Here is a 57,252-nt window from a genome sequence, read left to right on the forward strand (position 1 = left end):
CGGGACACCTACGAGCAGGCCTGGCTGGGCGGCTACCGCGGCCTGACCCCGGCGAACCTGTACAACGTCGACTACTCGATGCTCGGCACGGCCCGGGTCGAGCCGCTCCTGTCGCGCATCCGCAACGAGATGGCGGCCGCGGGCCTGACCGTCGAGTCGGCGAAGGGCGAGTGCAACCTCGGCCAGCACGAGATCGCCTTCCGCTACGCCGACGCCCTCACCACCTGCGACCAGCACAGCGTCTACAAGACCGGCGCGAAGGAGATCGCCGCCCAACTGGGCTGCGCGCTCACCTTCATGGCCAAGTACGACGAGCGCGAGGGCAACAGCTGCCACATCCACCTGTCGCTGCGCGACGCCGTCGGCGCGCCCGCGTTCGCGGACCGGGACGGCCGGATGACCGACACGATGCGGCACTTCCTGGCCGGCCAGCTCGTCGCGCTGCGCGAGTTCAGCCTCCTGTACGCGCCGAACATCAACTCGTACAAGCGCTACCGCCCCGGCTCGTTCGCGCCGACGGCGGTGGCCTGGGGCCGGGACAACCGCACCTGCGCCTACCGGGTGGTCGGCCACGGCCCCGGACTGCGGATGGAGAACCGGGTGCCCGGCGGGGACGTCAACCCGTACCTCGCGGTGGCCGGGATGATCGCGGCCGGCCTGCACGGCGTCCAGCAGAAGCTGGACCTGCCCGCGCCGTGCCTGGGCAACGCGTACGCCGTCGAGGAGTACGCCCGGGTGCCCGGCTCGCTGCGCGAGGCCGCCGACCTGTGGGCCGGCAGCGAGCTCGCCCGGACGGCCTTCGGCGACGACGTGGTGGAGCACTACCTGACCATGGCCCGGGTCGAGCAGTCCGCGTACGACGGCGCCGTGACCGACTGGGAGCGCTACCGCTCCTTCGAACGGATGTGAGGCCGATGACCGGCAAGGGCCCTGGGCGCCAGGACGGCGAGGCCGTGGTCTGCCGCCGCCTGGTCGGCCGCACCGCCGTGGTCACCGGCGCGGGCAGCGGCATCGGCCTGGCCGCCGCGCGCCGCCTGGCCGCCGAGGGCGCGAAGGTGGTGTGCGCGGACCTCGACGAGGCGACGGGGAAGGCCGCGGCGAAGGAGGTCGGCGGCCTGTTCGTGCACACCGACGTCACCGACCCGTACATGGTCGAGGCGCTGTTCGACGAGGCCTACGAGACGTGCGGCAGTGTCGACGTGGCCTTCAACAACGCGGGCGTCTCGCCGCCGGAGGACGACTCGATCCTGACCACCGGCCTGGAGGCGTGGCGGCGGGTCCAGGAGGTCAACCTGACCTCCGTCTACCTGTGCTGCAGGGCGGCGCTGCCGTACATGCGCCGGCACGGGCGCGGCTCGATCATCAACACCGCGAGCTTCGTGGCCCGGATGGGCGCGGCGACCTCGCAGATCTCCTACACCGCATCCAAGGGCGCGGTGCTCGCGATGTCCCGCGAGCTGGGCGTGCAGTTCGCGCGGGAAGGGATCCGGGTGAACGCGCTGTCGCCGGGGCCGGTGGACACCCCGTTGCTGCGGGAGCTGTTCGCGCAGGACCCCGAGCGGGCTGCGCGGCGCCTGGTGCACATCCCGCTGGGCCGGTTCGCCCGGCCGGAGGAGATCGCGGCGGCGGTGGCGTTCCTGGCCAGTGACGACTCGTCGTTCATCACCGCGAGCGAGTTCCTGGTCGACGGCGGCATCTCCGGGGCGTACGTCACACCGCTGTAGGCCGGGCCGCCGGGCCGCCCGCGGCCGCTCCAGGGTCACGGCGGGGTCGCCCGGGGTGCTTCTCACCGTAATTTCATCCGGGAGCACGGGAATTCGCGCTTGTGCTGATTTCGCGTTTATCCGGCTGCCTTTACATTCTTTGGTGTGAGTGAGCAGATTCCTGCCGGGTGGTACCCGGACCCCAAGGACACCAGCAGCGACCCGAGACCGCAGCGCTGGTGGGACGGCAAGGGCTGGACGGCCAGCACCCGGCCCGCGCCCTCGGACGCGCCGACGCCGGAACCCCCGGCCGCCGACGCCCCGGGGCCGGGGACGGCCGAAGAGCCCACGGTGGCCGGCGGGCCGACGGTGCTGGAGGGCGAGGTGCTGGAGAACGGGACGGTCCGCTACCCGGAGCCGCCGCCCTTCGCCACCGCGTACGGCGCCGCCGTGCCGCCGCCCGCCAAGGCCCGGCGCAAGCCCTCCAAGCTGGTCGTCGCGACCGTCGTGGCGGCGCTGGTCGGCCTGGGCGTCGGTTCGGGGGTGACGTACCTCGCGATGGACGGCCACGGCGAGCGCACGCACCGCGTGGCCAAACCGCAGGCCGCGCCGTGGGAGAACGGCCCGTGGAAGGACTTCCCCGGCCTCGGCGGCGGCTCCGGCGGCAACGGCGGCAACGGGGGCTCCGGCGGCAGCGGCAAGGGTGGCAGCGGCGGCAACGGGTCCGGCGGCTCCGGCGGCAACGGCAAGACCCGCCCGGGTGCCGGCGGCGCGATCGACCTGATCAACCGGATCACCCTGCCCGTCCCGTCCGGCTGGGACGCGGGCAACACCCGCGACGGCTTCGCGTCGATGAGCGTCGGCACGTACGCGTGCCCCGGCGGCGGCACCGGCACCTGCACCCTCGGCGGCGTGAACACCGGCCACATCGACGGCGCCACCGACGTCCAGGCGGCAGCGAAGAACGACATCACCCAGGCCGCCAAGGAAGCCTACGGCGACATCACCGGTCACCAGGAGCTCAAGTCCGAGGCCGTCACCGTCAACGGCAAGAGCGGATACCTCGTCCGCTGGAAGGTCGACGCGCCCACCGGCAACAACGGCTACGTGCAGACCGTGGTCTTCCCCTCCGCCGACGGCACCGGCCTGGTCTCCGTCCACTTCGGCTTCGACATCGCCGACAAGGCGCCGGACCCCTCGGTGATGGACACCATCGTCAAGGGCATCGGCGACTACAAGGGCAAGCTGCCCTCGATCCCGCTGCCCGGCGGCGGCGCGGGCGGCTCCGGCAGCACCGGCGGCTCCGGAGACCCGGGCACCGGCGGCACCACCACCTGAGCGGCGACGAGTGCTCACGCACAGCGGCGGCCCACCCGGAACCTCCCGGGTGGGCCGCCGTCGTTCCCCGGCTGCTCGTTGCTCACGTGCTCAGGCGTTCGGGTGTTCGGGTGTTCGGCGTTCGGGTGCTCACGCGGGGAGCCGGACCGGACGGGGGTGGGCCGGTCCGGCCCCGCATCCGGCGCCCTCAGGAATCGCGTCGAACAGCCTCGACACGACGGCGCCGGAGCACCATGCCGGCCCAGCCGACGCCGATCGCCGCCGCGCCGGCGAGCAGCAGCGGACCGGTGGCCGACGAGCCGACGGCCGCGGAAGCGGTCGGCACCACGATCCCGGCCGGGGAGTTGGGGTCGCCGCCATGGCCGTGGTGGGCGACCGTGGACTTCGGTGCGTCCGCGGCGATCTGCGCGTCGCTCGGCGCGGCCGGAGCCTGCGCCGCGGGCGCGGACACCGGCGCGCCGCCCGCGACGGCAGGCTTGCCGAAGTCGACGTCCGAGCAGCTGTAGAACGCCTCCGGGCTGTCGCTGCGCTGCCAGATCATGTACAGCAGCTGACGGCCGGTGCGCTGCGGCAGCGTGCCCGGGTAGGTGTAGTACCCGTTGGTGGCGGTGCGGTCGACCTGCACCTGGGCCACCGGCGTCGGGTCGAGGTCGGACCACTTGAGGGGCTTGGTGGGGTCGTAGCCCTGCTTGGTGATGTAGACGGTCTGGGTGCCGACGTGCGGCGCGGTCGTGCGGAACTGGAAGGTGAACGCGCCCGCGCTGACGGCCGTGGCCGGCCAGTCGGTGCGCGGCCAGTCCAGTGCCTGGTACTTGTCGCGGTTGGCCGAGCAGAGCTTGCCGTCCGGGATCAGCGCCTGGTGGTTGCCGTTGGCGTTGGCGATGTTGACCTCGTTCCAGTCGTAGAGCGGCTGGGTGCCGCTCGCCGCGACGAGGTCCTTGCAGACCTGGGAGACGGGGTGCTCGGGGCCTTCGGCGTAGCAGGCCGCGACCCGGCTGACGGGACCGGTCATCGTGCCGTGGGCGCTGGCGGTGCCGGCGGTTGCCGCCGCCGCGGCGAGGACCGCGGCGGCGACGGCGCCGACGGACAGGGCACTTCGCTTGATGGACATGGGGTGGGGACTCCTCGACCGTCGTTCCGGGCGGGTGTGGGGGAGCGGACACGCCTGCCCGTCGGGAGCCGCGGCCCGGATCGCGGACCCCCGGGCAGAGCGTAGGATTGGTCTGGACCAGATGGCAATAGCCCTGCGTCATACGGTTATTGACGGACTGTATGGCTCCGAGCAGTGCAAAGGCCCGACGGGACACCGGGGTTAGGTGTTCCATCGGGCCTGCTTAAGGCTGCGGAAAGGTCAGGGATTGATCCCCTTGACGTCGCGGGCCATGATCAGCATGCCGCCACCGGTGTCCACGTGCCCGCTCACGTGGTTGTAGGTCGAGCCGGCCGCCTGCTCGGGCCGCTTCGGAGCGACGAAGCGCCCGACGTCACCATCTGCTGTACGATCTCGGCTTCCATGGCGCCCCCTGCGTGGCTCGTCGTGTCGCCACCACCGTAGGGCAAAGCCGGACGAAGCGTCAGAGGAACGTCTTCCCCTCACCCCGGTAGGTCGGGACGGTGCGGACGACCCGGTCGCCCTCGATCAGGTGCAGCTCGGCGAAGCGTTCGCACAGTTCGCCCGCCTTGGCGTGCCGGAACCAGACCCGGTCGCCGATCAGCAGGTCGTCCGCGGCTGCGCCGATGAGCGGCGTCTGGACCTCGCCAGCGCCCTCCGTCGGGTCGTAGCGCAGCCCCTCGGGCAGGTACGGCACCGGCGAGCGGTCCGGGCCGGCCGGGCCGGAGGCGGGGTAGCCGCCGCCGAGCACCGTCACCACGCCGAGGCCGGGTCGACGGACGACCGGCTGGCCGAACAGCGCGGCCGGACGGCCGTGGAACGCGCGGTAGTTGTCGAAGAGCCTGGGCAGGTACAGCCCGGAGCCGGCCGCCACCTCCGTGACGGCGCGCTCGGCCACCGTGGTCTCCACGCTGCCGGTGCCGCCGCCGTTGACGAACTCCAGCTCGGCGACCTGCCGCAGGCGCCGGACGACGGCCGCGCGCCGCTGGGCCAGTTCGGTCCTGGCCTTCGCCTGCATGGCGCGGATCAGCAGCGAGCGCACCGGGCGCCCGGGCACGAGGTCCCCCACCCCGGCGACGTGCCCCTCGTACGCCATCAGCCCGACGACCTTGAAGCCCCGGCGACGCTGGACGAGTTCGGCGAAGGCGCCGAGGTCCTCGGGGGTGCGCAGCGGAGAGCGGCGGGCGCCGACCCGGACCCGGCCGCCGAGCAGGTGCAGCGAGGTGTCGAGCTCCAGGCAGACCCGGACCTCGGCGTCGCCGGCGCGGGCCTTGTCGATCAGGTCGAGCTGGGCGGGGTCGTCGAGGACGACGGTGATCTCGCGCGCGAGCTCGGGGTCGGCGGTCAGCGCGGCGAAGCCGTCGCGGTCGGCGGAGGGGTAGGCGAGCAGGACGTCCCGCAGGCCGGTGCGGGCGAGCCAGAGCGACTCGTCGAGGGTGAAGCTCATCACCCCGGCGAAGCCGTCGGTGGCGAGCGCGCGTTCCAGCAGGGCGCGGCAGCGCAGCGACTTGCTGGCGACCCGGACCGGCTTGCCGCCGGCGCGGCGCACGAGGTCGGCGGCGTTGGCGTCGAAGGCGGCGAGGTCGACGACGGCGACCGGCCCGTCCAGGTGTGCGGTGGCGCGGTCGTACCGGGCGCGGTCGGAGACCGGGGTGGCGCTGGGAGCGGGTTCGAGCATCACCATGCGCGCAGGCTGCCACACCCGGCTACCCGTGGGTAGGGGGCGCGTGCGGATTTGTGCGGTTCCCGGGACGGGGTGGCATAGGGTCGGCCGGGTGGACCGCAAAGACTTCTCCAACCCGGCGTTCGTCGGCAAGAGCATCCCGAACCCCGGCTTCGGCGACGACGACGGCACGGCGGACGCGGCGCTGACCGCGGCGCTCGCCCGCTGGTCGCAGGACCGCTCGGCCGAGCCCGAGGTGCTGACGGCGCTCACCCCGACCCGGCTGATGGTCCCGATCGTCGCCCTGCTCGGCGAGGTCGAGGTGGACGAGCACGGGCACAAGCACGACAAGACCAGCGACATGGCGGTGCCGGTGCTGGAGGCCCCGGACGGGCGCCGCGCGCTGCCGGCCTTCACCTCGTTGGAGACGCTCGCCCGCTGGCGCGCCGACGCCCGCCCGGCGCCGGTGGCGGCCCCGCAGGCGGCGATGGTCGCGTACTCCGAGAAGGCCGACACCCTGCTGATCGACCCGGCCGGCCCGGTGCCGTACCAGCTGACCGGCGCCCGCCTGCGCGCGCTCGCCGAGAACCGGCCGTACCTGCCGCCGCTGCGCGACCCCGAGGTGCGTGAGGCGGTGCGGGCGCTGCTGGCGGACCAGCCACAGGTGGTGTCCGGGCTGCTGGGGCCGGGCGAGGGCTCGGACGGGGTGCTCGCGGTGGTGTTCGACCCGGAGCTGGACCAGGCGGGCGTGCAGGCGGCGGCCCAGCAGGTCGGCCGCGCGGTGGCGGCGGACCCGGTGCTGCGCGTCCGGCTCGACCGCGGCCTGGACCTGGCGGTGCTGCCGGCGAGCGCGCAGCTGCCGGGCGAGCCGCTGTACCGGCGCTGAAACGATCGAGGGGCACCTACCGACGTTGGTAGGTGCCCCTCATCGATCACGGGGTCAGGAGTAGACCGGCCCCGTGAACTTCTCGCCCGGACCGGCGCCCGGCGCGTCCGGCACGATGGAGGCCTCGCGGAAGGCCAGCTGGAGCGAGCGCAGGCCGTCGCGCAGCGGGGCGGCGTGGAAGTTGCTGATCTCCGGGGCGCCCGCGGTGACCAGCCCGGCGAGCGCGGTGATCAGCTTGCGGGCCTCGTCGAGGTCCTTGTCCTTGTCGCCGCCCTCGGCGAGGCCGCACTTGACGGCGGCCGCGCTCATCAGGTGCACGGCGACGGTGGTGATCACCTCGACGGCGGGGACCTCGGCGATGTCCCGGGTCAGGTCGTCGAAGCCGATCGCGTCGTCGTCCGCGCCGGGGTTCTGGGTGGGCTCGCTGCTCAAGGGGGGCTCGTTCCGTCGTGCCGGTGTCCGTGTACACCTGGAGCGTACAAGGGCTCCGGAAGGCGCCGAAAAGTGCGGTGCGCGCGCGGAAAAACGCGGAAAAACGCGGAAACACTGGGCCGCGCCGGGGCGGAATGGCGTTCGATCCTCCGGCGCTGTATGCTTCGAGACTGACCGGCCGGGATCCCGCATGGGCACCTGGCCAGCAAGTGGAGGCTCCACTCGTGGAGGCCCGAGAGGGCAACCGCGAAAGTCTCCCACCTGATCGGCCTCGCGGTCGACGGGTCCCGGTCCGCGACGGGCGCCACGGCGCCGAGTCGCCGCAGCGCCCCTCACCGGGTGCCGCCCCCGGAATGCGTGGAGCCCCGCTTGTACCGAGCGGGGCTTTTTTCGTGTCGCGGGTGCGACGGTGCCGAGCAGGTGCCGGGCAGCGCAGCACGAATGAAGCCCCGCCCAGTGGTCGAGTCCACTACGTGCGACCGCCGTCCGACGGCCGCATCGCAGAAGGTGCAACCTAGGAGGCCCCATCAGCACCGAGCCCCGCATCAACGACCGGATTCGCGTCCCGGAGGTGCGACTCGTCGGTCCCAGCGGCGAGCAGGTCGGCATCGTGCCGCTTGCCAAGGCGCTGGAGCTCGCGCAGGAGTACGACCTCGACCTGGTCGAGGTCGCGGCGACCGCCCGGCCGCCGGTGTGCAAGCTCATGGACTACGGCAAGTTCAAGTACGAGTCGGCCATGAAGGCCCGTGAGGCGCGCAAGAACCAGGCGCACACGGTCATCAAGGAGATGAAGCTCCGGCCGAAGATCGACCCGCACGACTATGACACCAAGAAGGGTCACGTCGTTCGGTTCCTCAAGCAGGGCGACAAGGTCAAGATCACGATCATGTTCCGCGGTCGTGAGCAGTCCCGCCCCGAGCTGGGCTTCCGCCTGCTGCAGCGGCTCGCCGACGACGTCCAGGACCTGGGCTTCGTCGAGTCCTCGCCGAAGCAGGACGGCCGGAACATGATCATGGTTCTTGGTCCGCACAAGAAGAAGACCGAGGCGATGGCCGAGGCCCGCGCCCTCGCGGACGCCCGCAAGGCCGAGCGGCTGGGCCGGACCTCCGGTTCCGACGCCGCCGCCGCGGACGAGGACGCCGTGGACGAGGACGCCGCGCTCGAGGCCGAGAACGCCGCTGCCGAGGCGGAGGCCGTCGAGGCCGACGTCGAGGACGGCGCCGAGGTCGAGCAGCCGGCCGAGGCCTCCCAGGACGCCTGAGCCTTCACGGCCAGGGCGCCCGGGAGACCGGCCCCCATGGTGACGGGGCGCCCCGCCCGGTCACCGCAGATCCATCCAGTTCACGCCCGCGTGGCGCACACCGCGCGGGCGTGGACGGGACTGACGAGGAGATACGGCGAAATGCCGAAGCAGAAGACGCACAGTGGCGCCAGCAAGCGCTTCAAGATCAGTGGCTCTGGCAAGGTGCTGCGCGAGCGCGCCGGCCGCCGCCACCTCCTGGAGCACAAGCCCTCGACGCTGACCCGCAAGCTGGCCGGGACCGTCGAGATGGCCCCCGCTGACGCCAAGAAGATCAAGAAGCTTCTCGGCAAGTGATCGCCCTCCCGCCCGGCGCGAGCCGTGTGCGGGGCAGCTGATCCTTCCCGACCCATTCGAATGACGGACCGCGTGAAGTAGTCCGTGGTCCAACCCAAGGAGTAATCAAGTGGCACGCGTCAAGCGGGCAGTCAACGCCCACAAGAAGCGCCGGGTCATCCTGGAGCGCGCCAGCGGCTACCGTGGCCAGCGCTCGCGCCTGTACCGCAAGGCCAAGGAGCAGGTCACCCACTCGCTGGTCTACAACTTCAACGACCGCAAGAAGCGCAAGGGCGACTTCCGTCAGCTGTGGATCCAGCGCATCAACGCTGCGGCCCGTGCCAACGGCATCACCTACAACCGCTTCGTGCAGGGCCTGAAGGCCGCCAGCGTCGAGATCGACCGCAAGATGCTGGCCGACCTGGCCGTCAACGACCCGGGTGCGTTCGCCTCCCTGGTCGAGGTCGCCCAGAAGGCGCTGCCGGCCGACGTGAACGCCCCGAAGGCCGCCGCCGACGCCGCCTGATCCTCCTGGATCGGTTGAGCTCCGACCGGACCCGCAGGCTCGCCTGCGGGTCCGGTTCTGCGTTTTCCCCGTTCCGCGGCGCCCGCGTCCCCCGGAGCTCCGTCCTTCAGCGCCCCTCCCTCAGCGCCCCTCCCTCAGCGCCCCGTCCCTCAGCGTCCCCGTCACAGAGCCCCAGAGAACGAGACCATGCCGAGCACCGACACCCCCCTGCTGACCTCCCTGCGCTCGCCGCGCGTCGTCGCCGCCCGCCGGCTCGCCAAGCGGAACCAGCGCACCAAGGAGCGCCGCTTCCTGGCCGAGGGCCCGCAGGCCGTCCGGGAGGCCGTGGCGTACGGCCGGCTGCCGGGTTCGGGCGAGCACGCGGTGGTCGAGGTCTACGCCACCCCCGAGGCCGCCGAGCGGCACGCGGAGATCGTGCGGTCCGCCCTGGACGAGGGGCTGGCGGTGCTGACCGCGACCGACGAGGTGATCGCGGAGATCTGCGACACGGTGACCCCCCAGGGCATCGTCGCGCTGTGCCGCTTCATCGACACCCCGTTCGCCGACGTCCTGGCGGCCCGCCCGAAGCTCGTCGCGATCCTCGCCCACGTGCGCGACCCCGGGAACGCCGGCACCGTGCTGCGCACCGCCGACGCGGCCGGCGCGGACGCCGTGGTGCTCACCGACGCCTCGGTGGACCTGTACAACCCGAAGGCCGTCCGGGCCTCCGTCGGCAGCCTGTTCCACCTGCCGGTCGCCGTGGGCGTGCCGGTCGAGGAGGCGGTCGGGCAGCTGCGCGCGGCCGGGATCCGGGTGCTGGCCGCCGACGGCGCGGGGGAGCGGGACCTCGACCAGGAGCTCGACGAGGGCACCCTGGGCGCACCCGGCGCATGGGTGTTCGGCAACGAGGCGTGGGGGCTTCCGGAGGAGACCCGCGCGCTCACCGACGAGGTCGTGCGCGTCCCGATCCACGGACACGCCGAGAGCCTCAACCTGGCCACCGCCGCGGCCGTCTGCCTCTACGCCTCGGCCCGGGCGCAACGCGGGCCCGGCGGCTGTCGCTCGAACGGCTGACGGCACCCGCACGATCCACCCGCCAGGCCCTACTACCGGGGGCATGGAGGCGCTAGGGTCTGCCTCGGTGGGGGGAACGGCACGGTGGGTAATCGGGGAGGACACCCATGGTCGGCAACGGGCCCGAGCTCGACCCGGACGACCTACCGGACGGCCTGGTGGTCGCCGACGCGCTCGGCCGGGTGGTCCGCTTCAACCGGGCCGCGGCCCGGATCACCGGCGTGCCCCCGGAGGCCGCGCTCGGCAGCGCCCTGGACGACGTCCTCCCGCTGGAGGACCTGGACGGGCGCCGCTGGTGGCAGCTGACCGACCCGTACGGCGGCCTCGCGATCCGCACCGGCCAGCCCGAGCGCAACCTGCTGCTGCCCGGCGGCCGGGAGGTGCTGGTCTCCGCCCGCTACGTGCGGGCCGCGCCGCTGGGGCCCCTGGAGCGCCTGGTGATCGCCCTGCGGGGCACCGAGGACCGGCGGCGCACCGAGCGCAGCCACGCCGAGCTGATCGCCACCGTCGCGCACGAGCTGCGCTCGCCGCTGACCAGCGTCAAGGGCTTCACGGCGACGCTGCTGGCCAAGTGGGAGCGGTTCACCGACGGGCAGAAGCGGCTGATGCTGGAAACCGTCGACGCGGACGCGGACCGGGTCACCCGGCTGATCGCCGAGCTGCTGGACATCTCGCGGATCGACGCGGGCCGGCTGGAGCTGCGCAAGCAGGTCGTCGACGTGGCCGGGGCGGTGCGCCGGCACGTCGAGCGCAAGGTCGCCACCGGCATCCCCGAGGAGCGCTTCGACGTCCGGATCACCGAGCCGCTGACCGTGCTGTGGGCGGACCCGGACAAGGTCGACCAGGTGCTCGCCAACCTGCTGGAAAATGCGGTGCGGCACGGCGAGGGAACTGTCACGATCGAGGTGGCACCGGCCAAGGAGGTCGTCGAGGCGCCCGTCTGGGAGCGCTCCGGCACCCCGCCCCGCATCGTGGAAGGCACAGCGGTCACCGTGAGCGACGAAGGCAGCGGCATCCCCGAGGAGTCGATGCCGCGCGTCTTCACCCGCTTCTGGCGCGGCTCCAAGCGCGGCGGCACCGGGCTCGGCCTCTACATCGTCAAGGGCATCGTGGAGGCCCACGGCGGCTCGATCCGCGTCGACCGCGCGCCCGGCGGTGGCGCCCGGTTCCGATTTATCCTGCCCGCCGGGGTGCCCGACTTCATGCTCTGAAGGAGCATGGACGACCAGCAGAGCATGCTGTGGCCGGGTCCGGACGGGCTTGACGGCAGCCGCGCTACGCGCTGCGACTACACTCGACCTTTGGCGTTGTGGGACGCCCTGCGCGGCCGTGCCGCGGACACCCCTCCTTCCCGTCGTGCGGAGAAGCGGCTGCCCGTGCCCCGGCCACACCGGGCGTAGCGCAGAGGCGAGCCACCCTTACCTGAGCACGGACGAGCAGGAGCACGGGAAAGATAGAGATGTCGGCACCCAACAAGTCGTACGACCCGGTCGAGGTCGAGGCCCTCAAGCCCGAGGTGGTGGAGCAGGCGCGGGACGAGGCCGTCGCCGCCTTCGCCGCCGCCACCACGCTCGACGAGCTGAAGCAGGCCAAGGTCGCCCACACCGGCGACCGCTCCGCGCTCTCCCTCGCCAACCGCGAGATCGGCGCCCTGCCCCCGCACGCCAAGGCCGCCGCCGGCAAGCTGATCGGCCAGGCCCGCGGCGCGGTCAACCAGGCCCTCGCCAAGCGGCAGGCCGAGCTGGAGGCGGAGCGCGACGCCCGCGTGCTGGTCGAGGAGGCGGTGGACGTCACGCTGCCCTACGACCGCACTCCGCGTGGCGCCCGCCACCCGCTGACCACGCTGGCCGAGCGCATCGAGGACACCTTCGTCGCGATGGGCTACCAGGTCGCCGAGGGCCCCGAGGTCGAGGCCGAGTGGCTCAACTTCGACGCCCTCAACCTGGGCCCGGACCACCCGGCCCGCTCGATGCAGGACACCTTCTTCGTCCAGGCTCCGGACGGCTCCGCCGACTCCGGCGTGGTGCTGCGCACCCAGACCTCCCCGGTCCAGGCCCGCACGATGCTCGACCGCGAGCCCCCCGTCTACGTCGTGTGCCCGGGTCGCGTGTACCGCACGGACGAGCTGGACGCCACCCACACCCCGGTCTTCCGCCAGGTCGAGGGCCTCGCGGTGGACGAGGGCATCACCTTCGCCGACCTCAAGGGCACCATCGAGGTGCTGGTCGAGAAGCTGATCGGCACCGGCCTCGAACTGCGCTGGCGCCCCTCGTACTTCCCGTTCACCGAGCCGAGCGCCGAGATCGACCTGCAGTGCTTCGTGTGCCGCGGCGAGAGCGTCGGCAACCCGGACCGCCCGTGCCGCACCTGCTCCTCCGAGGGCTGGATCGAGCTCGGCGGCTGCGGCGTGGTCAACCCGCGCGTGCTGGTGGCCTGCGGCGTCGACCCGAACCGCTACAGCGGGTTCGCCTTCGGCCTGGGCCTGGAGCGGATCCTGATGAATCGTCACAACGTCGCCGACATGCGCGACATGGTCGAGGGTGACGTGCGCTTCACCCTCCCGTTCGGGATGGAGATCTGATGCGCGTCCCGCTTTCCTGGCTGCGCGAGTACGTCGACCTGCCGGCCGGCGAGACCGGTCGCGACGTCGCCGAGCGCCTGGTCCGGGCCGGCCTGGAGGTCGAGACCGTCGAGCAGCTCGGCGGCGACCTCAAGGGTCCGCTGGTGGTCGGCGAGGTGCTCTCCATCGAGGAGCTGTCCGGCTTCAAGAAGCCGATCCGGCACTGCTTCGTCAACGTCGGCGACGCCAACGGCACCGGCGAGCCGCAGGAGATCGTCTGCGGCGCGACCAACTTCGCGGTCGGCGACAAGGTCGTCGTCGTGCTCCCGGGCGCCGTGCTGCCCGGCCCGTTCCCGATCGCGGCCCGCCAGACCTACGGCCACACCTCGGCCGGCATGATCTGTTCCACCCGCGAGCTCGGCATGGGCGACGACCACGGCGGCATCCTCGTGCTCCCGCCGGAGTACGAGCCCGGCACCGACGCGATCGAGCTGCTCCAGCTCGTCGACGAGGTGCTCGACATCGCCGTCACCCCGGACCGCGGCTACTGCCTGTCCATGCGCGGGGTGGCCCGCGAGGCCGCCGCCGCGTACGGGCTGCCGCTGGCCGACCCGGCGCTGCTCGACGTGCCGCCGGCGAACTCCTTCGGCTACCTGGTCAAGGTCAACGACCCGGCCGGCTGCGACCGCTTCGTGGCCCGCACGGTCGTCGGCGTGGACCCGAACGCCAAGTCCCCGATCTGGCTGCAGCGCCGGCTCCAGAAGGCCGGCATCCGCCCGATCTCGCTGACCGTCGACATCACCAACTACGTGATGCTGGAGGTCGGCCAGCCGCTGCACGCCTACGACAAGCAGCGCGTGGACGGCCCGATCACGGTCCGCCGGGCGGCGGAGGGCGAGACCCTCACCACCCTGGACGGCGTCAAGCGGGAGCTCGCCGCCGAGGACCTGCTGATCTGCGACAACAGCGGCCCGATCGGCCTGGCCGGCGTCATGGGCGGCGCCTCCACCGAGATCCTCGACCCGGCCGCCGGTCCGGGCACCACCGAGGTGATCATCGAGGCCGCGCACTTCGACCCGGTCGCCATCGCCCGCTCCGCCAAGCGGCACAAGCTGCCCTCGGAGGCGTCCAAGCGCTTCGAGCGCGGCGTCGACCCGGAGGCCGCCCGCGCCGCCGCGCAGCGCGCCGTCGACCTGCTGGTCCTGATCGCCGGCGGCACCGCCGAGGCCGGGGTCACCGACATCGCGGCGCCGCACCCGGTGCGCACCATCACCATCGCCGCGGACCTGCCCGACCGCGTCGCCGGCACCGCGTACGGCCGCGAGACCGTCACCCGGCGCCTGCAGGAGATCGGCTGCTCGGTCGCGGGCGCGGACGTCCTGGAGGTCACCCCGCCGACCTGGCGCCCCGACCTCACCGACCCGTACGACCTCGCGGAGGAGGTCATCCGGCTGGAGGGCTACGACAACGTTCCCGCCCGGATGCCCAACGTGCCGCCGGGCAAGGGCCTGACCGAGGCCCAGCGCGTCCACCGCCGGATCGGCGTCGCGCTGGCCGGGGCCGGCTACGTCGAGGTCAACAACTACCCGTTCCTCGGCGAGCCCGCCTTCGAGGCGCTCGGCCTGGAGGCGGACGACCGCCGCCGCCGGACCGTCAAGCTGGTCAACCCGCTCAACGACGAGGAGCCGGCGCTGCGCACCACGCTGCTGCCGGGCCTGCTCGGGGCGCTGCGCCGCAACATCGGCCGGGGCAACACCGACCTGGCGATCTTCGAGACCGGCACCGTGTTCCTGCCGAAGGACGAGCTGACCGTGGCCCCGCGCCCGGCCGTCGACCGGCGCCCGAGCGACGAGGAACTGGCCGCGCTGGACGCCGCGCTGCCGGACCAGCCGCGCCGGGTCGCCGTCGCCCTCGCCGGCGAGCGGATGCCCTCCGGCTGGTGGGGCGCCGGCGCCCAGGCCTCGTGGGCGGACGCCGTCGAGGCGGCCCGCACGGTGGCCCGCGCGGCCGGCGTCGAGCTGACCGTGCGCCAGGGCCAGCTGGCCCCCTGGCACCCCGGCCGCTGCGCCGAGCTCGTCGTCGCGGGAACCGACCGCGTCGTCGGCCACGCCGGGGAGCTGCACCCGCGCGTCGTCAAGGCGCTCGGCCTGCCGGCCCGCACGGCGGCGATGGAGATCGACATCGACCTGCTCACCGCCGACGGCGCCGAGAAGGTCAACGGCCCGGCCGTCTCCGGCTTCCCGGTGGCCACCCAGGACGTCGCGCTGATCGTCGACACGGCCGTCCCGGCCGCCGACGTGGAGGCCGCGCTGCGCTCGGGCGCGGGCGAACTGCTGGAGGCCATCCGGCTGTTCGACGTCTTCACCGGCGAGCAGGTCGGCGAGGGCAAGAAGTCGCTGGCCTACGCGCTGCGCTTCCGCGCCGCCGACCGCACCCTGACCGCCGACGAGGCCACCGCCGCCCGCGAGGCCGCGGTCGCCGAGGCCGTCACCCGTACGGGAGCGGTGCTGCGCGGGGCCTGATCCCGTAGCACCCGAGAGGGCCCCACACTGCCGCGAGGCGGGGTGGGGCCCTCTCGCGTTGTCCGGCTCGATGGGCTCGGCGAGCTTGACGATTCGTCACGCCATCCTTTATCTCTTTACCTATGGAAGTAGATAAAGCTGGGGATCAGCCCTCGCCCATCGAGTTCCGCCTGGACCCGGCCTCCGGCGTCCCGACCTACCTGCAACTCGTGCAGCAGGTCGAACAGGCCTTGCGGATGGGCTGGTTGACGGAGGGGGACCGGTTGCCCCGGGTGCGCGAGGTGGTCGCCGGGCTGGCGATCAACCCCAACACCGTGCTCAAGGCCTACCGGGAGCTGGAACACCGAGGCCTCGCGGTCGGCCGGCGCGGCCAGGGCACCTTCGTGCGCGGACTGCCCGCCGGAGTGGTGCCGCTGCGCGAACGGGCCGCGCTGCGGCGGGGGTTGCTGGACTGGATGTGCTCGGCGCGGGCCGCCGGGCTGGACGAAGGGGGGATGGTCGCGGTGTTCGAGGACGCGCTGCGCGACCTGCGCGAGGGACGCGACGGGGTGGTGGCGTGATGGCCGCGGACACCGTGATCGACTGCGGCGGGATCGGCAAGCGCTACCGCCGCTCCTGGGCGCTGCGGGACTGCCACCTCGCCGTCCCGGCCGGGCACGTCGTGGCCCTGGTCGGTCCGAACGGCGCCGGCAAGACCACGCTGCTCAGCCTGGCCGCCGGCCTGACCCTGCCCAGCGCGGGCGCGGTGACCGTCCTCGGCGGTCAACTCCCCGGGTCTCCGGAGGCATTGGACCGGATCGGCTTCGTGGCCCAGAACGCCGCGCTCTACCCGGGCCTGCGGGTACGTGACCTGCTCGCGATGGGCCGCCACCTCAACCGCCGCTGGGACGCCGACCGGGCGCGCACCCACCTGGAAGGCCTCGGCATCCCCCTGGACCGCAAGTACGGGCGCCTCTCCGGCGGCCAGCAGGCCCAGGTCTCGCTCGCCCTGGCGCTCGCCAAGCGGCCCGAACTCCTGCTCCTGGACGAGCCGTTGGCCGCGCTCGACCCGCTCGCCCGGCACGACTTCATGGCTGTGCTGCTGACCGCCGTGGCCGAGGACGGCCTCTCGGTGGTCTTCTCCTCGCACGCCGTCAACGAGCTGGAGCAGAGCTGCGACTACCTGGTGGTGCTCGGCGGCGGCCAGGTCCAGGTGGCGGGGGAGGTGGACGACCTGCTGGCCGGCCACCGGATGCTCACCGGCCCGACCGCCGAGGCGGACGCCGTCGCCGAGCGGCTGCCGGTGGTCCGTGACCGCCGGGCCGGCGTCCAGTCCCACCTGCTGGTCCGCACCGGCGGCCTGGACGCCGCGGTCTCCGACGGCTGGCGCCAACAGCGCGTCGGCCTGGAGGAGTTGGTGATCGCCTACCTGCGCGAGCCGACCGCCTCCGCCCTCCCCGGCCCGCGCGGGGCCGTCCGCCCGAACGAGAAAGCGCTGCTGCCGTGAGTGCCACCACCCTCGCTCCGCCCCGGTCCGCCGTCCTGCGGGCGGCCGGGCTGCGCCACCGGACGACCGTGCTGACCCTGCTCGCGGTGATGGCGGCGCTCGCCCTCGCACTGCTGCTGCACGGCTGGTACGTCCACGACGGCCTGGAGCGCAGCGGCGCCACCTCGTGCGATCCGGCCGCCGACGCCTGTCTGGCCCGGTACAAGACCTTCCTGCACGGGTACGGCGCCTCGCTGCTGACCATCGAGCCGGTGGTCCACGTGCTCGGCGGCGCGTTCGGCGCCTTCGTCGGCGGGCCCCTGCTGGCCCGGGAGTTCGAGCACGGCACGGTCCGCTTCGCGTGGACCCAGGGCGCGGGACGCTCCCGGTGGACGGCGGGCACGGTGACCCTGGTGGGCGGCGTGCTGGTGCTGGTGGCGGCGCTGTTCGGGGTGCTGCTGCGGTGGTGGAGCGCACCGCTGACCCTCAAGGACGGGGGCTTCAGCCCGGACATCTTCGTCCAGACGTGGCCGGTGATGATCGGTCGCGTGGTCGTGTCGTTCGGGGTGGCCGTGCTGGCCGGCGCGGTCCTGCGGCGCACGGTGGTCGCGGTGGGCGTCGGTCTGGCCGCCTCGGTCGCGCTCCCCTTCGTCGCCGGGGCGTTCCGCTTCCACTACCAGCAGCCGCTGGAGGAGCCGGTGCACACGATGCGGGCGATGGCGCTGGACGGGCGCTGGCTGGGCGAGGTCTGGTTCTCGGACCCGGCCGGGAACCGGATCTCCAACGACGAGTTCTACAGCCAAGGGGACTTCGCCCGGCTCCAGAAGCTGGTGCACGACGGCGGCTACACCGTGCACCAGGTGTACCAGCCGGCGAACCGCTTCTGGCCGTTCCAGTTCATCGAGGCCGGCTGGATGCTGGCCCTGGGGATCGCGGCCTGCGCGGCGGCGGTGTGGTGGGTGCGCCGCCGGGCCGTCTGACGGAGAAGTTGAGGAGGGTGTGTCAAAACCCTTGCGGGAGCGGGGCGGTTGGGCACTAATTTCTCGTTAGGAAAGTTTCCTAACCCTCACGGGAAACGGAGCGTGCACATGCGTCCTCAGTCCCGCCGTGCCCTCGGCATAGCCCTCGCCGCCGCCCTGGTGGCCGTACCCGCCACAGTCGTCGCCGCCGGTGCCGCCGGTGCCGCACCGGCGGCGGCCGTCCAGCTCAAGGGAGTCGGACTCGACGACCCGCACAAGAAGGACATCGCGATGCAGCTGGTGTCGAGTGCCGAGAACTCCTCGCTGGACTGGAAGGCCCAGTACAAGTACATCGAGGACATCGGCGACGGGCGCGGCTACACCGCGGGCATCATCGGGTTCTGCTCCGGCACGGGCGACATGCTCGACCTCGTCCAGCACTACACCGCGCTCAAGCCCGGCAACGTCCTCGCCAAGTACCTCCCCGCGCTGAAGAGGGTCAACGGCAGCGCCTCGCACGCCGGTCTCGGCACCCCGTTCGTCAAGGACTGGGCCGCCGCCGCCAAGGACCCGGTCTTCCAGCAGGCCCAGAACGACGAGCGCGACCGGGTGTACTTCAACCCCGCCGTCGGCCAGGCCAAGGCGGACGGGCTGCGCGCGCTCGGCCAGTTCGCCTACTACGACGCCATCGTCATGCACGGCCCCGGAACCGACCCGGACAGCTTCGGCGGCATTCGCGCCGCGGCCATGAAGAAGGCCAGGACCCCCGCCCAGGGCGGTGACGAGGCGACCTACGTCAGGGCCTTCCTGGAGGCCCGCAAGGTGGTCATGAAGAAGGAGGAGGCCCACTCCGACACCAGCAGGGTCGACACCGAGCAGATGGTCTTCCTCAACGCTGGGAACTTCGACCTCAACCCGCCGCTGCGGTGGAAGGTCTACGGCGACAGCTACTCGATCGCGAGCTGAGCCCCCGGTGGGCCGGGGGTGGATTCCCCCGGCCCACCGGGCCCCGGCCGCGTCTCGTCCGCCATTAATAAGTCCTCTGAATTATCAATATCCGCTCCGAATTCGATCTTCGAAAGTGTGAAAGTCCTGTTCATCCCATAACGAATCGAGCATGCGGATAACGAACCCCCCTCCCCTTATTGACGCATTCGCCCGGTGGGGCTTGACTCCCTCCCCTGCCGCACCGTTCGCGGCGCAGTACAGGAGGCACCACCGAACATGAACAGAGCCATGCGTCTCGCGGCCACGGGCACGGCCGCCGTGTCGCTCGCCCTCACCCTCGCGGCCTGCGGGCAGACGGGCGCGGTGCAGAAACCGGCCTCCGGCGGAAGCGGCGAGGCGATCGGTCTCCTCCTGCCGGACAACACCTCCTCCACGCGCTACGACGCGTTCGACAAGCCGCTGATCCAGCAGACGGTGACCGGCCTCTGCGGGCAGTGCACCCTGGACTACGCCAACGCGGGCGGCGACGCGGCCGCCCAGAAGAAGCAGTTCGACGACCTGGTCGCCAAGGGCGTGAAGGTCATCCTGCTCGACCCGGTCGACGCCAAGGTCACCGGGCCGTGGGTCGACGCCGCCAACGCCAAGGGCATCAAGGTCGTCTCCTACGACCGCCTGGCCCAGGGCAAGGTCGCCGCGTACGTGTCCTTCGACAACGAGCGCACCGGCGAGCTCCAAGGCCAGTCCCTGCTCGACGCGCTCGGCCCGAAGGCCTCCTCGGCCAACGTCGTGATGATCGACGGCGCCGAGTCCGACCCCAACGCCGCGCAGTTCAAGGCGGGCGCGCACCGGGCGATGGACGGCAAGGTCAAGAAGATCGCCTACGAGCAGTCCGGCGAGTGGAAGACCGACGTCGCCACGGCGAAGATCAACGAGGCCATCCAGAGCCTCGGGAAGGACGGCATCCAGGCCGTCTACGCCGGGAACGACGGCATGGCCGGCGCCGTCATCGACGCCCTGAAGGCCGCGGGCATCAAGAACGTCCCCGTGGGCGGCCAGGACGCGTCCATCGACGCGGTGCGCCGGGTGCTCACCGGCGAGCAGGCGTACACCATCTACAAGCCGTACAAGCCGGAGACGGACGCGGCCGGCAGCATCGCCGTCCAGCTCGCCGAGGGCATGGACATCACCACGACCGCGACCACGCTGACCTCCAGCAACGGGCTCCAGATCCCCTCGCTGCTGCTCACCCCGATCGTGGTGACCAAGGCGAAGGTCCAGGCCACGGTGGTCGGCGGCGGCCTCTACAAGGCGGCCGACATCTGCACCCAGCAGTTCGCGGCGGCCTGCGCCGCGGCCGGGGTCCAGTAGCGGAGACCGACACGAAGGGGCGCGCCCGCACCGGCATTCCGGTGCGGGCGCGCGACTTCTTGTCAGACCTTCTTGTCAGACCTTCTTGCCAGGCCTTCTTGCTGCGCCCTGTTGCCGCGCTGTGGTGCAGCGGCTCAGACGCTCGCGGTGTAGTCGTAGAACCCGCGGCCGGACTTGCGGCCCAGCAGACCGGCGTCGACCATACGGGACAGCAGCGGGGGAGCGGCGTACAGCGGCTCCTTGTACTCGTCGTACATCGACTCGGCGATCGACACGATGGTGTCCAGGCCGATCAGGTCGCACAGCCGCAGCGGGCCCATCGGGTGGGCGCAGCCGGCCTCCATGCCCTTGTCGATGTCGGAGGCGGTGGCCACGCCCGACTCGAACATCCGCACCGCCGACAGCAGGTAGGGCACCAGCAGGGCGTTGACGACGAAGCCGGCCCGGTCACGGGCGCGGATCGGCTCCTTGCCGAGCACCTCGGTGGCGAAGGCCTCGACCCGCTCGGTGGTGGCGCCCGAGGTGGTCAGGGTCGGGATGACCTCGACCAGCTTCTGCACCGGCGCCGGGTTGAAGAAGTGCAGGCCGATGACCTGCTCGGGCCGCGAGGTGGCGGCGGCCAGCTTGACGATCGGGATCGACGAGGTGTTGGAGGCGAGGATCGCGTCGCGGCGCTCGACCACCTGGTCCAGCGTCTGGAAGATCTGGACCTTGACGTCCTCGCGCTCGGCGACCGCCTCGACGACGAGGTCGCGGTCGGCGAAGTCGGACAGGTCGGTGGTGAAGGACAGCCGGGCCAGGGCCTCGTCCCGCTGCTCGGGGGACAGCTTGCCGCGCTTGACCGCCGTGTCCAGGGAGTTGGTCAGCCGGGTGCGGCCGAACTCCAGGGCCTCCCCGCTGGCCTCCGACACCAGGACGTCCAGCCCGGCCCGGGCGAAGACCTCCGCGATGCCCGACCCCATCAGTCCGCAGCCGATCACTCCGACGCGCGCGATGTCACTCACTCAGTTGCCCTTCGGTGGTGCTGGGGGTCGCCCAGCGACAGGTGGCCCAGCGTGGCGCTGGTCGGCCCAGCGGTGCTGCTGGACTACGGGCCGGTGTGCCGGAAAGGGTGCACCGGTGCACCGTCCCGACGACGTTACTACTCCCTACCGGCCAGTAGGTCACCCCCTCCCCGGCCCCGTGCCGCGCCCGACACCGCACACCCGAACGGGTGACGGCGCTCCGCCCGCCCGTGCGCCCGGACCCGCGACCGCCCGGCGGCCGACAGAATGCCGCAGACGGGGGCCGGGGACGGACGAGGGAGCGCGCAGTGCCGACGGGATCGCTCACGGGGCAGGTCGCCCTGGTCACCGGAGCCGGCCGCGGGATCGGCCGCGAGATCGCCATCGGGCTGGCCGCCGAGGGCATGGCCGTCGGCCTGGTCGGCCGCACCCACGGGACGCTCACCGACACGCTCAAGGAGTGCGTGCGGCACGGCTCGCGCGGCGTCGCCGTGACGGCCGACGTGACCCGCCCCGGCTCGGTGCGCGAGGCCGTCCGGCTCGTGGAGCGCGACCTCGGCCCGGTCGACCTGCTGGTCAACAACGCCGGGCAGGTGGACCGCGCCGAGGTCCCGATCTGGGAGACCGACCCCAACCAGTGGTGGCAGGTCGTCGAGACCAACCTGCGCGGCCCCTACAACCTGCTGCGCTGCGTGCTGCCCGGCATGGTCGAGCGCCGCCGCGGCCGCGTCGTCAACCTCAACTCCGGCTTCGCGCTGCGCCCGGACGGCCACTACACCGCGTACGCCACGTCCAAGGGCGCGCTGCTGCAGCTCTCCGACAACATGGCGGACTCCCTCGCCGAGCACGGCGTCGTCGTGCTCGACATCAGCCCCGGCGCGGTGGCCACGGACATGACCGCCGGGATGCCGATGTTTCGGGACATGAAGGCCTGGGGCTCGATCCCGTACATGGTCGCGGTCACCGTCGACGCGGCCCGGGGCCGGTTCGACGCGCTGCACGGGCGCTTCATCCACGCCGGGCGGGACGACCTGGCGGAGCTCGTGCGCCGCGCGGACGAGATCCGCGGGACGGACGCCAGGACGCTGCGGCTGCGCCCCTACAAGGACGACGACCCGATGGCCTGAGGCCGCTGTGCGGCTCGTCGGGGGCGGGCTCAGATCGCGGCCAGCTCCTCGTCGGTCAGGCCGCCCGGCGCCCGGCCGGTGCGGGCGAACTCGTCGGTCAGCCGCTGGAAGGCCTCGTTGGCCGGCGTCGGCACCCCGTGCAGTCGTCCGAGCAGCACGATCTCGCCGTTCAGGTAGTCCGTCTCGATCGAGCCCGCCCCGCGCGCCAGGCTCTGCCAGGTCGAGCTGCCGCCGCGCGGGGCGCCCTCGACCGGCTCGATCCGCAGCGTCGCGTCGACCAGCCGGACCATCTCCTCCGGGTCGTGGTGCGCGATCCCGGCGGCGGCCAGCACGGCCGTTCCCTCGGCCATCAGGCGCCGGTACAGCCCGCGCCGCAGCTCGCCCTCGTACGGGCCGGCGACGGCGTTCAGCGCGTTGCCGAGGTTGCCCAGCAGCTTGGTGTACTTCCAGGCCATCACGTCGGCCTCGACCGGGGCGCTGAAACCCGCCCGCTCCAGGTCCGCGGCGATCCGGGCGGCCCGCCCGCCGCCGTCGCCCGCCGGGTAGGCGCCGATCCGCAGCACCCCGCCGACGGGCGTGCCGCCGGCGCTGACCCGCCCGGGCTCCAGGTGGGTGGACGGCATCCAGACGCACACCGCCAGCACCTCGCGGAAGCGGCGCAGCGCGAGCCGCTCGTTCTCCACGCCGTTCTGCGCGCACACCACCGCCAGCCGCTCACTTGCCGTGCCGCCCCCCGCGACCGGGCGCGGCGCCCACGCGGCCAGTGCGGCGGCGGTGTCCTGCGTCTTGACGGCGAGCACCAGGACGTCGTCCGGGCGCAGTTCCAGCTCCTCCGGCCCGGACACGGCCGGGACCGGCAGCGTCCGGGTGCCGTCCGGTGCGCCGAACGTCAGCCCGCGCTCGTGCAGCGCCCTGAAGTGCGCTCCCCGCGCGACCAGCACGACGTCGCGCCCGCTCTCGTGCAGCCGGGCACCGATCGTGCCGCCGACCGCGCCCGCCCCGATGATGATGTAGCGCATGCGCGAAGCATGGCACGCCGGTGGTGCGCCGGGGCGGCGGTCAGGCGCAGAGCTGACTGGCGGTCACCGGGCTGAGGCCGGACTTGGCGAGGCCGTCCAGGATGGCCGGCAGGGCGTCCACCGTGCACTGGTGTCCCATGTGCAGCGCGACCACCGAGCCGCCGCGCACCGAGTTGAGGACCCGTCGCTGCAGTTCGGCGGCGGACGGGTCGGCGTAGTCGCGCGGGTCCACGTCGAACGAGAGCACGTGCTCGTAGCCGACGGCCTTCGCCTGCTCGCGCACCATCGGCGTGGCGTACTGCGCGGCGGACGGGCGGAACCAGCGGCCGATCGAGCCGGTGAGGCGCTGCAGCCGCTCCGCGCACTGGGCGATCTCCGCGCGGGCCTGGTCCGGGCCCATCGCCGAGATGTTGAGGTGGTTCTGGGTGTGGTTGCCCAGCTCGTGACCGGCGTCGAGGATCCGCCGGGCCATCTGCGGCTGCTGGTCGAGCCAGCTGCCGACGGCCATGACGGTCAGCTTGGCGCCGCGCTGCTCGGCGATCTCCAGCAGGGCGGTGGCGAGCTTGGGGTCGCCGCTGCCGTGGAAGGTCAGCGCCACGTTCTTGCCGGTGCGCGGACCGTACGTGACCTCGACCGGGGTGCCGGGGGCGAGCGGCGGCAGCACGGGCGGGGCCGGCGGCGTGGCGGCGGCGTCGGGGCTCGCGGCGGCGGTGGGCTGCGGCGCGGCCGGCTCGGCGGAGGCCGGGCCCTCGGCGCCGTTCCACGCGGGGTCCGTGGTGTGCTGCGGATCGGTGTGCTGCGGGTCGACGTTGCCCGGGTGCACGGCGAGTGAGCCCGGGTCGGCACGGCGGGGCGCGCCGCTCCCGCACGCGGTGAGGAACCCGCCGGCGGCGGAGAGGGCGGCGAGTTTGGCGGCGGTGCGCAGTACGGCGCGGCGATCGGCAGTCATCGGCAGCCAGCATAGAGACGACACGCCGTGGCGGCGATCCGGGGCCACGCGCGTTGACACCCTGCTTGACGTGCACACACACCCCTCGGTGGGGGCTGCGTAAACCCGAACTCGCCGTGTTTCCACGGCGTGTCGTCGGATACGATCCGGTCGCACCGCGTGCTACGGGGGCGGGGCACCACCGCGGCGGGCGTTCCCGCCGCGGGACGGCAGTGAGCATTGGGGGCGGAAACGGCATGCACGAGGACACGGTGGACACGGCGACCGGCGGTTCGGACTGGGACTGGGTCGGGGCGGGGGAGGACTGGCAGCCGCCGACCGAACTCGACACCGGGATACCCCACACCGCCCGGATGTACGACTACTACCTGGGCGGCAAGGACAACTTCGAGGCCGACCGCAAGGCCGCCGAGGCCGCCATCGCCGCCTACCCGGCGCTGCCGCTGCTGGCCCGCACCAACCGGGAATTCCTCGGCCGCGCGGTCGAGTTCGCGGCCGGCCGGGGCATCCGGCAGTTCCTCGACATCGGCACCGGCATCCCCGCCGCGGGATCGACCAGCGAGGTCGCCCGGAAGGTCGCCCCGGACGCCCACGTCGTGTACGTCGACAACGACCCGATCGTCGCCACCCACGCCCGCGCGCTGCTGGCCGGCCACCCCGCCGGGCACACCTCGGTCATCGAGGCCGACCTGCGCGACCCCGAGGCGATCCTCGGCCACCCGGCCCTGCGCGCCGCCGTCGACCTGGCCGAGCCGGTCGCGCTGATGCTGGTCGCCGTGCTGCACTTCATCCGCGACGAGGACGGCGCGCAGAAGATCGTCGCCACCCTGCGCGACGCGCTCGCCCCCGGCAGCGCGCTGATCCTCTCCCACGGCAGCCCCGATTTCGCCTCCCGGCAGAGTGCGGACGAGGGCACCCGCGTCTACAAGGGTGCGAGCGCCCCGCTGGTGCTGCGCCCGCGCGCGGGCGTCGAACCCTTCTTCGGCGACTTCGAGTTCGCCGGACCCGGCCTCGTCCAGCTCCCGCTCTGGCGCCCCACCGCCGGCCATGTCTCCACCACCGACCTCCCCGAGGGCTGGCAGGACGTGTCCGCCTACGCAGGCGTGGCGTTCAAGAAGTAGTCGTACTCAGGAATCTCCCCAACGCACCTCCGCAGGCTGCAGGTCGGATCGCGGGCAGGCCCCGGCGCCCCCCTCCCGGCGCCGGGACCGTCCCGCACTGCTCCGCACACTAGACGGCACCACTGACAGTCCCTCACCCGTACGGGTTAGCCTGCGGCGTGACCGCACCCCTGCCACCCCTGCCCCCGACCGCCGCCGACCTCCTGGACACCCTCGGCGCCCCGCCCCGGTTGCGCGCGCACCTCGCGCTCGTCCACGAGGTCGCCGTGCCGGGGCGAGCCGGGCGTCACCGTGGAGGAACTGCTGGTCAGCCTCGCCGACAAGGCGTGGAAGAACAGCCGGGTCCGCGACCTGGAGGATCGCGTGGTCGACCGGCTCGCGGCCGCCACCGGACGCGAGCCGTGGGAGGTGTTCCTCGAGCTCGACGACCTGCTCACCCGGATCGGCGACGACGCCCCGCGTCGGCTCGCCGTTCAGGCCGCGTACCCGGTCGGGTAGGTCAGCGCCCGCGCAGCTGGTCGAGGTCGCGGCGTTCGCGCTTGGTCGGGCGGCCGGCGCCGCGGTCGCGTTCGAAGAACGGGGCGACGAGCTCGCGCGGCGGGCGCGGCGGGCTCTGGTCGGTGAGGCACTCGGCCGCCACCGACGCCCCGACCCGCTTGCGGATCGGCTTGCGCACGACGACGACCCGCTCGTACCCCTCCTCGCGGACCCGCACCTCGTCGCCCGCCCGCAGCGGCTGCGCGGGCTTGGCCCGCTCGCCGTTCACGCGCACGTGACCCGCCCGGCAGGCGGCCGCCGCCAGCGCGCGCGTCTTCACCAGCCGGACCGACCAGATCCAGCTGTCCACGCGGACGCTTCCCTCGTCTTCAGCCATCCCGGAAGTCTATGCAGCGCGCGCGGGCGCAGGCGCCTCCTGGACGGCCCAGCCGTTCCCGTCCGGATCGTTGAAGAACACGAACGAGTTCCAGGCCTCGCCGTGCCCGTTCACCCGCACCCCGGCCTCGAAGTGCTGCACCGGGCTGACCTCCACGCCGCGCGCCGCCAGTTCGGCGTGCGCCTTGTCGATGTCCGCCACCACCAGCTGCAGGCCCTTGACGGACCCGGGCGGCGCCTCGATCACGCCCTTGCCGACCACGATCGAGCACCGGGAGCCCGGTGGTGTCAGCTGCACCACCCGGACACCGTCGCGCAGCCGGGTGTCGTGATCGACGGTGAACCCGGCCTGTTCCTCGTAGAACACCTTCGCGCGATCCACGTCCGTCACCGGGAGCACGACCACTTCGAGCTTCCAGTCCATCGCCCTCACCCCTCTCGGTCGGGGGCTCTTCCAGTATCCGTCCGAATCCGTTCCCCGTCGGCTCGTCGGCTAGCCTGAGAAGACGATGAATCCCCAGAGCACGACCGCCGCCACAGCGCCGTTCACCACCCCGTTCGGCACCTTCGACCTCACCAGGTACCCCGAGGACCCCCGCGAGCGGCTGCGCGCCTGGGACGCCGCCGACGAGTACCTGCTGCGCCACCTCGCCGGCGACACCGACAGCGCCGGCGCCACCGTCACCGAGCTGGCCGGCCGCCGCGTCGTCGTCCTCGGTGACCGCTGGGGCGCCCTGGCCACCGCGCTGGCCGCACACCGGCCCGTGCAGATCGGCGACTCCCACCTCGGCCGCGAGGCCACCCGCGCCAACCTCGCCCGCGCCGGCGCCCCCGCCGACCCGGAGCGGCTGCTCACCACCCGGGACACCCCGCCGGAGCGGATCGACGTCCTGCTGGTGCGCGTCCCCAAGAGCCTCGCCCTGCTGGAGGACCAGCTGCACCGGCTCGCCCCCGCCGTCCACCCCGGCACGGTGGTGATCGGCACGGGCATGGTCACCGAGATCCACACCTCCACCCTCGAACTCTTCGAGAAGGTCCTCGGCCCCACCCGCACCTCGCTGGCCGTCCGCAAGGCCCGGCTGATCTTCTGCACCCCCGACCCGGCGCTCGACCCCGGCCCCAGCCCGTGGCCGCACCGCTACGCCCTGCCCGCCGACGTCGGCCCGGTCTCCGGGCGCACGGTCGTCAACCACGCCGGCACCTTCTGCGCCGAGCGCCTCGACATCGGCACCCGCTTCTTCCTCGGCCACCTGCCGACCCCGGCCCCCGGTGACCGCGTGGTCGACCTCGGCTGCGGCAACGGCGTGGTCGGCACCGCCGCCGCACTGGCCGGCCCGGGCGCCGAACTGCTCTTCGTCGACGAGTCCCACCAGGCCGTCGCCTCCGCCGAGGAGACGTTCCGGACGAACCTCGGCCCGGAGGCCGTGGCCGAGTTCCTGACGGCGGACGCACTCGCGCCCGAGGTGATCGCCCCGGGCTCGGTGGACCTCGTCCTGAACAACCCCCCGTTCCACTCGCACCAGGCGACCACCGACGCCACCGCGTGGCGGATGTTCACCGGCGCCCGCCGCGCCCTGCGCCCGGGCGGCGAGCTCTGGGTGGTCGGCAACCGCCACCTCGGCTACCACGTCAAGCTGCGCCGCCTGTTCGGCAACTGCCAACTCGTCGCCGGGAACCCCAAGTTCGTGGTGCTGCGGGCCGTCAAGCGCTGAGCCGGGCCGGCCGCCCGCCGGCCCCGGCGGGCGGCCTCGGCACATACTCCTTGCATGAATGTTCCGTGCTGCGTATATTCATGCCACAACCAAGGAGGAACGCCATGGCATTGCGAGTCGCCGTCGCCGGTGCGAGCGGGTACGCGGGCGGCGAGGTGCTGCGCCTGCTGCTCGGCCACCCCGAGATGGAGATCGGGGCCCTGACCGGCGGTTCGAACGCCGGCACGAGGCTGGGCACGCTGCAGCCGCACCTCGTCCCGCTCGCCGACCGCGTCCTGGAGTCCACCACCCCCGAGGTGCTGGCCGACCACGACGTGGTGTTCCTCGCGCTCCCGCACGGCCAGTCCGCGGCCGTCGCCGAGGCGCTCGGCCCGAACGTCCTGGTCGTCGACTGCGGCGCCGACTTCCGGCTCAAGGCCGCCGCCGACTGGGAGCAGTTCTACGGCTCCCCGCACGCCGGCACGTGGCCCTACGGCCTGCCCGAACTGCCCGGCCACCGGGCCGCGTTGAAGGGCAGCAACCGGATCGCCGTGCCCGGCTGCTACCCGACGGCCGTCTCCCTCGCGCTGTTCCCGGCGTACGCCGCCGGGCTCGCCGAGCCCGAGGCCGTCGTGGTCGCCGCCTCCGGCACCTCAGGCGCGGGCAAGGCGGCCAAGACGCACCTGCTCGGCAGCGAGGTCATGGGCAACGTGAGCCCGTACGGCGTCGGCGGCGTGCACCGGCACACTCCCGAGATGGCCCAGAACCTCACCCCGCTCGCGGGTGAGCCGGTCACCGTCTCCTTCACCCCCACGCTCGTCCCGATGCCGCGCGGCATCCTCGCGACCTGCTCCGCCAAGGCCCGCCCCGGCGTGACGGCCGAGGGCCTGCGCGCCGCCTACGCCGAGGCGTACGGGAGCGAGCCGTTCGTCCACCTGCTGCCCGAGGGCCAGTGGCCGCAGACCAGCAGCGTGTACGGCGCCAACACCGCCCTCGTCCAGGTCGCCCTGGATCCGTCCGCCGGGCGGATCATCGCGATCAGCGCGATCGACAACCTGGTCAAGGGCACCGCCGGCGGCGCGGTGCAGAGCATGAACATCGCCCTCGGCCTGCCCGAGGACATGGGCCTTCCCCTGAACGGAGTCGCACCGTGACCAGTCCCGCCGTGACCAGTCCCGCGGGCGTCGGAGTGACGGCCGCCAAGGGTTTCCGCGCCGCCGGGGTCACCGCCGGCATCAAGGCCTCCGGCACCCCGGACCTCGCCCTCGTCGTCAACGACGGCCCCTCGTTCGCCGCCGCCGGCGTGTTCACCGCGAACCGCGTCAAGGCCGCGCCCGTCCTGTGGTCCGAGCAGGTCCTCAAGGGCGGCCTGGTGTCCGCCGTCGTCCTCAACTCCGGTGGCGCCAACGCCTGCACCGGCCCGCTCGGCTTCCAGGACACCCACGCCACCGCAGAGAAGGTGGCCGAGGAGCTGAAGGTCAACGCGGCCGAGGTCGCCGTCGCCTCCACCGGCCTGATCGGCGTCCGCCTCCCGATGGACATCCTGCTGCCCGGCGTCGCGCTGGCCGCCCGGGAGCTCAGCGAGGCCGGCGGCGAGGCCGCCGCGATCGCCATCAAGACCACCGACACCGTCCACAAGACCGCCCAGGTCACCAGCCCGGCGGGCTGGACGGTCGGCGGCATGGCCAAGGGCGCGGGCATGCTCGCCCCGAGCCTCGCCACCATGCTGGTCGTGCTCACCACCGACGCCGTCGCCGACACCGCCACCCTCGACGCGGCCCTGCGCGGCGCCACCCGCACCACCTTCGACCGGATCGACTCCGACGGCTGCATGTCGACCAACGACACCGTCCTGCTGCTCGCCTCCGGCGCCTCCCGCGTCACCCCGGACTCCGCCGAGTTCGCCGAGGCCGTCCGCGCCGTCAGCGCCGACCTCGCCCGCCAGCTGATCGGCGACGCCGAGGGCGCGAGCAAGGACATCCGGATCGACGTCACCGGCGCCGCCACCGAGGACGAGGCCGTCGACGTCGCCCGCACGATCGGCCGCAACAACCTGCTCAAGTGCGCCATCCACGGCGAGGACCCCAACTGGGGCCGGGTGCTGGCCGCGATCGGCACCACCAGCGCCGCGTTCGACCCCGACGCGCTGGACGTCGCCATCAACGGCGTCTGGGTGTGCAAGGACGGCGGCGTCGGCGAGGACCGCGACCTCGTGGACATGAGCGGCCGGGACGTCGTCATCACCGCGAACCTCAACGCCGGCACCGCGAGCGCCTCGCTGTGGACCAACGACCTGACGGCCGACTACGTTCACGAGAACAGCGCCTACTCGACCTGACCGGCGTCACTTCGCCCACGACATCCTGGTCCGCGCAACCCGAGCCGCGGTCTCCGTACCGCGCCATCCTCCCCCCAGCCCCTGGCCGGGGGGACCCCCATCGACGAGGGAAACCCGTGCAGATCGCACCCAAGGGCGAACAGGCCCGCAACAACACCGCGTTGCCCAAGGCCATGACGCTGATCGAGGCACTGCCGTGGCTGGAGCGCTTCCACGGCAAGACCGTCGTGATCAAGTTCGGCGGCAACGCGATGGTCGACGACAGCCTCAAGGCGGCCTTCGCCCAGGACGTCGTCTTCCTCCGCTACGCCGGGCTGCACCCCGTCGTCGTGCACGGCGGCGGCCCGCAGATCAGCGCCCAGCTGGACAAGCTCGGTTTGGAGTCCAGCTTCACCAACGGCTTGCGCGTCACCACCCCCGAGACCATGGACGTGGTCCGGATGGTGCTCGCCGGGCAGGTGCAGCGCGAGCTGGTCGGCCTGCTCAACGAGCACGGCCCGTTCGCCGTCGGCATGACCGGCGAGGACGCGCACACCATGACGGCCGTCAAGCGCTACGCGGTGGTGGACGGCGAGCAGGTCGACATCGGCCTGGTCGGCGACATCGTCAACATCGAGGCCGGCGCGGTGAAGGCGCTGATCGCCGACGGCCGCATCCCCGTCATCTCCTCGATCGCGCGCGGCGCCGACGGCCACGTCTACAACATCAACGCCGACACCGCCGCGTCCGCCCTCGCGGTCGCCCTCGGCGCCGAGATGCTCGTCGTCCTCACCGACGTCGAGGGCCTGTACAAGGACTGGCCCGACTCCGACGACGTGATCAGCCAGCTCGGCGCGGGCGAGCTGGAGGGCCTGCTGCCCGGCCTGGCCAGCGGCATGCTCCCCAAGATGGAGGGCTGCCTGCGCGCCGTCCGCTCCGGCGTGGGCACCGCCAGGGTGCTGGACGGGCGGGTGCCGCACAGCCTCCTGCTGGAGATCTTCACCGACGAGGGCATCGGCACGATGGTCGTGCCGGACGACGAACCGATCGTGACCGGGGGACTGGCATGACGCACAACGAGCAGCTCGCCGAGCGGTGGCAGCACACCTTCACCGACAACTACGGCACCCCGCGCATCCCGCTGGTGCGCGGGGTGGGCGCCAAGCTGTGGGACGCGGACGGCAAGGAGTACACCGACCTGCTCGGCGGCATCGCCGTCAACGCCCTCGGCACCGCGCACCCGGCCGTCGTCGAGGCCGTGAGCCGGCAGATCGCCACCCTCGGCCACGTCTCCAACCTCTTCATGGCCGAGCCGACCATCGCCCTCGCCGAGCGGCTCCTGGAGCTGGACGGCCGGCCGGGCGGCCGGGTGTTCTTCTGCAACTCCGGCGCCGAGGCCAACGAGGCCGCCTTCAAGATCAGCCGCCGGACCGGCCGCACCCACCTGGTCGCCCTGGAGGGCGGCTTCCACGGCCGGACGATGGGCGCGCTCGCACTCACCGGCCAGCCAGCCAAGCAGGACCCCTTCCGTCCGCTGCCCGGCGACGTCACCCACGTCCCGTTCGGCGACGTCGAGGCCCTGCGCGCGGCCGTCACCTCCGAGACCGCCGCCGTCTTCCTGGAGCCCATCCAGGGCGAGAACGGCGCGATCCCGCTGCCCGAGGGCTACCTGCTCGCCGCCCGCGAGATCACCCGCGCCACCGGCACCCTGCTCGTCCTGGACGAGATCCAGACCGGAGTCGGCCGCACCGGCCACTGGTTCGCCCACCAGGCCGTCGAGGGCGTCGAGCCGGACGTCGTCACCCTCGCCAAGGCGCTCGGCGGCGGCCTGCCGATGGGCGCCGTGCTCGCCTTCGGACCGGCCGCCGAGCTGCTCACCCCGGGCCAGCACGGCACCACGTTCGGCGGCAACCCGGTGGCCGCGGCGGCCGGGCTCGCGGTGCTCGACACCATCGAGTCCGAGGGCCTGCTGGAGCACGTCCGCACGATCGGCGACCGGCTGCGCCACGGCGTCGAGGCGCTCGACGACCCACTGGTCTCGCACGTGCGCGGCGCCGGACTGCTGCTCGGCATCGTGCTCACCGAGCCGGTCTCCGCGCAGGTCCAGGCCGTCGCGCAGGAGGCCGGCTTCCTGGTCAACGCCGCCGTCCCGGACGCCGTCCGCCTCGTTCCGCCGCTCGTGCTGACCGAGCGGGAGGCGGACGCCTTCCTGGCGGCGCTGCCCGGCATCCTCCGGACGGTGCGCGAGGGCGCCCCGGCCGATGCGAGCCGACGGTAGTCCGGGAGAATAATCACATGACCGCTTCCAACCCCGGCCCGTCCGCCGCCGGCCCGACGCCGCAGGTGCCGCAGACCCGCACCGCGCGCCACCGCCGGATCGTGGACCTGCTCACCCGCCAGCCCGTGCGCTCGCAGAGCCAGCTCGCCAAGCTGCTCGCCGACGACGGACTCGTGGTGACCCAGGCGACCCTTTCCCGGGACCTGGACGAGCTGGGCGCGGTCAAGATCCGCAACCGGGACGGCGCGCTCATCTACGCCGTTCCGGCCGAGGGCGGCGACCGCACGCCGCGCGCCCCGATGGGGGAGTCGGCCAGCGAGGGCCGGATGGCCCGGCTGGCCGGCGAGCTCATGGTCTCCGCCACCGCCTCCGGCAACCTCGTCGTGCTGCGCACCCCGCCGGGCGCCGCGCAGTTCCTCGCCTCGGCGATCGACCAGGCCGAGGTGTTCGAGATCATCGGCACCATCGCGGGCGACGACACCGTCCTGCTGATCAGCCGGGACCCCTCCGGCGGGCAGGCGCTGGCCGATCACCTGATGCAACTCGCCCAGGCGAAGGCGCAGTAACCCGGACGACAGCCGTACGGCCCTTCGACCCCGGCCGGTGGAGCACTCCACCGGCCGGGGTTTTGTGTTTCATACGGCATCGTGCATACTTATGCCCATCGCCGCAAACCTGTACGGCCCCGAACGTGGAGTTGAGAGGAGGAAGCCGTGACCGAGCGCGTCATACTCGCCTACTCGGGCGGACTGGACACGTCCGTCTGCATCGGCTGGATCGCCGAGGAGACGGGCGCGGAGGTCATCGCCGTCGCCGTCGACGTCGGCCAGGGCGGCGAGGACCTCGACGTCATCCGTCAGCGCGCGCTGGACTGCGGCGCCGTCGAGGCCGAGGTCGCGGACGCGCGGGACGAGTTCGCCGACGAGTACTGCCTGCCGGCCCTCAAGGCCAACGCGCTCTACCAGGGCCAGTACCCGCTGGTCTCGGCGCTCTCCCGGCCGGTCATCGTCAAGCACCTGGCCGCCGCCGCGAAGAAGCACGGCGCCACCACCGTCGCCCACGGCTGCACCGGCAAGGGCAACGACCAGGTCCGCTTCGAGGTCGGCATCAACTCCCTGGCCCCCGGCCTCGAGTGCATCGCCCCGGTCCGCGACTACGCGATGACCCGGGACAAGGCCATCGCCTTCGCCGAGGCCAAGGGCCTGCCGATCGCCACCACCAAGAAGTCGCCGTACTCGATCGACCAGAACGTCTTCGGACGGGCCGTCGAGACCGGCTTCCTGGAGGACATCTGGAACGCCCCGATCGAGGACGTCTACGCGTACACCCAGGACCCGGCCGCTCCGCGCGAGGCCGACGAGGTCGTCATCACCTTCGACGCCGGCGTCCCGGTCGCGATCGACGGCCGCAAGGTCACCGTCCTGGAGGCCATCGAGGAGCTCAACGGGCGGGCGGGCGCCCAGGGCGTCGGCCGGCTGGACATGGTCGAGGACCGGCTGGTCGGCATCAAGTCCCGGGAGATCTACGAGGCCCCCGGCGCGATCGCCCTGATCACCGCCCACCAGGCCCTGGAGAACGTCACCGTCGAGCGTGAACTCGCCCGCTACAAGCGGCAGGTGGAGCAGCGCTGGGCCGAACTCGTCTACGACGGCCTCTGGTTCTCCCCGCTCAAGCGGGCGCTGGACGGCTTCGTCGACGAGGCCAACCGGTACGTCTGCGGCGACATCCGGATGGTGCTGCACGGCGGCCGGGCCGTCGTCAACGGCCGCAGGTCCGACCAGTCGCTCTACGACTTCGACCTCGCCACGTACGACACCGGCGACACCTTCGACCAGTCGATGTCCAAGGGCTTCATCGAGATCTTCGGGATGTCCTCGAAGCTCGCCGCCCGCCGCGACCTCGCCTGACCCGCCCCGCTAGAGTCCCCCGACACCCGTACCCCGTAAGGAGCCCACGCGATGACCGCCGACCAGAACGCCGACGTCCGCCTCTGGGGCGCGCGCTTCGCCGACGGCCCGTCCGAGGCCCTGGCCAAGCTCTCCGCCTCGGTCCACTTCGACTGGCGCCTCGCGCCCTACGACATCGCCGGCTCCAAGGCCCACGCCCGGGTCCTGCACAAGGCCGGCCTGCTCAGCGCCGACGAGCTCGCCGGCATGCTGGCCGGGCTGGACCAGTTGCTCGCCGACGTCCAGGCCGGCACCTTCACCGGTACCGTCGCCGACGAGGACGTCCACACCGCCCTGGAGCGCGGCCTGCTGGAGCGGCTCGGCGCCGAACTCGGCGGCAAGCTGCGGGCCGGCCGCTCCCGCAACGACCAGATCGCCACGCTGTTCCGGATGTACCTGCGGGACCACGCGAAGACCATCGGCGGACTGCTCCTGGACCTCCAGCACGCCCTGGTCGGGCTGGCCGAGGCGCACCCCGACACCGCGATGCCGGGCCGCACCCACCTCCAGCACGCGCAGCCCGTCCTCTTCGCCCATCACGTCCTCGCGCACGTGCAGGCCCTCGGCCGGGACGCCGAGCGGCTGCGCCAGTGGGACGCCCGCACCGCCGTCTCGCCGTACGGCTCCGGGGCGCTGGCCGGCTCCTCGCTCGGCCTCGACCCGCAGGCCGTCGCCGCCGACCTCGGCTTCGAGGGCGGCTCGGTCGGCAACTCCATCGACGGCACGGCCTCGCGCGACTTCGTCGCCGAGTTCGCGTTCGTGACCGCGATGATCGGCATCAACCTCTCCCGCATCGCGGAGGAGGTGATCATCTGGAACACCAAGGAGTTCGGCTTCATCACGCTGCACGACGCCTTCTCCACCGGTTCCTCGATCATGCCGCAGAAGAAGAACCCGGACATCGCCGAGCTCGCCCGCGGCAAGTCCGGCCGCCTGATCGGCAACCTGACGGGCCTGCTGGCCACGCTCAAGGCGCTGCCGCTCGCCTACAACCGGGATCTCCAGGAGGACAAGGAGCCGGTCTTCGACTCCTGCGACACGCTGAAGGTGCTGCTGCCCGCGTTCACCGGGATGATGGCCACCCTCACCGTGCACCGGGAGCGGCTGGAGGAACTGGCGCCGGCCGGGTTCTCGCTCGCCACCGACATCGCCGAGTGGCTGGTCAGGCAGGGCGTGCCGTTCCGCGTCGCGCACGAGGTGGCCGGCGCCTGCGTGAAGGCGTGCGAGGCGCAGGGCATCGAGCTGTCGGACCTGACGGACGAGCAGTTCGCGTCGATCTCCCCGCACCTGACGCCCGAGGTCCGGTCGGTCCTCAGCGTCCACGGCGCGATCGCGTCCCGCAACGGGCGCGGCGGTACGGCGCCGTCCGCGGTGGCCGCGCAGCTGGCCGAGGTCAAGGCGGACCTGGCGGCCCAGCAGGAGTGGGTCCAGGGCTGACTCCGGGTGCAGTGGGGGAGGGGCGCGGCGGTCGGACCGTCGCGCCCCCGTCCGGTACGCGCGACCGGCGGGGCGTAACCGGCCGCCGCCCGCGCAGGTCAAGAACGGTGTGTGTCCCACCCTTCCGACCGTCCCCTCCGCCGAGGACCAGTTCCTCGCCGAGCGCCGCCGCCGCGTGGTCCGCGACGCGGTGGCCGCCCTGCCCGGTCGCTGCCCCCAGTTGGTCGCCGCCCTCGCCGAGGACCCGCCGCCGACGTACCGCGAACTCTCCGAACGCCTCGGCATGCCCCGCGGCTCCATCGGCCCCACCCGCTCCCGCTGCCTGGCTTGCCTCCGCGCCCTCCTCCACACCGAGCGCTACCCATGACGGCCCCGGCCTCCGCCGGGCCCCGGCCACTCCTCCCTCCCCCCGCGTGACCCTCGCCACGTCCGGCCACCAAAAGGTTGAGAGGAGCTGACACCCGGGTAGAGCGCTGGCGAACCCAGCTCTTGACGGTGCCGCGATCACTCGGATACTGAGCGTGAGCGCGCCACCCTCTGCGCGCCGGGCACGACGATGGGGAGGCCCCAGCACATGGGCATGAGCGTGATCATCTCGGCGGCGGACGCCGAGGACGCGGAGCAGATCCTCAAGCTCCAGTACCTCGGCTACCAGGCCGAGGCCGAGCTGTACGGCGACTGGGCGATGGAGCCCCTCACGCAGACTCTGGAGAGCCTGCGCGCCGAACTGTCCGAGCAGCACGTCCTGGTCGCCCGCCTCGGCGACGAGGTCGTCGGCACCGTCCGCGGCCGGGTCGACGACGGCATCGGCCGGATAGGGCGCCTGGTCGTCCATCCCCGAATGCAGCGGCACGGCCTGGGCGGCCGCCTCCTCGAGGCCCTGGAGCGCCGCCTGGCCGAGGGCGGGGGCCACGTCACCGCCTACCGCCTCTTCACCGGCCACCGCAGCCTCGGGAACCTGCGCCTGTACGCTCGCCAGGGCTACCGGCAGACGAACGTCGAACAGGTCAGCGGCAGCCTGAGCTTCGTGCACCTGGAGAAGCCCGTCGCGGCGCCGTTCGCCGCGACCGCCTGAGCCTTCCCCGTCGCTCCGCCGATTCGGCGCCGCCACGCCTGGACAGTCACGATCCGGTCGGTCCAGAGGCGGCGCCGATTCGCATTTCCCCAGGTCAAAGCGATTCATGTCCGCATTGCGGACAGCTCTTCCGAATAATTGGGCCTCGAACAGCCCATCTGATTTACTGGCTCACATGACTGCGACGACGAACTGGACCCCCACCGGCACCCTGCCGGCAGGTGAGCGTGCCATGTGCCGTCGAATGTGTCACTGCTGAGGGCCACCGTCCCCACTCCTCGCGCCCCGAAGCGAGAACCCGGCGTCCGCTCCCGTTCGTGTGAGCGCGCCCAGCCTGCCGCACCCCCTTCGTCCGCACGCCCGCCGACCCGCGGCTGCCGATGACTCGTCAGGGCCACGCCGTCGCGCGGCCCGGCCGCCCGGCGGCCACGAGCAAGGGGTGGCAGGTCCGGATCCCCCTGGCGAAGCGCCGTGGACGCCGCCGACCGCACCCCGGTCGGGCGGTCGACGCGCCGCCCGCCCCCGACCCACGGAAGCTGTTGTGATCACCACCACGGACCTCACGAAGGTCTACCGCTCCCGAGGCCGCGAGGTGACCGCCCTCGCCGGTGTCGACCTGCACGTCCGTCCGGGCGAGGTCTACGGAGTCGTCGGCACCAGCGGCGCCGGCAAGTCCACCCTCATCCGCTGCGTGAACATGCTGGAGCGTCCGACCTCCGGCACCGTCACCGTGGACGGGGTCGAGCTGACCGCGCTGTCCGGCGGCGAGAACCGGGCCGGCAAGGAACTGCGCGAGGCGCGCCGCCGGATCGGCATGGTCTTCCAGCACTTCAACCTGCTCGCCTCGCGGACGGTGCAGCAGAACGTCGAGCTCCCGCTGGAGATCATCGGCCTCGACCGCACCGAGCGCCGCCGCAAGGCCGCCGACCTGCTCGACCTGGTCGGCCTCGGTGACAAGGCCCGCAGCTACCCCAACCAGCTCTCCGGCGGCCAGAAGCAGCGCGTGGGCATCGCCCGCGCCCTGGCCGGCGACCCGAAGGTGCTGCTCTCGGACGAGGCCACCTCGGCACTCGACCCGGAGACCACCCGCTCGATCCTCAAGCTGCTGCGCGACCTCAACCAGCAGCTCGGCCTGACCGTCCTGCTGATCACCCACGAGATGGACGTCATCAAGTCCGTCTGCGACTCCGCCGCGCTGATGCGCGGCGGCCGGGTGGTCGAGGCGGGCGAGCTGACCGACCTGCTCGCCCGGCCGGGTTCGGAGCTGTCGCGCGAGCTGTTCCCGCTCAGCGAGTTCGGCACCGGCCACCCCGGCTCGACCGTGCTGGAGATCACCTTCCAGGGCGATGCCCCGGCCCAGCCGTTCGTCTCCCAGCTCGCCCGCACCTACCAGATCGACATCAACATCCTGGGCGCCGCGGTGGAGACCATCGCCGGCCGGATGGTCGGCCGCATGCGGGTCGAGCTCTCCGGCGGCCACCAGGACAACGTGGTGCCGATCGGCTACCTGCGCGAGCAGGGCCTGCAGGTGGACGTACTGGGCGCGGTGGACGGAGCGGTGGCATGACCTGGGACCAGATGCAGGCCCTGATGTGGCCGGCCACGCAGGAGACCTTCCAGATGGTGGGCCTGTCGGCGCTGTTCACGGTGCTGCTCGGACTGCCGCTGGGCGTCCTGCTGGTACTCACCGACAAGGGCGGCCTGCTGGCCAACCGGGCCGTCAACAAGGCCGTCGCCTTCGTCGTGAACATCGCCCGCTCGGTGCCGTTCATCATCCTGATGATCGCCCTGATCTCGTTCACCCGCTGGCTGGTGGGCACCTCCATCGGCTGGCAGGCGGCGACCGTGCCGCTCACCATCGGCGCCATCCCGTTCTTCGCCCGCCTGGTCGAGACCTCCGTCCGCGAGGTCGACCGCGGCCTGGTCGAGGCCGTCCAGTCGATGGGCGGCAGCACCTGGACCATCGTGCGCAAGACCCTGCTGCCGGAGGCACTGCCGGGCCTGGCCGCCTCGGTGACCACCACGATCATCACGCTGATCGGCTACTCGGCGATGGCCGGCACGGTCGGCGGCGGCGGCCTCGGCACCCTGGCCGTCAACTACGGCTACCAGCGGTTCGAGACGGCCTTCATGTGGGTCATCGTCGCCGAGCTGGTGATCATCGTCACCGCCGTCCAGCTGATCGGTGACTTCGCCGTCCGCCGCCTCGCCAACCGCGGCCGCTCCGGCGGTGGCCGCACCCGGCTGCTGCGCGGCGCCCCGGCGGCCCGCGCCGAGGACCTCGTCGCCCCCTAGACCTCCCGCGCCCGACTCCGGCCGCGGCTCCCCGCACCACGCAGAAAGGCACTTTTCGTGCGCAACGCCCTGAAGTTCACCAGCGTCCTCGCCACCGCGGGCATCGCCCTCTCGCTCGCCGCCTGCGGCAGCTCCGGTTCGTCGTCCTCGGACCCGAACGCGCCGCTGACCGTCGTCGCCAGCCCCACCCCGCACGGCCAGATCCTCACGTTCGTCAAGGACAACCTCGCGGACAAGGCGGGCCTGAAGCTCGACATCAAGGAGGTCACCGACTACGTGACCCCCAACACCGCGGTGCAGGACGGCTCGGCCGACGCCAACTACTTCCAGCACGTCCCGTACCTGGAGGACTTCAACAAGAAGCACGGCACCGACATCGTCTCGGTCGAGCCCGTGCACCTGGAGCCGCTGGGCGTCTACTCCAAGAAGGTCAAGGCGATCGCCGACCTGCCGGACGGCGCCACCGTCGGCCTGCCGAACGACGCCACCAACGAGGGCCGCGCCCTCAAGCTGCTGGCCGACAACAAGATCATCACGCTGAAGGACGGCGTCACCACCGCCGCCACCCCGGCCGACGTCACCGGCAACCCGAAGCACCTCAAGTGGAAGGAACTGGAGGCCGCCCAGCTGCCCCGCTCCGTCGCCGACCTCGACGCCGCCGTCATCAACGGCAACTACGCGCTCGACTCCGGCCTGAAGCCGGCCACCGACGCGCTCGTCCTGGAGAAGGCCGAGGGCAACCCGTACGCCAACATCCTCGCCGTCAAGAAGGGCAAGGAGAACGACCCGCGGGTCAAGAAGCTCGCCGAGCTGCTGCACTCGCCCGAAGTGAAGAAGTACATCGACGACACCTTCAAGGGCTCGGTCGTCCCGGCGTTCTGATCGTCGGACAGCTCCGCACCCCGTGCCGCCCGACCGGGCCCCCGCCGCACCCCGGCGGGGGCCCGGTCGGGCAGTATGCACGAGGGACGCCCGGGCCGGGGGCGTTCTGACGTACCGTCGTGCGGGCGGCGCACCGCGTGATACCCGGGGCGCGCCGGAGGCGTACGGTGTTGTGTTCACGACCCGGCGAGGAGAGACGGCATGGCAGCGAGCTTCCCCGAGACCGCCATCAGCACCGAACGGCTGTTGCTGCGGCCGCTTTCGGAGGACGACGCGCCCGGTCTCGCCATGATGATGGCCGACGACCTCGTCCTCGCCTGGACGGACCTGCCGCACCCCTTCACCGAGCAGTACGCGGCCGACCTCGCCCGCACCCTCGCCCCCGCCCACCGGGCCGCCGGGCGCGGCATAGTCTTCGCCGTCACCGAGCACCTCACCCAGCGGCTGGTCGGCCTGGTCGAGCTGCGCGCCACCGACTGGCGGCTGCGCAGCACCGAGATCGCCTACGTCACCGCCGCCTGGGCGCGCGGTGAGGGCTACGCGCCGGAGGCCGTCCTCGGCGTCGCCCAGTGGCTCTTCGAGGACCGCGGCTTCCTGCGCCTGGAGATGCGCACCGCGGCCGGGAACACCGCCGCCCAGCAGGTCGCGCAGAAGATCGGCGGGATCAGCGAGGGCGTCCTGCGCAGCGCCTGGATAGTCCGGGGGGAGTCCGGCGAGGTGGTGGAAGAGAGCCGCAGTGACGTCATCCTGTGGAGCCTCCTGCCCGAGGACATGGAGGCCCCCGAGCCCGAGCACTCCGGCCGGCACGGCGACCACCGCTACGTCCTGCGCGACTGACCCCCATCGGATCGTCCCCGAGACTTCACGCACACGTGTGCGACGCGTTCGCGCCGAGCGGGGATCGCACCCGGTAGCCTCTGTCCGGCGCCGCACTGCGGCGCGGTTTGTCGGCGCACCGAGGCGCACGGAGGCGCATCGAGGCGCCACCGAGGCGCGCACCGAGTCGAGGGAGAACGGCCGCAGATGGCTGACCGGATCACGGTCATCGGGTGGGACGGCACGCCGCTGACCGAGGCCGCCGGTGCGGCCCTCGCCGCGGCGACCCTGGTGGCCGGCGCCCCCTACCAACTGGGCGCCCTCCCGGTGCCGCCCGCCGCCGAGCGGATCGTGCTCGGCGACATCCGCCAGACCGCCCGCCGGATCGCCGAGCACCGCGGCGCCGCGGTCGTGGTCGCCGAGGGCGACCCGGGCTTCTTCGGCGTCGTCCGCACCCTGCGCCGCCCCGAGTACGGCCTCGAACTCGAGGTCCTGCCCGCCGTCTCCTCCGTCGCCGCCGCCTTCGCCCGGGCCGGCATGCCGTGGGAGGACGCCCAGGTGGTCAGCGCCCACGGCGGCCGGCTGCGCCGCGCGGCCAACATCTGCCGGGCCCACCCCAAGGTCGCGGTGCTCACCGCCCCCGGTGCCGGGCCGGGCGAACTCGCCCTCATGCTGCGCGGGGTGCACCGGACGTTCGTCGTCTGCGAGGGCATCGGCACGCCGGACGAGGACGTCACCGTCCTCACCTCCGACCGGATCGCCGACCACGCGTGGCGCGATCCCAACGTCGTCCTGGTGATCGGCGGCCACAGCGGCGCCCCGGCCGCCCCGGTGGACGAGGCGGCCGGCTGGCTCGCCGGGCGCCCGCTCGGCTTCCCCGGCGCGGACCGCGGCTGGGCGCTCCCCGGCGACGCCTACGCGGGCGCCGGGCGCGCGGCGGACGACCCCGGCGCGTCGGAGGTGCTCCCCGCGCACGCGCGCGCCCTGGTGCTGGCCCGTCTGGGTGCTCGTCCGGGAGACCTGGTCTGGTCGGTCGGCGCGGGCAGCGGCGCCCTGGCCGTGGAGGCGGCCCGCTTCGGCGCGGCCGTCGTCGCCGTCGAGGCCTCCCGCTCGGCCTGCGCCCGGATCGCGGTCAACGCGCGCCGCTACGGCGTCGAGGTGGAGACGGTGCACGGGAAGGGCCCCGAGGTGCTCGGCGGACTGCCCGAACCGGACGTCGCCGTGGTCGAGGCGGGCGGCGTCCAGGTCGTCCGCGCGGTGCTGGCCCGCAAGCCCGAACGGTTCGTCACCGTGGCCCGCACCTTCGCCGAGGCCGAGGAGTTCCGCCGGGCGATCACCGAGGCCGGCTACCGGGCGGACGGCGCCCTGCTGCAGTCGGCCCCGCTGCTCGCCGCGGACGGCGCAGGGGTGGCACTGGGGGCGGGCGGAGCGGGCGCGCTGGTGCTCTGGGGTGAGCAGATCGTGTGAAGGCCCGGGGCCCGGCCGGTGTTCCGGGTGAGGATGCCGGCGGGGGCCGGCGGTGATCCAGGTCGCATCCGGACAATGATTCGAGAGGTGACGGCGCCGGGCCGGTAGTGTGGCGTCCTGGTCGGCGGCGGTGGTCGGTGACCTGCCCGATCCGGTCGGTTCGTCACCTTTTTGACGTGGTGCTATCCGACCGCGCTCGGAGTGTGGGCAATTCGACGGGCCGCGTGCCGGACCTGGAGAATGCCGTAGGGTCCGGTGCGGTGGTGCCGGTCGCCCCGGCTTGTCGTTGTTTCAGATGGCGGGCCGCCCCGCAGGGGAGGCGCGCGGGCCGGGACGCGGCAGCTCACCGGAATGACTCTGGCCGCAGCGCCTCGGCGCGGCGGCCGTACGTGGTTGAGGGGCGGGTCGGTGCAGGCCCGGCCCGTGCGGATGGGCGCTGCGGTCGGTGATCGTGTCGCCGAGGGCGCGGCAGCGGCCTGGAAGGAGCTTTTGACAATGACCGATGGCGGCCACGTCCCGGGCGAGGGACTGCCGGAGCACCTGCACACCGGGCCCGACCCGCTCGGCGGCCCGGGGGGCGTCGCCGCCGCACCCGTGCACGGTGTCGCACCCGTGCCGGGTGTCATGACGGACGGCGGAGCGATCCCGAACCCCTCGGTGCCCGGACCCGGCCTCCACGGCGCGGTGCCGCCCGCCGTCGGCGTCATCCCGGCGCAGGGCCACCCGCAGGGCGTGCCCGCGTACGGCGTGCCCGGCGAGGGCTGGGCGGTCGACCAGGGCGCCCCGCGCCCGGCTTTCCACTTCCTTGACCAGCCCGACCAGGCGGACGGGCTCGACGACGAGGACGACGTCCTGCTGATGCCCGGCCCGCAGGGCTCGTGGGGCGAGCCGGCCGTGGCCGTCCCCGCCGAGCAGGTACCGGCCGATCAGATGACGGCCGCGCCGCTCCAGGACGGCACGCCGCTCGAGCCGTCCTGGCCGCCCGTCGACCCGCCGGTGGCGGGCGCCGAGCACTACCAGCAGGCCGCGCACGGCGCCCCCGTCGCGCCGACGGCCCCGGTGTTCCAGGAGCCGGTGACGCAGGCTCAGCCGCCGCGCCGCCCGCTGCACGCCGGCCCGCCGATTCCGGACCCGTCGATGATGACCGGCCAGGTGCCGGTCCGCTCGCTCGCCGACCGCGGTCCGTCCCTGGGCAGCACGCCGGCGCACGGCATTCCGGTCGTCGGCCGCCCGGCCGAGGCCCAGGCGCCGGTGGCGGCGCCCGTCGCGCAGCCCGTCCCGGTCGCGCCGATGCCGCCGGCCGTCGACGCCGTGCCGGTCGCGGAGGTCCCGGTCGGAGTGGCGGACGTTCAGCCCCCGCAAGCCGTCCAGGAGATCCCGGGTGGCGTGCAGGTGCCGCTCGGGGAGCCCGTCGCGGGCGGCGTCGCCGTGCCGACGGCCGGCGCGATCGAGGTCGTCGAGGTGGTCGAGGCCGCCGTCGCCGAGGCCGTGGTCGAGGCCGCGCCGCAGGCCGTCGTCGTCGAGCCGGTGACCGAGCCCGCCCCCGAAGCCGCGCCGCCGGCCGTCGTCGTCGAGCCGGTCGTGACGGAGGCCGTCGAGGCGCCCGTCGCCGACGAGCAGTCGCAGGCCGCGCAGCAGCCCCGCCGCATCTCCGCCTTCCTCGCCGCGCCGACCCCGCACGGCCTGCCGCAGGTCGAGGCGACCGAGCAGGCTCCGGTGGCCGAGGAGGCGGTCGCGCAGCAGCCCGCTCCCATAGCGGCCGCCGAGGGCGCGCCGGAGGCCGTCGTCGAGCCCGAGGCGGCGCAGGCCGTCGAGGCCGTCGCCGTGGAGGCGGCGCCGGTCGAGGCCCAGGCCGCCGACGTCCAGGCCGTCGAGGTCGTGGAGGCGGTCGAGGCTGCCGCGCCCGAGGCCGAGCAGGCCCAGCCCGCCGCCGAGGTGGCCGAGGCCCCCGTTGCCCCCGGTGCCGTCGAGGTCGTCGAGGTCGTCGAGGCCGCTCATGTCGAGCCGCAGGCCGCCGCCGAGACCGCCGCCGGTACCGGCGAGATGCCGTCCGGTCAGGCCGTCCCCGCGGCCGAGACCGAGCAGCCGCAGGAGGCCGCTCCGGTCGTCGAGGCTGTGGCTGCCGAGGCCGTGGAGGCGGTCGAGGCCGTGGTCGTCGAGGTCGTGGAGGCGGTCGAGGCCGTCGCGCCCGAGGCCGAGCAGGCCCAGCCCGCCGCCGAGGCGGCCGAGGCCCCCGAGTCCGTCCAGCCCGCGGCCGAGCCCGCCCGGGACACCCCGGCCGCCGAGGCGCCGCAGGCCGAGCCGCAGCCCGTCGCCGAGGTCGCCCCCGTCGAGGGCGAGGCCGTCGCCGAAGCCGCCCAGGACGTCGCCGAGCAGCCCGCCGAGGCCCAGGCCGACGCCCAGGGTGAAGCCCAGGCCGAGCCCCAGACCGAGCCCCAGGCCGAGCAGCCCCAGGACGCCGAGCAGGAGCCCGCCGAGCAGGAGCCCGCCGAGCAGGAGCCCGCCGAGCCCCGCGGCCCCGCCGCCCCCGGCTACGACGAGGCCGGCCGCGACGCCGTCCACCAGGTGATCCGCGAGCGCCGCGACATCCGCAACGGCTTCCGCCCGGACCCGATCCCGCACGAGGTGCTGATCCGCGTCCTGGAGGCCGCCCACACCGCGCCCAGCGTCGGCTACTCCCAGCCGTGGGACTTCGTGGTGATCCGCTCCGCCAAGACCCGCCGGCGCATGCACGCCCTGGCCGAGCGCCAGCGCGAGGCGTACGCCGACTCGCTGCCCAAGGGCCGGGCCAAGCAGTTCCGCGAGATCAAGATCGAGGCCATCCTCGAGACCCCGGTCAACATCGTGGTCACGGCCGACCGCACCCGCGGCGGCCGGCACACCCTGGGCCGCCACACCCAGCCCCAGATGGCCCCGTACTCGGCCGCCCTGGCCGTCGAGAACCTCTGGCTGGCCGCCCGCGCCGAGGGCCTGGGCGTGGGCTGGGTGAGCTTCTTCGACGACGAGCAGCTGGTCCGCGAGCTCGGCCTGCCGGAGCACCTGGAGGTCGTCGCCTACCTGTGCGTCGGCTTCGTCGACTCCTTCCCGGACGAGCCCGAGCTGGAGCAGCAGGGCTGGGCCAAGAAGCGCCCGCTGTCCTGGGTCGTCCACGAGGAGCAGTACGGCAACCGCGCGCTGCCCGGCGAGGAGCCGCAGAGCCTGCTCGCCGAGACCCTGCGCGGCATCCGCCCGCTGGACGCCAAGGCGCTCGGCGAGGCCTGGGACCGCCAGAAGCGGATGACCAAGCCGGCCGGCTCGCTCGGCATGCTGGAGATCATCTCCGCCCAGCTATGCGGCTTGTCCCGCAAGTGCCCGCCGCCCGTCCCGGAGCCCGCCTGCGTCGCGATCTTCGCCGGTGACCACGGCGTGCACGCCCAGGGCGTCACTCCCTGGCCGCAGGAGGTGACGGCCCAGATGGTCGGCAACTTCCTCGCCGGGGGAGCGGTCGTCAACGCCTTCGCCAAGCAGATCGGCACCGAGGTCTGCGTGGTCGACGTCGGCGTCGCCGCCGAGCTGCCCGACGCCGTCCAGCAGGGCCGGGCCACCGGTCTGCTGCCGCGCAAGGTCAAGCCCGGCACCGACGACATGACCCAGGGCCCGGCGATGAGCCGCGAGGAGGCCGTCCAGGCGATCGAGGTCGGCATCGAGACCGCCCGCGACCTCGTCGCGGCCGGTAACAAGGCCCTGGTCACCGGCGACATGGGGATCGCCAACACCACTGCCTCGGCCGCCCTGATCTCGGTCTTCACCGGCCTCGACCCGGCCGAGGTGACCGGCCGCGGCACCGGCATCGACGACGAGACGCACGCCCGCAAGGTCGAGGTCATCCGCGCCGCGCTGGCCCTGCACCAGCCGGACCCGGCCGACCCGATCGGCGTCCTCGCCGCCGTCGGCGGCCTGGAGCACGCCGCGATCGCCGGCTTCCTGCTGGGCGCCGCCTCGCTGCGCACCCCGGTCGTGCTGGACGGCGTGATCGCCGGTTCGGCCGCCCTGGTGGCCAAGGCGATCGCCCCCGACGTGCTGGCGGCCTGCATCGCCGGCCACCGCTCCGCCGAGCCCGGCCACCAGGCCGCGCTGGAGCGGCTCGGCCTGCGTCCGCTGATCGACCTGGATCTGCGACTGGGCGAGGGCACCGGTGCCCTGCTGGCCCTGCCGCTGGTGCAGAGTGCGGCCCGCGCGATGCACGATGTAGCCACCTTCGACTCCGCCGGGGTCACCGAGAAGGCCTGACGTTCCCGTCACCGCTCCGCGGACCGGCCCGAGGGCGCGCCGGTCCGCGGAGCGGCGTCTGTCCGCACCCCCACACCCGCACCCCCGATCAGGAGCACACCGCCGATGACCGCGCCCACCCCGCACCCCAGCACCGAAGGCCGTACCCCCTACCCGGTCGGGCTGCTGCTCGCCGGCCGCCGCGTGGTCGTGGTCGGCGGCGGGCAGGTCGCGCAGCGCCGGCTGCCCGCGCTGATCGCGACCGGCGCGGAGCTGCACCTGATATCGCCGAGCACCACCCCGGCCGTCCAGGCGATGGCCGACGCGGGCGAGCTCACCTGGCACGCCCGCCCCTACCGGGCGGGTGACCTGGCCGACACCTGGTACGCGCTGGTCGCAACCGACGACCCGGCGGTGAACGCGCAGGTCAGCGCCGAGGCCGAGCGCGAGCGCGTGTTCTGCGCCCGCAGTGACGACGCCGCCGCCGCGACCGCCTGGACCCCGGCCAGCGGCCGGGACGCGGGCGCCACCGTCGCCGTCCTCACCGGCGACCCGCGCCACTCCGCCGGCCTGCGCGACGCCATCGTGGAGGGCCTGCGGGACGGCTCGCTGGCCGCCCGCCAGTACCGCGCGCACGGCGTTGGGGGTACCTCCGGGCCGTCAGGCGGGGGGAGTGTCGCCCTGGTCGGCGGCGGCCCGGGCGATCCGGATCTGATCACGGTGCGCGGTCGCCGCCTGCTCGCGGACGCGGACGTCGTCGTCGCGGACCGCCTCGCCCCGCGCGAGCTGCTGGCCGAGCTGCCCGAGCACGTCGAGGTGATCGACGCCTCCAAGATCCCCTACGGCCGGTTCATGGCCCAGGAGGCGATCAACCGGACGCTGATCGAGCACGCCAAGGCGGGCAAGTTCGTGGTCCGGCTCAAGGGCGGCGACCCGTACGTCTTCGGGCGCGGCGGCGAGGAGCTGCTGGCCTGCGCCGAGGCCGGGCTGCCGGTCACCGTCGTGCCGGGAATCTCCAGCTCGATCAGCGTCCCGGCCGCCGCCGGCGTGCCGGTCACCCACCGCGGCATGACGCACGAGTTCACCGTGATCTCCGGCCACGTCGGCCCGGGCGACGAGCGCTCGCTGACCAACTGGGCGGCCGCGGCGAAGATGAGCGGCACCCTGGTGCTGCTCATGGCGGTCGACAAGATCGCGGCGATCGCGGCGGAGCTCGTCGAGCACGGCCGCGCCGCCGACACCCCGGTCGCGATCGTCCAGGAGGGCACCACCGCGGCCCAGCGCCGGGTGGACGCCACCCTGGCCACCGTCGGCGCCGTCGTCGAGGCCGAGGGCATCAAGCCGCCCGCCGTGATCGTCATCGGTGACGTGGTCAACGTCCTCGCGGCGGCCTTCCGGAAGTAGTCCCGTAGGGGAGTGCAGGAGGAGTGGGACGTCGGCCCGTCCGACTGCCCACTCCGTCCGCGGGCCGCGGCGGCTACTCCAGCGGCTGCTCCGTCCAGATCACCTTCCCCGTCGCCGTGTAGCGCGTTCCCCAGCGGTCCGCGAACTGCGCGACCAGGAACAGCCCGCGCCCGCCCTCGTCCGTCGTCGCCGCGTACTTCAGGTGCGGCGAGGTGCTGCTGCCGTCCGACACCTCGCAGATCAGCGAGCGGTCCCGCAGCAGCCGCACCCGGATCGGCCCCGAGCCGTACCGGATCGCGTTGGTCACCAGCTCGCTCAGGATCAGCTCGGTGACGAACGCGGCCTCGTCCAGTCCCCACGACTCCAGCCGTTCCGCCACCGCCCGGCGGACCGGCCCCACGGCGGCCGGGTCGGACGGCACCTCCCACTCCGCCACCCGCTCCGCCGGCAGCACCCGGGTCCGCGCCACCAGCAGCGCGATGTCGTCCTGCGGGCGCTCCGGCAGCAGGGCGCCCAGCACGTCCGCGCAGGTCTGCTCGGGCGTGCGCGGCGGCCCGCTCAGCGCCGCCCGCAACTGCTCCAGCCCCTCGTCGATGTCCCGGTCGCGGTCCTCCACGAGCCCGTCCGTGTACAGCACCAGCCGGCTGCCCTCGGCCAGCTCCAGCTCGGCCGTCTCGAACGGCAGCACCGCCAGACCCAGCGGCGGCCCGGTCGGCAGCTCCGGGAACTCCACCCGCCCGTCCGGGCCGACCACGGCCGGCGGCGGGTGGCCGGCGCTCGCCAACGTGCAGCGGCGCGACACCGGGTCGTAGATCGCGTACAGGCAGGTCGCCCCGGCCAGCTCGGCGCTCTCCCCGCTCGCCGCCTCGTCCTGGTCGATCCGGATCACCAGGTCGTCCAGGTGCCCCAGCAACTCGTCCGGTGGCAGGTCCAGCGTCGAGAAGTTGTGGATCGCCGTGCGCAGCCGTCCCATCGTCGCCGCCGCGTGCAGCCCGTGGCCCACCACGTCCCCGACCACCAGCGCCACCCGCGCACCCGGCAGCGGGATCACGTCGAACCAGTCGCCGCCCACGCCCTCCTGCGCGGGCAGGTAGCGGTGCGCGACCTCCAGCGCGTTCTGCACCGGCAGGCTGCGCGGCAGCAGGCGGTGCTGGAGCGTCACCGCCATCGCGTGCTCGCGGGTGAACCGCCGCGCGTTGTCGATGCACACCGCCGCGTGGGCCACCATTTCCTCGGCGAGGGCCAGGTCGTCCGTCTCGAACGGCTCCGCCCGGTCCGCCCGCCAGAACCGTGCCACGCCCAGCAGCACCCCGCGCGCCCGCAGCGGCACCCGCAGCAGCGAGTGCACCCCGTAGGCCAGCACCCGTTCCGACCGCTCCGGATCCTGCTCCCGCCACCTCGTCGCCTCGGTCAGCCGTGGCTCCAGCCCGGGTTCCCCGCTGTGCAGCGCTTCCGCCAAGGGCGTCGCCGGCACCACGTCCAGCACCGTGCCCGCCGGGTGGAACGGCGCGTCGGACCGCACGCCCGCCACCGCCGCCCGGCGCATCCGCCCCAGCGACACCGGCGGCTCCTCGCCCGCCAGCACCTGTTCGGCCAGGTCCACCGTCACGAAGTCCGCGAACCGCGGCACCGCGACCTGCGCCAGCTCCTCGGCCGTCCGCGTCACGTCCAGCGTGCTGCCCACCGACACCCCTGCGTCGTACAGCAGCCGCAGCCGCCGCTGGACGACCTCGACCCGGCCGGACAGCGCCAGCAGCTCGGTGGAGTCGCGCAGCGTCGCGACGAAACCGGGCGGGCCGCCGTCCCGGTCGGTGAGCCGTACGTTGACGGCCAGCAGCCGCTCCCCGGCCATCACCACCTGGTCGGTGACCGGCAGGTTCGCGGTCAGCAGCTCCTCGGGTGCGCGCTCCAGGCCCAGCTCGGTCACCAGCCGTCCCTCGGCGTCCGCCGGCAGGCCGAGCAGCCGGTGCGCCTCGTCGTTGCAGAGCAGCAGGCGCCCGTCCCCGCCGACGATCAGCACGCCCTCGCGCACGGCGTGCAGGACGGCCGCGTGGTGTTCGTACATCCGGGTCATCTCGGTCGGCCCGAGGCCGTGCGTCTGGCGCCGCAGCCGCCGGCTGATCAGCGCCGTCCCGAGGGTCGCCAGCACGACCGCGCCCGCGCCGGCGCCCAGCACCACCGGCAGCTGCCGCTGGCTCGCCGTGCTCACGTTCGCCAGGGTGACCCCCGCCGAGACCATCCCGACCACCGAGCCGTCCGGCGCGAACACCGGCACGACGGCCTGGACCAGCGGACCGAGCGTCCCGTTGATCTGCTCGACCACCACGTGCCCCTGGAGGGCGGGTTCGTAGGTGCCGATGAACTTCTGGCCGATCCTGGCCGGGTTGGGGTGCGTGTAGCGGATGCCGTCGTTGTTCAGGACGACGATGAAGTCGACGCCCGACGCCACCCGGGCGGCCTGCGCCCGCGGCTGCAGGATCGCCGTCGGATCGGGGGAGCGCAGCGCCTCGACGATCCCCGGCGAGTGGGCGAAGGTCTGGGCGACCGCGACCGACCGGTTGCGGGCCTCGTTGGTCGCGTCGTTGCGGGACTGCACGACGAGCGCCACCCCGGCGGCCACCACGAGCAGCAGCACCACGAGGATCTGCAGCACGAACACCTGACCGGCCACGGACCGGAGGTTCACCGGCCACGCGCGACGGACGTTCTGCTGCTGTTGCCGACCATGAGGGCGTCCACCGGAGGAGCCGGCGGATCCAGAAGCACCAGAGGCCGACGGAGCCCAGGATCGACCCGGAAAACGGGCCATACGGTCATATTTGCACTCCGATCGGCGTGAGGCCAAGGCCAAACCGTCCGACTCCTTCCGCCGTTTGGCCTTCACCGCCCGGCCTTGGCAAGATCGCAGGGTGTCCGAACCCAGCACCATCACCGACCCGGCCGACCCCCGCCTCGGCGACTACACCGGCCTCACCGACGTCGAACTGCGCCGCCGGCGCGAGCCCGCCGAGGGCCTGTTCATCGCGGAGGGGGAGAAGGTCATCCGCCGCGCGCTCGCCGCCGGCTACCGGATGCGGTCGATGCTGCTGACCTCCAAGTGGCTGGACGTCATGGCCGACGTCATCGCCGAGGCCGACGCCCCCGTCCACGTCGTGGAACCGGCCCTCGCCGAGGCCGTCACCGGCTACCACGTGCACCGCGGCGCCCTCGCCTCGATGGAGCGCAAGCCCCTCCCGGACGCCGCCGACGTGCTCGCGGGCGCCCGCCGGGTCGCCGTCCTCGAAGGCCTGGTCGACCACACCAACCTCGGCGCGATCTTCCGCAGCGCCGCCGCCCTCGGCATGGACGCCGTCCTGCTCTCGCCCGACTGCGCCGACCCGCTCTACCGGCGCGCCGTCAAGGTCTCGATGGGCGCCGTCTTCGCCGTCCCGTACGCCCGTCTCGACCCGTGGCCCGCCGCCCTGACGACGGTCCGCGACGCCGGATTCACCCTCCTGGCACTCACCCCCGCCGAGACCGCCGTCGACCTGTCGGCCCTGGCCCCGCAGAACCTCCCCAAGACCGCCCTGATGCTCGGCGCCGAGGGCGACGGCCTCACCCCCCAGGCGATCAAGGCCGCCGACCGCGCCGTCCGCATCCCGATGGCCCACGGCATCGACTCCCTCAACGTCGGCGCCGCCGCCGCCGTGGCCTTCTACGCCGTGACGACCTCGTAGCAACACCCGCCCCCGCTTCCCGTGACGCGGGGACTGCGCCCTACGGAAGGCCGGTGCCCGGAGCCGTCCCGCGGTCCGGCCGTCCGGCCGCCCAGGCCCGCCAAACGCCGCGACACGATGGCCGGAACTCTCCGCCCGGGGCGGCCGTCCTCAGCCCGCCGGGGCGGTCGGCGGGGCCGGGGCCGCGGCGGCCGGGGGAGCGGCGGTGAGGCCGGTCCCGCCGGAGGCGCCCGCGCCGGGCCAGGACTCGTCGAGGGAGCCGTCCGGGCGGACGGTGTAGCGGGTGGAGGTGACGGCCCCGGTCTGGGCGACGCGCTCCTCCCGGACGATCGCTCCGCCGTCGAGCCGCCAGGAGGCCGTGGCCTGCGGATCGGCGGTCGAGGAGCGGGTGGCGGCGGCGACCGGGGTGTCGCCGGAGAAGGTGTACAGCTGCACGAGGTCGACCGGCACCGAGCCCTCGGCCCGGCGGAGCACGACCACCGACGCCGGCGAGCCCTTGTACCGCGCGGGCAGCACCGAGCTGAGCGCGACCTGCGGCCCGCCCGCGGCCGAGCGCCCGTCGCGCAGGGCGATCCCCGGGCCGCCCGTGCCGTCGGGGTAGGTGCGGTTGGGCCAGTCCACGGCCGGTCCGGGCCCCTGGGCCGGAGCCAGCGCCAGGTCGCCCGGAGCCGCACCCGCCCCGCCCCGAGCGGCCGCCCCCACTGGTGTCGAGGAGGCCGCCGCCGAGGGCGTGCCCGCCACTGCCGCGCCGTCCACCGAATGCGCGGTGGGCAGCACGACCATCGTCGGCAGGCCCGAGGGCCGCAGCCCCTGGTTGCTCCGGTTCTCGCACCCCTGGGCCGCCGCGATGGCCAGCGCCACCCCGATCGTCACCGTGACGAAGACGACGAGCCGCTGCCGCAGCAGCCGCTGCCGCGGGGTGGTCGGCCGCCCCGGGGCGGGGGTGTGCTGACGGTCGCGCGGCCGCCCGGGGTTGCGGCCGCCGGGCGCGGGCGTCTGCTGACGGTCCCGCACCGGGCGGCCCCCCGAGGACGCCTCGGGTCTGGGGTGAGGGCTGCCGGCCCCCGCAGGGCGCCGCTGCGCCGAGCCGGGCCCGGGGGGCGCGGGTCGGCCGCCGGCCGCGGTCCGGGCCCGTGCCGCGGCGGCCGGGTCGGGGGAGCGTCCGGGTGCGGGCACGCCGTGCCGCACGCCGTCCGGGGCGACCGCCTCGGGCGTGGGCGGGGGCGTGGCCGAGGCCCTCCGCATGACGCGTCCGGTGCCGCCGGCCGCCGCCCCGCGGGCCGCGAGCTCGCTGAGCCGTTCGTGCAGGGCGGCCGCGCCGGGCCGTTCGGCGGGCTCCTTGGCGAGGCAGGCCCGGATCAGCGGTGCGAGCTGCGGCGGCACGTCCGCGAGGTCGGGTTCCTCGTGGACGACGCGGTAGAGCATGACCTCCGACGAGGCCCCGGAGCCGAACGGCGTGTCCCCGGTGAGCGCGTAGGCGAGCGTCGCGCCGAAGGCGAACACGTCGGTGGCGGGCGTGACGGCGGCCCCGCGGACCTGTTCCGGCGCGAGGAAGCCGGGGGAGCCGACGGCGGTGCCGACATGGGTGAGCGTGCTGGCGCCGCGCGACCAGGCGATGCCGAAGTCGATGATGCGCGGGCCGCGGGGCGAGAGCAGGATGTTGGAGGGCTTGAGGTCGCGGTGGACGACCCCGGCCTCGTGGACCTTGACGAGCCCGTCGGCGAGCGCGGCGCCGACCCGGGCGGCCTCCTGCCAGCCGAGCGGTCCCTCGTCGCCGACGCGCTTGTAGAGGGAGGGCCCGGGCACGTAGGCGGTGGCGAGCCACGGGCGGTCGGCCTCGATGTCGGAGCCGACGACGCGCGCGGTGCAGCCGCCGCGGATGCGCGAGGCGGCGGCGATCTCGCGGGCGAAGCGGGTGCGGAACTCCTGGTCCTCGGCGAGTTCGGCGCGGATCAGTTTGAGGGCGACCCGCTGCCCGCGCCGGTCGGAGCCGAGGTAGACGACCCCCATGCCGCCCGCCCCCAGTCGCCGGTGGAGGCGGTACGGCCCGACGATGCGGGGGTCCTCACGCCTCAGCCGCATCATCGCCATGTCCGTTCCCCGTCAGCCCGTGGGTGAGGCCCCGTCGGTTGGGGCATCGTCAGTTCCTGTCCGGCACAGCTTACGGACTGCCCGCTGCGGTGTGCTGATACGCAACACCTCAAGCCACCGTGCGATTGTCCGATCTTGCACTGACCTGCTGGTCATGAGGGTGCTGAAACGTTTCTCGGGGTCGCCTCTCAGGGTTCCCCCGGGGGCCCGGTCGAGGCCGTCTCCCCCTGCGGTAGTAGTCCCCACGTCGGAGCGTCATCCTCGGGGAGGCCCGAGGAACAGTACGACGGCATGACGCCCGAACGGCCCCCCGGGCCATAGCGTTGTCCTCAGCGGTGGACGGGGAGCTCGTCCCCCGAGGTTAGCCGTCCACCGCGCCAACGGGACCGGGCGAACGGCTCCGAGACCGGACCAGGAGTAAGGGCATGGCACCGCAGCTCACGGGCACCTCCCGCCGCCGTCGGCCGGCCTTCACCCTGCCCCGCACGGCCGAGCCGACGCGGCACCCCGCGGTGGCGCTGGCCATGGCCCTGCCGTGCGCGGTGCTGCTGGTGGCCCTGTTCGGCGGGTGGGACCAGATGGCGAACCAGGTCCGGGCGGTGGCCGACCTGATCGTCCGTTGAGACCCGGCCGGCCCCTGCGGCCGGCCGTAGAACGGACACTGATCCCCTGGGGACGGGGAGCCAGTGTCGCCGGGGAGGCCGTGCCCGTGTTGAGACGCGGACGGGCGAGGAGCGGTGCGCAGAGCGCCCCGGCAGGCGGAGACGCCGCGTACGGACGTCGGTGAGGGCGACCGTACGCGGCTCTTCTCTTTTCGCACGTTTCGCACGTCGGCGAACGCGAAACGGCCGGGGCCGCGATCCTCACGGATCGCGGCCCCGGCCGTTACTGTGCGCGATACTGGGATTGAACCAGTGACCCCTACCGTGTCAAGGTAGTGCTCTCCCGCTGAGCTAATCGCGCCTGGTGTGGCGGTCCTGCAGCAGACCCCGAAGGGTCCGACGTGCGCGATACTGGGATTGAACCAGTGACCCCTACCGTGTCAAGGTAGTGCTCTCCCGCTGAGCTAATCGCGCCTGGTGTGGCGGTCCTGCAGCAGACCCCGGAGGATCCGACGTGCGCGATACTGGGATTGAACCAGTGACCCCTACCGTGTCAAGGTAGTGCTCTCCCGCTGAGCTAATCGCGCGGGGAGGTTCTCCCCGGCCGAACCGGGTGATCCTCTTGGAGGTGGAGACGGGATTTGAACCCGTGTACACGGCTTTGCAGGCCGTTGCCTCGCCTCTCGGCCACTCCACCAGGCAACACTCGGAGAACGATCTTACACTGTTCTCCATCGAGCGGACGACGAGATTCGAACTCGCGACCCTCACCTTGGCAAGGTGATGCTCTACCAACTGAGCCACGTCCGCCTGTCTCCCGGGACCTTCACCGCTTTTCTTCGGCTGCGCTCCCTGGCGACGTGTTGAACTCTAGCGGATTCCCGGGCCAGCTAAAAATCCGTTCCCGCAGCGTGCACTCGGTGCACACCCGGAAGCCGCTCGCGCCTGCGCGATCCGCCGTACGCCCCCGGGCCCGCCGAGCGCCCCCGGCCTACACTTCAGGCACCGCCGCCCAGCACCACCGCGCAGGAGAACCGTGTCCGGCCGCACCGCCCCCCAGACCCCGCTCGCCCGCTTCGGCGGCCGCCTCGCCACCGGCCTGCGCGACGTCACCTCGGACCCGGCCGCGCTGGACTCCGCCGGCCACTGGGCGGTGGCCTACGACTTCGAGGGCCGCCTCACCTGCGCCCGCTTCGACGACGTCCGCCCCGCCCCCGCGCCGCCCTGCGGCACCGGCTGGCGCGGACCGGACGCCGGCGACTGGCACAGCTCCCTGGACCGCGACGCCTACACCGCGGGCGTCCGCCGCATCCGCGAGCACATAGCCGCCGGCGAGGTCTACCAGGCCAACCTCTGCCGCGTGCTCTCCGCGCCGCTGCCCGACCCCGGCCGCAGCGACGTCGACGCCCTCACCGGCCTCCTCGCCCACGGCAACCCCGCCCCCTACGCGGGCACGATCCGGCTGCCCGACCACGGCGTCGAGATCGCCACCGCCTCCCCCGAGCTCTACCTGCGCCGCTCCGGCCGCACCGTCTCCTCCGGCCCGATCAAGGGCACCGGCCGCACCGAGGACGACCTCCTCGACAAGGACCACGCCGAGAACGTGATGATCGTCGACCTGGTCCGCAACGACCTCGGCCGCGTCTGCGCCACCGGCAGCGTCACCGTCCCCGACCTGTGCGCCGTCGAGAAGCACCCCGGACTCGTCCACCTCGTCTCCACCGTCGAGGGCACCCTGCGCGACGGCGCCGGCTGGCCCGAGCTCCTGGACGCCACCTTCCCGCCCGGATCCGTCACCGGCGCACCGAAGTCCAGTGCCCTGCGGATCATCGAAGCCCTCGAAACCGCCCCGCGCGGCCCCTACTGCGGCGCCATCGGCTGGGTCGACGCCGACCGGGGCGAGGGCGAACTCGCCGTCGGCATCCGCACCTTCTGGATCGACCGCGCCGACCCCGCCGTCCCCGTGCTGCGCTTCGGCACCGGCGCCGGCATCACCTGGGGCTCCGACCCCGACCGCGAGTGGGCCGAAACCGAACTGAAGGCCGCCCGCCTGGTCGCGATAGCGTCGGGCAGCGAGACCCTCTGAAGAGATCCACGACGCCCCGCAGAGCCCCAGACCCCCCACGAAGAACCGCCACCGAGGAGCAGCGCCCGATGAACACCCCCACCAAGACCTGGGTCAACGGCACGCTCGTCGATTCCGCCGACGCCGCCGTCTCCGTCCTCGACCACGGACTGACCACCGGCGACGGCGTCTTCGAGACCATGAAGGCCGCCGACGGCCGGGCGTTCGCCCTCACCCGTCACCTCGACCGCCTCACCCGCTCCGCCCGCGGCCTCGGCCTGCCCGACCCCGACCACGACCGGGTCCGCGAGGCCTGCGCCCAGGTCCTCGCCGCCAACCCGATGCCGCTCGGCCGACTGCGCGTCACCTACACCGGCGGCAATGCCCCCCTCGGCTCCGAGCGCGGCGACGGCGGCGCCACCCTCGTCGCCGCCATCGGCCCGGTGAACCGCCGCCCCGACACCACCGCCGCCTCCGTCGTCCCCTGGCGCCGCAACGAGTACAGCGCCGTCGCCGGCCTCAAGACCACCTCCTACGCCGAGAACGTGGTCGCCCTCGCCGCCGCCCACCGCGTCGGCGCCTCCGAGGCCCTGTTCGCCAACACCGCCGGCCTCCTCTGCGAGGGCACCGGCTCCAACGTCTTCGTCGTCATCGGCGGCCGCCTGCTCACCCCCACCCTCGCCTCCGGCTGCCTGGCCGGCATCACCCGCGCCCTCGTC

Annotated in this window: 49 protein-coding genes, 5 tRNA genes and 1 pseudogene (2 of these 55 cut by a window edge); 40 read left to right on the forward strand and 15 right to left on the reverse strand. The window is 73.4% G+C overall.

Features of this window, described 5'->3' with window-relative positions; genetic code table 11:
- The 3 genes from PUR71_RS21420 to PUR71_RS21430 form a co-directional block, all read left to right on the forward strand.
- Positions 1-909, forward strand: the 3' portion of a protein-coding gene (locus PUR71_RS21420) for a glutamine synthetase family protein (RefSeq protein WP_329928685.1). 477 nt of this gene lie to the left of the window's left edge; only the last 909 of its 1,386 coding nucleotides appear in the window; its start codon lies beyond the left edge, outside the window; its stop codon occupies positions 907-909.
- Positions 910-914: 5 nt separating this feature from the next.
- On the forward strand, positions 915-1,724 hold the full coding sequence (locus PUR71_RS21425) for a 3-oxoacyl-ACP reductase (protein WP_329928686.1): 810 nt from the start codon (positions 915-917) through the stop codon (positions 1,722-1,724).
- Positions 1,725-1,868: 144 nt separating this feature from the next.
- Positions 1,869-3,041: a DUF2510 domain-containing protein gene (locus tag PUR71_RS21430; protein WP_329928687.1), complete on the forward strand. Its 1,173-nt coding sequence runs from the start codon at positions 1,869-1,871 to the stop codon at positions 3,039-3,041.
- A gap of 187 nt (positions 3,042-3,228) precedes the next feature.
- Here PUR71_RS21430 and PUR71_RS21435 read toward each other — a convergent pair whose 3' ends face one another.
- Both PUR71_RS21435 and PUR71_RS21440 read right to left on the reverse strand, forming a co-directional pair.
- Positions 3,229-4,152, reverse strand: a complete 924-nt coding sequence (locus PUR71_RS21435; RefSeq protein ID WP_329928688.1) for a lytic polysaccharide monooxygenase auxiliary activity family 9 protein — start codon at positions 4,150-4,152, stop codon at positions 3,229-3,231.
- Positions 4,153-4,615: 463 nt separating this feature from the next.
- Positions 4,616-5,836: an amino acid deaminase/aldolase gene (locus PUR71_RS21440; RefSeq protein ID WP_329928689.1), complete on the reverse strand. Its 1,221-nt coding sequence runs from the start codon at positions 5,834-5,836 to the stop codon at positions 4,616-4,618.
- A 91-nt stretch (positions 5,837-5,927) separates the two neighbouring features.
- Here PUR71_RS21440 and PUR71_RS21445 point away from each other — a divergent pair, with 91 nt between their 5' ends.
- Positions 5,928-6,701, forward strand: a complete 774-nt coding sequence (locus tag PUR71_RS21445) for an SseB family protein (protein ID WP_329928690.1) — start codon at positions 5,928-5,930, stop codon at positions 6,699-6,701.
- Positions 6,702-6,755: 54 nt separating this feature from the next.
- On the opposite strand, the gene PUR71_RS21450 is transcribed toward PUR71_RS21445, so the two are convergent.
- On the reverse strand, positions 6,756-7,133 hold the full coding sequence (locus tag PUR71_RS21450) for a DUF1844 domain-containing protein (RefSeq protein WP_329928691.1): 378 nt from the start codon (positions 7,131-7,133) through the stop codon (positions 6,756-6,758).
- A 526-nt stretch (positions 7,134-7,659) separates the two neighbouring features.
- On the opposite strand from PUR71_RS21450, the gene infC reads away from it, so the two are divergent.
- The 12 genes from infC to PUR71_RS21510 all read left to right on the forward strand — a co-directional run bounded on the left by infC (position 7,660) and on the right by PUR71_RS21510 (position 20,110).
- Complete coding sequence (gene infC, locus PUR71_RS21455; RefSeq protein ID WP_329928738.1) at positions 7,660-8,394, forward strand: translation initiation factor IF-3; 735 nt, start codon at positions 7,660-7,662, stop codon at positions 8,392-8,394.
- A 141-nt stretch (positions 8,395-8,535) separates the two neighbouring features.
- Positions 8,536-8,730, forward strand: coding sequence for a 50S ribosomal protein L35 (rpmI, locus tag PUR71_RS21460; RefSeq protein WP_030286227.1), 195 nt, complete (start codon positions 8,536-8,538; stop codon positions 8,728-8,730).
- 109 nt (positions 8,731-8,839) lie between these two features.
- Positions 8,840-9,235, forward strand: coding sequence for a 50S ribosomal protein L20 (gene rplT, locus PUR71_RS21465; RefSeq protein ID WP_030055649.1), 396 nt, complete (start codon positions 8,840-8,842; stop codon positions 9,233-9,235).
- Between the two features lie 186 nt (positions 9,236-9,421).
- Entirely contained in the window at positions 9,422-10,288 is an 867-nt protein-coding gene (locus tag PUR71_RS21470; RefSeq protein ID WP_329928692.1) for a TrmH family RNA methyltransferase, read from the forward strand.
- Between the two features lie 107 nt (positions 10,289-10,395).
- Positions 10,396-11,499: a sensor histidine kinase gene (locus PUR71_RS21475; protein WP_329928693.1), complete on the forward strand. Its 1,104-nt coding sequence runs from the start codon at positions 10,396-10,398 to the stop codon at positions 11,497-11,499.
- Positions 11,500-11,747: 248 nt separating this feature from the next.
- Positions 11,748-12,869, forward strand: a complete 1,122-nt coding sequence (gene pheS, locus PUR71_RS21480; RefSeq protein WP_329928694.1) for a phenylalanine--tRNA ligase subunit alpha — start codon at positions 11,748-11,750, stop codon at positions 12,867-12,869.
- Positions 12,869-15,370 (forward strand): phenylalanine--tRNA ligase subunit beta, encoded by a 2,502-nt coding sequence (gene pheT / locus PUR71_RS21485; protein ID WP_329928695.1) that lies wholly within the window; start codon positions 12,869-12,871, stop codon positions 15,368-15,370. The genes pheS and pheT overlap by 1 nt, the downstream gene beginning before the upstream one ends.
- Before the next feature lie 122 nt (positions 15,371-15,492).
- A complete protein-coding gene (locus tag PUR71_RS21490; RefSeq protein ID WP_329928696.1) occupies positions 15,493-15,930 on the forward strand; it encodes a GntR family transcriptional regulator in 438 nt (145 codons plus the stop codon).
- The gene (locus PUR71_RS21495; protein WP_329928697.1) at positions 15,930-16,856 is read left to right on the forward strand and encodes an ABC transporter ATP-binding protein; all 927 of its coding nucleotides are present in this window, start codon (positions 15,930-15,932) and stop codon (positions 16,854-16,856) included. The genes PUR71_RS21490 and PUR71_RS21495 overlap by 1 nt, the downstream gene beginning before the upstream one ends.
- Positions 16,853-17,815 carry a hypothetical protein gene (locus PUR71_RS21500; protein WP_329928698.1) on the forward strand — a complete coding sequence of 321 codons (963 nt, stop codon included), beginning with the start codon at positions 16,853-16,855 and terminating at the stop codon, positions 17,813-17,815. The genes PUR71_RS21495 and PUR71_RS21500 overlap by 4 nt, the downstream gene beginning before the upstream one ends.
- Before the next feature lie 108 nt (positions 17,816-17,923).
- Entirely contained in the window at positions 17,924-18,760 is an 837-nt protein-coding gene (locus PUR71_RS21505; RefSeq protein ID WP_329928699.1) for a chitosanase, read from the forward strand.
- 258 nt (positions 18,761-19,018) lie between these two features.
- On the forward strand, positions 19,019-20,110 hold the full coding sequence (locus PUR71_RS21510; RefSeq protein ID WP_329928700.1) for a sugar ABC transporter substrate-binding protein: 1,092 nt from the start codon (positions 19,019-19,021) through the stop codon (positions 20,108-20,110).
- A gap of 134 nt (positions 20,111-20,244) precedes the next feature.
- Here the strand turns inward: PUR71_RS21510 and PUR71_RS21515 are convergent, their stop codons facing one another.
- Positions 20,245-21,114 (reverse strand): 3-hydroxybutyryl-CoA dehydrogenase, encoded by an 870-nt coding sequence (locus PUR71_RS21515; protein ID WP_329928701.1) that lies wholly within the window; start codon positions 21,112-21,114, stop codon positions 20,245-20,247.
- A gap of 308 nt (positions 21,115-21,422) precedes the next feature.
- Here PUR71_RS21515 and PUR71_RS21520 point away from each other — a divergent pair, with 308 nt between their 5' ends.
- Positions 21,423-22,241, forward strand: coding sequence for an SDR family NAD(P)-dependent oxidoreductase (locus PUR71_RS21520; protein ID WP_329928702.1), 819 nt, complete (start codon positions 21,423-21,425; stop codon positions 22,239-22,241).
- A gap of 29 nt (positions 22,242-22,270) precedes the next feature.
- Here the strand turns inward: PUR71_RS21520 and PUR71_RS21525 are convergent, their stop codons facing one another.
- Entirely contained in the window at positions 22,271-23,260 is a 990-nt protein-coding gene (locus PUR71_RS21525) for a ketopantoate reductase family protein (protein WP_329928703.1), read from the reverse strand.
- 40 nt (positions 23,261-23,300) lie between these two features.
- Entirely contained in the window at positions 23,301-24,209 is a 909-nt protein-coding gene (locus tag PUR71_RS21530; RefSeq protein WP_329928704.1) for a polysaccharide deacetylase family protein, read from the reverse strand.
- A 236-nt stretch (positions 24,210-24,445) separates the two neighbouring features.
- Here PUR71_RS21530 and PUR71_RS21535 point away from each other — a divergent pair, with 236 nt between their 5' ends.
- The gene (locus PUR71_RS21535; RefSeq protein WP_329928705.1) at positions 24,446-25,330 is read left to right on the forward strand and encodes an SAM-dependent methyltransferase; all 885 of its coding nucleotides are present in this window, start codon (positions 24,446-24,448) and stop codon (positions 25,328-25,330) included.
- Positions 25,331-25,621: 291 nt separating this feature from the next.
- Positions 25,622-25,828 carry a hypothetical protein gene (locus PUR71_RS21540; RefSeq protein ID WP_329928706.1) on the forward strand — a complete coding sequence of 69 codons (207 nt, stop codon included), beginning with the start codon at positions 25,622-25,624 and terminating at the stop codon, positions 25,826-25,828.
- 1 nt (position 25,829) lies between these two features.
- Here PUR71_RS21540 and PUR71_RS21545 read toward each other — a convergent pair whose 3' ends face one another.
- Complete coding sequence (locus PUR71_RS21545) at positions 25,830-26,204, reverse strand: RNA-binding S4 domain-containing protein (protein WP_329928707.1); 375 nt, start codon at positions 26,202-26,204, stop codon at positions 25,830-25,832.
- Positions 26,205-26,213: 9 nt separating this feature from the next.
- Positions 26,214-26,627 (reverse strand): VOC family protein, encoded by a 414-nt coding sequence (locus tag PUR71_RS21550; RefSeq protein WP_329928708.1) that lies wholly within the window; start codon positions 26,625-26,627, stop codon positions 26,214-26,216.
- An 85-nt stretch (positions 26,628-26,712) separates the two neighbouring features.
- Here PUR71_RS21550 and PUR71_RS21555 point away from each other — a divergent pair, with 85 nt between their 5' ends.
- The 17 genes from PUR71_RS21555 (at position 26,713) to cobA (ending at position 48,059) form a co-directional block, all read left to right on the forward strand.
- Positions 26,713-27,915 (forward strand): methyltransferase, encoded by a 1,203-nt coding sequence (locus PUR71_RS21555; RefSeq protein ID WP_329928709.1) that lies wholly within the window; start codon positions 26,713-26,715, stop codon positions 27,913-27,915.
- Positions 27,916-28,019: 104 nt separating this feature from the next.
- The gene (gene argC, locus PUR71_RS21560) at positions 28,020-29,048 is read left to right on the forward strand and encodes an N-acetyl-gamma-glutamyl-phosphate reductase (protein WP_329928710.1); all 1,029 of its coding nucleotides are present in this window, start codon (positions 28,020-28,022) and stop codon (positions 29,046-29,048) included.
- Positions 29,045-30,232: a bifunctional glutamate N-acetyltransferase/amino-acid acetyltransferase ArgJ gene (gene argJ, locus PUR71_RS21565; RefSeq protein WP_329928711.1), complete on the forward strand. Its 1,188-nt coding sequence runs from the start codon at positions 29,045-29,047 to the stop codon at positions 30,230-30,232. Before argC ends, argJ begins: the two co-directional genes overlap by 4 nt.
- Positions 30,233-30,405: 173 nt before the next feature.
- A complete protein-coding gene (gene argB / locus PUR71_RS21570) occupies positions 30,406-31,281 on the forward strand; it encodes an acetylglutamate kinase (RefSeq protein WP_329928739.1) in 876 nt (291 codons plus the stop codon).
- On the forward strand, positions 31,278-32,489 hold the full coding sequence (locus PUR71_RS21575) for an acetylornithine transaminase (protein WP_329928712.1): 1,212 nt from the start codon (positions 31,278-31,280) through the stop codon (positions 32,487-32,489). The genes argB and PUR71_RS21575 overlap by 4 nt, the downstream gene beginning before the upstream one ends.
- A 17-nt stretch (positions 32,490-32,506) precedes the next feature.
- Positions 32,507-33,055: an arginine repressor gene (locus PUR71_RS21580; RefSeq protein ID WP_329928713.1), complete on the forward strand. Its 549-nt coding sequence runs from the start codon at positions 32,507-32,509 to the stop codon at positions 33,053-33,055.
- Between the two features lie 147 nt (positions 33,056-33,202).
- A complete protein-coding gene (locus tag PUR71_RS21585; RefSeq protein WP_329928714.1) occupies positions 33,203-34,396 on the forward strand; it encodes an argininosuccinate synthase in 1,194 nt (397 codons plus the stop codon).
- Positions 34,397-34,447: 51 nt separating this feature from the next.
- Complete coding sequence (gene argH / locus PUR71_RS21590; RefSeq protein WP_329928715.1) at positions 34,448-35,872, forward strand: argininosuccinate lyase; 1,425 nt, start codon at positions 34,448-34,450, stop codon at positions 35,870-35,872.
- A 109-nt stretch (positions 35,873-35,981) separates the two neighbouring features.
- A complete protein-coding gene (locus PUR71_RS21595; RefSeq protein ID WP_329928716.1) occupies positions 35,982-36,239 on the forward strand; it encodes a hypothetical protein in 258 nt (85 codons plus the stop codon).
- A 207-nt stretch (positions 36,240-36,446) separates the two neighbouring features.
- The gene (locus PUR71_RS21600) at positions 36,447-36,947 is read left to right on the forward strand and encodes a GNAT family N-acetyltransferase (RefSeq protein WP_329928717.1); all 501 of its coding nucleotides are present in this window, start codon (positions 36,447-36,449) and stop codon (positions 36,945-36,947) included.
- Between the two features lie 541 nt (positions 36,948-37,488).
- Positions 37,489-38,514, forward strand: a complete 1,026-nt coding sequence (locus PUR71_RS21605; protein WP_329928718.1) for a methionine ABC transporter ATP-binding protein — start codon at positions 37,489-37,491, stop codon at positions 38,512-38,514.
- The gene (locus PUR71_RS21610; protein WP_329928719.1) at positions 38,511-39,242 is read left to right on the forward strand and encodes a methionine ABC transporter permease; all 732 of its coding nucleotides are present in this window, start codon (positions 38,511-38,513) and stop codon (positions 39,240-39,242) included. The genes PUR71_RS21605 and PUR71_RS21610 overlap by 4 nt, the downstream gene beginning before the upstream one ends.
- A 57-nt stretch (positions 39,243-39,299) precedes the next feature.
- Positions 39,300-40,124: a MetQ/NlpA family ABC transporter substrate-binding protein gene (locus tag PUR71_RS21615; protein ID WP_329928720.1), complete on the forward strand. Its 825-nt coding sequence runs from the start codon at positions 39,300-39,302 to the stop codon at positions 40,122-40,124.
- 201 nt (positions 40,125-40,325) lie between these two features.
- The gene (locus PUR71_RS21620) at positions 40,326-40,961 is read left to right on the forward strand and encodes a GNAT family N-acetyltransferase (protein ID WP_329928721.1); all 636 of its coding nucleotides are present in this window, start codon (positions 40,326-40,328) and stop codon (positions 40,959-40,961) included.
- A gap of 186 nt (positions 40,962-41,147) precedes the next feature.
- Complete coding sequence (gene cbiE / locus PUR71_RS21625; RefSeq protein ID WP_329928722.1) at positions 41,148-42,407, forward strand: precorrin-6y C5,15-methyltransferase (decarboxylating) subunit CbiE; 1,260 nt, start codon at positions 41,148-41,150, stop codon at positions 42,405-42,407.
- A gap of 495 nt (positions 42,408-42,902) precedes the next feature.
- Positions 42,903-46,676, forward strand: a complete 3,774-nt coding sequence (gene cobT, locus PUR71_RS21630) for a nicotinate-nucleotide--dimethylbenzimidazole phosphoribosyltransferase (RefSeq protein WP_329928723.1) — start codon at positions 42,903-42,905, stop codon at positions 46,674-46,676.
- 105 nt (positions 46,677-46,781) lie between these two features.
- Positions 46,782-48,059: a uroporphyrinogen-III C-methyltransferase gene (gene cobA / locus PUR71_RS21635; RefSeq protein ID WP_329928724.1), complete on the forward strand. Its 1,278-nt coding sequence runs from the start codon at positions 46,782-46,784 to the stop codon at positions 48,057-48,059.
- 73 nt (positions 48,060-48,132) lie between these two features.
- On the opposite strand, the gene PUR71_RS21640 is transcribed toward cobA, so the two are convergent.
- Positions 48,133-50,868, reverse strand: coding sequence for a SpoIIE family protein phosphatase (locus PUR71_RS21640; protein ID WP_329928725.1), 2,736 nt, complete (start codon positions 50,866-50,868; stop codon positions 48,133-48,135).
- Between the two features lie 100 nt (positions 50,869-50,968).
- On the opposite strand from PUR71_RS21640, the gene PUR71_RS21645 reads away from it, so the two are divergent.
- Complete coding sequence (locus tag PUR71_RS21645) at positions 50,969-51,775, forward strand: TrmH family RNA methyltransferase (protein WP_329928726.1); 807 nt, start codon at positions 50,969-50,971, stop codon at positions 51,773-51,775.
- An 825-nt stretch (positions 51,776-52,600) separates the two neighbouring features.
- Here PUR71_RS21645 and PUR71_RS21650 read toward each other — a convergent pair.
- Positions 52,601-53,866, reverse strand: a pseudogene (locus tag PUR71_RS21650) (protein kinase domain-containing protein); the annotation flags it as partial.
- Between the two features lie 425 nt (positions 53,867-54,291).
- Here PUR71_RS21650 and PUR71_RS21655 point away from each other — a divergent pair.
- Entirely contained in the window at positions 54,292-54,489 is a 198-nt protein-coding gene (locus PUR71_RS21655; protein ID WP_329928727.1) for a hypothetical protein, read from the forward strand.
- Positions 54,490-54,757: 268 nt separating this feature from the next.
- On the opposite strand, the gene PUR71_RS21660 is transcribed toward PUR71_RS21655, so the two are convergent.
- The 5 genes from PUR71_RS21660 to PUR71_RS21680 form a co-directional block, all read right to left on the reverse strand.
- Positions 54,758-54,829: transfer RNA gene (locus PUR71_RS21660), tRNA-Val, on the reverse strand.
- Between the two features lie 41 nt (positions 54,830-54,870).
- Positions 54,871-54,942, reverse strand: a tRNA-Val gene (locus PUR71_RS21665).
- Positions 54,943-54,983: 41 nt separating this feature from the next.
- Positions 54,984-55,055: transfer RNA gene (locus tag PUR71_RS21670), tRNA-Val, on the reverse strand.
- Positions 55,056-55,091: 36 nt separating this feature from the next.
- A tRNA-Cys gene (locus PUR71_RS21675) sits at positions 55,092-55,165 on the reverse strand.
- A gap of 40 nt (positions 55,166-55,205) precedes the next feature.
- Positions 55,206-55,278 (reverse strand) — tRNA-Gly (locus PUR71_RS21680).
- A 226-nt stretch (positions 55,279-55,504) separates the two neighbouring features.
- Between PUR71_RS21680 and PUR71_RS21685 the strand changes: the two genes are divergently transcribed.
- Both PUR71_RS21685 and PUR71_RS21690 read left to right on the forward strand, forming a co-directional pair.
- Positions 55,505-56,554, forward strand: coding sequence for a chorismate-binding protein (locus PUR71_RS21685; RefSeq protein ID WP_329928728.1), 1,050 nt, complete (start codon positions 55,505-55,507; stop codon positions 56,552-56,554).
- 68 nt (positions 56,555-56,622) lie between these two features.
- Positions 56,623-57,252 carry the 5' portion of an aminotransferase class IV gene (locus tag PUR71_RS21690; RefSeq protein ID WP_329928729.1) on the forward strand. It continues 201 nt past the right edge of the window, so the window shows 630 of its 831 coding nt (coding positions 1-630); its start codon is at positions 56,623-56,625; its stop codon lies off the right edge, out of view.

The organism is Streptomyces sp. SP17BM10 (assembly GCF_036322405.1).
Taxonomy (GTDB): Bacteria; Actinomycetota; Actinomycetes; order Streptomycetales; family Streptomycetaceae; genus Kitasatospora.

Excerpts from the sequence above, each read along its gene's own strand:
- PUR71_RS21425 (WP_329928686.1), top strand. The coding sequence starts at position 915 with ATGACCGGCAAGGGCCCTGGGCGCCAGGACGGCGAGGCCGTGGTCTGC.
- PUR71_RS21435 (WP_329928688.1), bottom strand. The coding sequence starts at position 4,152 with ATGTCCATCAAGCGAAGTGCCCTGTCCGTCGGCGCCGTCGCCGCCGCG.
- PUR71_RS21440 (WP_329928689.1), bottom strand. The coding sequence starts at position 5,836 with ATGGTGATGCTCGAACCCGCTCCCAGCGCCACCCCGGTCTCCGACCGC.
- rpmI (WP_030286227.1), top strand. The coding sequence starts at position 8,536 with ATGCCGAAGCAGAAGACGCACAGTGGCGCCAGCAAGCGCTTCAAGATC.
- PUR71_RS21470 (WP_329928692.1), top strand. The coding sequence starts at position 9,422 with ATGCCGAGCACCGACACCCCCCTGCTGACCTCCCTGCGCTCGCCGCGC.
- PUR71_RS21475 (WP_329928693.1), top strand. The coding sequence starts at position 10,396 with ATGGTCGGCAACGGGCCCGAGCTCGACCCGGACGACCTACCGGACGGC.
- pheS (WP_329928694.1), top strand. The coding sequence starts at position 11,748 with ATGTCGGCACCCAACAAGTCGTACGACCCGGTCGAGGTCGAGGCCCTC.
- pheT (WP_329928695.1), top strand. The coding sequence starts at position 12,869 with ATGCGCGTCCCGCTTTCCTGGCTGCGCGAGTACGTCGACCTGCCGGCC.
- PUR71_RS21490 (WP_329928696.1), top strand. The coding sequence starts at position 15,493 with ATGGAAGTAGATAAAGCTGGGGATCAGCCCTCGCCCATCGAGTTCCGC.
- PUR71_RS21495 (WP_329928697.1), top strand. The coding sequence starts at position 15,930 with ATGGCCGCGGACACCGTGATCGACTGCGGCGGGATCGGCAAGCGCTAC.
- PUR71_RS21505 (WP_329928699.1), top strand. The coding sequence starts at position 17,924 with ATGCGTCCTCAGTCCCGCCGTGCCCTCGGCATAGCCCTCGCCGCCGCC.
- PUR71_RS21510 (WP_329928700.1), top strand. The coding sequence starts at position 19,019 with ATGAACAGAGCCATGCGTCTCGCGGCCACGGGCACGGCCGCCGTGTCG.
- PUR71_RS21525 (WP_329928703.1), bottom strand. The coding sequence starts at position 23,260 with ATGCGCTACATCATCATCGGGGCGGGCGCGGTCGGCGGCACGATCGGT.
- PUR71_RS21530 (WP_329928704.1), bottom strand. The coding sequence starts at position 24,209 with ATGACTGCCGATCGCCGCGCCGTACTGCGCACCGCCGCCAAACTCGCC.
- PUR71_RS21535 (WP_329928705.1), top strand. The coding sequence starts at position 24,446 with ATGCACGAGGACACGGTGGACACGGCGACCGGCGGTTCGGACTGGGAC.
- PUR71_RS21545 (WP_329928707.1), bottom strand. The coding sequence starts at position 26,204 with ATGGCTGAAGACGAGGGAAGCGTCCGCGTGGACAGCTGGATCTGGTCG.
- PUR71_RS21550 (WP_329928708.1), bottom strand. The coding sequence starts at position 26,627 with ATGGACTGGAAGCTCGAAGTGGTCGTGCTCCCGGTGACGGACGTGGAT.
- PUR71_RS21555 (WP_329928709.1), top strand. The coding sequence starts at position 26,713 with ATGAATCCCCAGAGCACGACCGCCGCCACAGCGCCGTTCACCACCCCG.
- argC (WP_329928710.1), top strand. The coding sequence starts at position 28,020 with ATGGCATTGCGAGTCGCCGTCGCCGGTGCGAGCGGGTACGCGGGCGGC.
- argB (WP_329928739.1), top strand. The coding sequence starts at position 30,406 with ATGACGCTGATCGAGGCACTGCCGTGGCTGGAGCGCTTCCACGGCAAG.
- PUR71_RS21575 (WP_329928712.1), top strand. The coding sequence starts at position 31,278 with ATGACGCACAACGAGCAGCTCGCCGAGCGGTGGCAGCACACCTTCACC.
- PUR71_RS21580 (WP_329928713.1), top strand. The coding sequence starts at position 32,507 with ATGACCGCTTCCAACCCCGGCCCGTCCGCCGCCGGCCCGACGCCGCAG.
- argH (WP_329928715.1), top strand. The coding sequence starts at position 34,448 with ATGACCGCCGACCAGAACGCCGACGTCCGCCTCTGGGGCGCGCGCTTC.
- PUR71_RS21600 (WP_329928717.1), top strand. The coding sequence starts at position 36,447 with ATGGGCATGAGCGTGATCATCTCGGCGGCGGACGCCGAGGACGCGGAG.
- PUR71_RS21610 (WP_329928719.1), top strand. The coding sequence starts at position 38,511 with ATGACCTGGGACCAGATGCAGGCCCTGATGTGGCCGGCCACGCAGGAG.
- PUR71_RS21620 (WP_329928721.1), top strand. The coding sequence starts at position 40,326 with ATGGCAGCGAGCTTCCCCGAGACCGCCATCAGCACCGAACGGCTGTTG.
- cbiE (WP_329928722.1), top strand. The coding sequence starts at position 41,148 with ATGGCTGACCGGATCACGGTCATCGGGTGGGACGGCACGCCGCTGACC.
- cobT (WP_329928723.1), top strand. The coding sequence starts at position 42,903 with ATGACCGATGGCGGCCACGTCCCGGGCGAGGGACTGCCGGAGCACCTG.
- cobA (WP_329928724.1), top strand. The coding sequence starts at position 46,782 with ATGACCGCGCCCACCCCGCACCCCAGCACCGAAGGCCGTACCCCCTAC.
- PUR71_RS21640 (WP_329928725.1), bottom strand. The coding sequence starts at position 50,868 with ATGGCCCGTTTTCCGGGTCGATCCTGGGCTCCGTCGGCCTCTGGTGCT.
- PUR71_RS21655 (WP_329928727.1), top strand. The coding sequence starts at position 54,292 with ATGGCACCGCAGCTCACGGGCACCTCCCGCCGCCGTCGGCCGGCCTTC.